Source organism: Cyclobacterium sp. SOCE241 (assembly GCF_056867545.1).
This window is the reverse complement of the sequence record NZ_CP149779.1, coordinates 2,306,856-2,364,526: the sequence shown is the minus strand read 5'-3', so window position 1 is coordinate 2,364,526 and position 57,671 is coordinate 2,306,856. Positions and strand designations below refer to the sequence as shown.

Genomic DNA, 57,671 nt, shown 5'->3' with positions numbered 1-57,671 from the left:
TGTTTTCCTTTTTTGCTTTTATGTAGGGATCGGTTTTAAAGAAGCACGAAACTAGAATTTTATAAACATAGATAGGGATCAAAAAGTAAAAAAATAGAGAAGAATGCCGGACCACAATAGGTGTTTTGGCTGATTTGGAATAGCGAAACCTACAGGTAATTCATTAAATTAGTTTTATACAAAGCAATTAATAAGTAATGAGAACTATTAAAGGACGTGATTTTAGCTGGATGAATCCTCCAAAGCAATGGTCTGAGGAAGAAGGGAAATTTTCATTAGTGACGAATGCTGAAACAGATTTCTGGAGAAAGACACATTATGGATTTATCAAAAACTCAGGTCATTTTTTACACACCGATCAAGCTGGTGACTTTGAGTTTATGGTTCAATTTTCGGGGAATTACACAGACCTTTATGACCAAGCCGGCCTTATGATCCTATTGGACAATGAAAATTGGATCAAAGCCGGTATCGAATACGTAGACGGAGTTCAAAATGCAAGTGCTGTGGTTACAAGAGATTGTTCAGACTGGTCCGTAGTAGCGCTAAATGGTAGCCCATCTACTTTCTTTATCAAAGCCAAAAGGGGGCGTGATTATGTAGAAATCAGTTACAGTTTGGACGGTAAGAATTTCCAGTTGCTTAGACAAGCCTATTTCCCACCGGCCCCATTACTCCGTATAGGTTTTATGGCTGCATCTCCAAAAGGCAAAGGCTTTGATATTGTGTTTAATGATTTTAAAATAAATGAATATTCTCAGGAATAATTTACTTTTCGGCATCACTGCTTAAGCGATTTGGATAGGTTTTCATTTGTTCCAATATATATTGGGCAATATTCTCACCTTGCTGCATACCTACTTCAATGGCATCCCTGAAATGTATACCACCATACAACCGAGAGATTGCGGCTTCATTGGATGCAATTAAAAAGGAATCAAAAGCGCGTTCCGGTAAGCCAAAGTAAACTTCTGAGGTATCGATAAACTTGAAATGATCACCAAAATAAGAGGTGAGTAATACCGCGGAGGTTTTGGAGATTACGCTATGCCCACTGGTGTATTCAGGGAAAGGAGGAGTTTGCAAGATGGGTCGCCAAGTTTCATCAATAAGCCTGTTGATGGCTGTTAAAGGTCGTATCCTGTCACTCCTGTACTTTTCATCCCAGCAACTTATGAAAGCATCATGAAGGCCTAATGCTACAAGAGTATGTATGAAAAGGCTTTCTTTAAAGTCTAGTTTTGCTTTTTGGCTGGCAATACCTGTGATTCCCATCCAGTGGCCTCCCGGAGAAATTTTCTTCAATCCAATGGCCATGTGTCCACTGTAAGACACATTAAATGGGTTGCAATCCCAAAAGTTAGCGATTAATCGTTGCTCTTCTGTTAAGTTGGAGGTAACTTCATAAATTTCTGTCAATTGCTTGAAGAAAGAGCTGTTCTTATTTTCTGAATAAGCTGCGGGAGGAGCAGGGCTGAATGCATCGGCACCGTTTATGAAAAATGGCCTGATCGTTCTCCACTCCGGGTCTATGGCTGCCAAATATGCAGGAGGAGTAGGATACCATTTACCTTTATCATTGGTAGGACTATATCTTTTTAGGGTACTTAATTGCAAGTATCCATCCTTGCCGGCGTATTCTAATACAGTTGAAGCAATATATTCTGCATAGCTAATGCCTTGTTTGATTTCCTTTTTCTTTAGGATTCTATTTTTTAGATATTGATTAACCAAGGCTTCTTGGGCGTTAATTAGTTTTTTTCCGGAAGGCATGATTTTTTTCCCACCTCCAGCATTGCATAAGTGCCGGCAAATGCCAATTTCATATTGTTTGATTCGATAGTGATTTCTGTTCCCAAATCAGGAAGAGGTGCATTGAAATGCTCCACCATCGGTAAATCGTTCAAATTCCCCTCATTGTTATATGCTAAATAGGCTGCCAATAAAGAGTAACTGTAGAACCTGGCAGCTCCTGGAGGACTAGTAACATCCGTAACCATGACATCAGTTATGGAGAATAGGTGTTCAATCAACTTGTCACGAACAAATATTTCCTTTTCAGCAGTGGTTTTCTGTGCAAATAGATTGCTTGTAAGTGTTAGAAAAAGTAAAGAAAGGATTAACAGGTTTTGGCTTTTTAACATATTGGGTGAAATTGTATTTTTAAATATATTTAAAAATCGCTAAAAGGCCAATATTCACCCTGCTCCTTGTGCAAAAAAATAAGATTAAAAAACCTATTTCATGATAGGGTTTAGAAGGTTAAATCCGGATTATGTAATGGGTTATCTATTACCTAATTTAGAAAGGAACCCATTGATAAGGGTGTGATTTAACAGCAGCTCACTCCTTATTCATCTGAGGCGAAACACAAGAATAATTGGCTTAATCTAAAGAATTTAAATACAGATTAGCTCAAAAAAATATCCCTCCAATGGGAGGGATACAATGCTCTTGTGGGTGAACTTTTTTACTGTTTTAAGGGTATACGATACGCTTAAACAGTGGGATTGGTTACATCCACACTATTTCCCATATTTACCAGGTATTTATTTTCTTCAACCAAAGAGATTGCGCCTAATATGGCTGAATCATTTGATCCTGAAACATATACTTTTAAATTTTCGGAGATAGGAAGATAGGGGAATGCATCAATTACTTCCTGCATACCTTTTTCGAAATAAGGAAAGGCTTTTCTTATTGAACCTCCAAGCACTATGGCTTCAGGGGCAAAGGTTAGCATCAACCTGTAAATGAGCGCGCCAATATGTTTCCCGAAATCATAAAAAATATTTACTGCTTCTGGATCACCTTCACTTGCTTTTTGGCTAGTTTTTTTGCGCTAATATGGTGTTTTTCTTTAAAAAACTTACTACCACAATAATCTTCGAAGGTGCCATCCAAATAAGGAATTGCTCCCCATTCGCCTGCACCACATAGTTTACCTGTATACAAATGGCCATTGGCTATTATGCCTGTGCCGATTCCTGTACCTAAGGTGATACCGATGACATGTTTGTGAATATTGGAAGCACCAAATTTATACTCTCCTAAAGCGAAACAATTGGCATCATTGTTTATAGCTACTGGAACTCCAAACCTATCTTCCAAATATTTTTTTAGGTTCACATTATGGAAAGAAGGGATGTTTGCCAAGTTATATATAATTCCATTTGTAGGATCTACCAGTCCGGGGATCCCTATTCCTATGGCTTTAAAATTAAAATGTCTATAAGCTTCGACTTGTTGGGAAATGGTTTCTAGGATTTCTTCTTTTGGGGACTTTGCAGGAGTTTTTATTTCCATGCTTTCTGTCAAGCTTCCATTTCTAAATAATCCTGAACTAATTTTAGTACCCCCAATGTCCAATCCTAGCACCATATTGTTTACTTTCATTTTACTCCCAAATTTCAGGTTATCCCTGATTACCATTAATATTTACCTTCAAATTGACATTATTTGCCTCAAAGACAAAGTGTCAATTTTTCCTAATGAATATCAAATTCGTCCATGAAAATAAAATCACAGACGAATTTGATAATTTAACGAAGCGTATTAAAGCATACCTTCAGTTGACTTTTCTAGTTCTCTTGCTTCAACCAAGAAGTCTTCCACATCCATTTCCTAAAGAAGATCAAGCCATGGCTTGATCTAACTTTTGCAGATTGATGTTGGTAGAAATAGTTTTTACCAAGGAGAAGTTGCACATCACTTAATTGGTCTACCCAAGTATTTTTTGCTAGGGTACTAAATTTACCATTGTGTGCATAACTTGGGAATGAGGCATTTACCTGACTCAAATAACAATTTGAAAAAGAATCTTCCATAACCGATATGTCTCCTAAGGAAACAGGAACGATAACATTAGATTCCGCAGCATCAAATTTAAACCAGACATTCCTATACCCAACGATTTTAAAATCACTCAAGTCTTCTTCCAAGCTCCACTGCCTTACAGCTTCAGCAGTTGCTTGTAATACTTTATAATGCGTATCTGGGCCACTGCCTTCGGGGTCTAATGTTAAACTAAGTTTGGTAGGCTTAATTTCCCGAAGCATATTCAAGATAGGTTCAACATCCCGTTTCTTGTCCGGTTGTTCAGTAAAGATATCGCCGGTATAGAAACCTAACCTTAGGTGATGGACATTTTTTACTTGAACACCAAAATGAGCCCATACAAGTTCTTCCTCAAACTCCCTAATCATTCCTTTTAAGGTCTGAATGTTTTTAGGGTTCTTTTCTCCATCATAAGAGTTTTTAAGGACAGTTATGATTTCGTTAATCTGTTCTCTAAGTTCTTGAGTAGACTTAATGCCAAAAGTGAAAACTATTGCCCTTACTACTCTATGACAAAGTCCTCTTAGTCTTTCTTCTGCATTATCTGACGCTACATTTGTTAAATAATGGTAAACATCTTTGTCCATCTTTAATTTATAGCCTGAGGTATAAAAGTCCTCAAAGTTCACCATTTGAATCCTACCGTTGTCTAAAAATCGCTTGGTACTCCTTAAAGTCTCTATAACAAAGGTGTTGGTCACGGCTGTGAAACCGGAGGTCAATACAGCAAAATGTGCTTCATTACTGATCTCATGCAATTGCTTGGTAATCTGAGGTAAAATACCTAAAGAAATATCATCATGGTGAGGTCCTGTATGAAGGAAAACTTCATTTTTCTCCTCCTGCATGCCCTTGTCTATTTTCTCACTAATGCTTTTGATTACATTCTTTACAGTATGCTCATTTAGATCAGGAATTTGACTGGTATATTTGTCATTCTTTAAATCTTCAAGCGTGATTCTGTGACCATACTTTTGTAATTTTTTACAAAGGTCCAATACTGAACGTTCTGTTTTCGTATTGTTCCATTCTCCTTTAAAATAGTATTGGTCGGTACTATCTGTTAATTTAGAACCCGCACCTTTGGTAATATAGAACCGTCCATTTTTTAGCTTCTGCAATACAGTTGCCGGATAAATGTTGGTCATGGATTGTTCTAAAGATTCCTTTACTATGCCCGCTTTGGCCTCTCCGGCAGCTATGATTATGGCCACAGCATCGGGATTATGAACAATAGTATCCAGACCTATAGTGATGACAAGACGATTGGCCGATATTTCTATCCCTCCCAAATCACCTGCAGCTACGGCTTGCGTTTCAAAGTTGGTTTCTGTAAGTCTAGTGGTAGAGAAGATGTCTGAACCACGGGTGTTAAAGGCAATATGACCATCGGGGCCTATTCCTCCTAAAAAGAAACCTATTCCTCCTTTTTCACGAATTTTGGCTTCATATTCCCCACACCATTGGTCTATCAAGTAAATGGATTCTTGTTGAAGTTTTTCTAATGGGGTTTTGTATTCTCTGAACCGCAAAGTTAGATCCACCTTTGAATCAGGAAATACCTCCTTGTAACTTTTACCTTCGGCTAGAGGTATCTCATCAGAATTGATAAGCAATGCCTTTTTAGGGTCTAAACCGAATCCCTCAATATAAAACTTGTTTACATAATGGTGAAAGCTATTATTCTGTTCTGCAGAAATAGGATAAAATTCATCAATCTGAACAAAGTGTAAGCCATTTAATACCGGCTTCTTGCAGTCAATTAATCCATATTTTTTTCTTATTTCCAGGCCTTTTTTTCTTCCCAGTTTTCAAGAAGAAACTTGGTCCACTTGATAAAGTATTCCGGAGTTTTTCCTGTAGGTAGACTGATAACCCCTTCAGGGTTTGTTGAGGCCCATTCCAAAAATCTGCAGGCTGTAAAGAGTCCCAATTTTGGGAAATTATCAACCGTAAGATAGGGTATTTTGGTAGTGATCTTCTCTACGTCTGAATCTTTAAAGAAGGCCTCTTCGGTCTTGGAAAGTGGATAATTCGCTAACATATGCTTGTATCTATTTTGTTTTAATTTTATTGTGAATTAATGGTGTCCTCAAAAATATGCTCATTAACTATGGCAATTGCTCCTCTCAGGCCAACTTCCATACCTAATTGAGAAAGCTCAATCGAGGTTTTTTCTCTTAACTTGGCCATACTGTATATATTCAAGGCTTGTTGAATAGGAGTGGTAATGTACTGCTTGGCTTCAGCTATAGCCCCACCTAATATGATCAACTCGGGGTTTAGTAACTGAATAAGTATAGCAATACCTCGCCCTAAATCAAGTCCTACGTCAGACAAAATACTAATTGCTCTTTGATCTCCGGCAATTGCTGCTTCAACAACAGTGGAAGGCTCTAAGTTTTCTTCCTTACCATCACTTAATTTGGCAAGAATAGAGTCCTTGTCTAATAATATGGCTTCCTTAGCCAACCGGACTACAGCCCCACCAGATGCCACTGCTTCCAGACAACCTCTTTTTCCACAGGTGCAACTTATTTCTTTGGCATCAAACAAAGGAGAATGACTGAACTCTCCGGCAAAGCCGGAATAACCCCTGTAAAGTTTTTCGTCTATAATAATTCCAAGTCCAATTCCCCAATCGACAAAAATCCCCATTACGTTTTTGTTCGTACCCTTGTTGGCAAATTTAAACTCAGCAAGGGTTTTAGCTCTTGCGTCATTTTCAATGAAAACTTTCCTTGAAAATTTTTCCTCTAACTGGTCTTTTAATGTCTTTTTTCCTGATTTTAAGTAAGTGTGATTTACTCCGGAAACACTATCAACCAAACCAGGCATGCTGATTCCTACTGCAATTACCTTCTCCTCGGGGATTCCGGAAGAATGGATGATTTCCATCGAAAAATCATAAATAGCATCTAGGGTTTCTAATTCATTGTTTAGCGAAAGCTTGATAGATTTGATATCACTAACCTTTTCATTCTTAGTGTTGTAAATGGCCGCCTTGGCTCCAAATCTGTTCAAGTCTATACCTAAAATATAAAAAGAATCAGGTGCCAAACCATAAAGATCAGGTTTTCTACCACCTTGGGACTGCCCTCGGCCTTCCTTGATTATGATTTTCTCTTCTAATAAATCAGTCAGCAAAAGGTTTACCGTTGGTAGGCTTATGCCTACCAATTGGCAGATATTACTGGCAGTATTATTGCCGAGTGTATACAGCTCTTTTACTATCTTTAACTTGTTGATATAGTTTTTAATTTCAACTACACCTTCCTTCTTATCCAGGACAATCTTCGGGTCTATTAAATTCATAGGATAAACTTTGATGCAAAATAATAAAAATTTTATTTAATTAAGGCAACTTAAACAAAAAAATCTACATTTTCTAATAAGTACTATTTAAATTGATTGGCGTTTTTTTTGCTTATACCCAAATAATTAGGGCAGAAAAAGCTTAATAATGGTCTGATTGAAACATTTGTAGGATTAATTAATTTCAAAATTTATACATATCCCCTGTCAATTTTTGAAAAAAATAATCATGTTTGTTTCAAAACTTTTTCAAAAATAAGTAAGAAATAAAAATATTCTATGAAAAGCAGACGGGAATTTCTTCAAAGAGCATTACTTTCTTCCTTCATTATTAGTCCATTTGCAAATCAAGTGAAGGCATATGCAGGTACCGATAAATTAAATAGAAATATCAATCAGAAAGGGGCCCAAGTATTATCCACCTGGAATCATGGTATGGCTGCTAATGACAAGGCCTGGAGTATTTTATCCGCCAATGGGGATGCATTGGATGCTGTAGAAGAGGGAGTCAAGGTGACGGAAATTGACAAAAAGGTGCTATCAGTAGGACTTAATGGGATTCCTGACAGGGAAGGTGTCGTCACGCTGGATGCCTCTATCATGAAAGGAGATGGATCTTGTGGTTCCGTTGCATTTGTGAGACAAGTGAAGCATCCCATCACTTTAGCTCGAATGGTCATGGAAAAAACACCTCATGTTATGTTGGTGGGTGAAGGGGCTAGGCAGTTTGCCATTCAAGAAGGAATGTCTTTAGAAGAAGAAGTGTTAAGTGCCGGGGCAGAAAAAGCTTACAATAATTGGAAAAAAAACGCTCAATACAAGCCTATAATAAATGTTGAAAATCATGATACTATAGGAATGATCGGTTTGGATGCATCGGGTAAGTTGGCGGGTTCTTGTACCACAAGTGGCTTGGGATACAAAATGCATGGCAGAGTAGGAGATAGTCCTATCATAGGTGCAGGTTTATTTGTGGATGAAGCCGTTGGGGCTGCAACGGCCACAGGTCTGGGTGAGGAAGTCATTCGCATCTGCGGTTCCTTTTTAATTGTAGAATTAATGCGGCAAGGGAGAACGCCTCAAGAGGCATGCGAAGAGGCTGTAAAAAGGGCAGTTAGTAAGTGTAAAGATTTGGACAATACTCAGATTGGATTTTTAGCTTTAAATAAAGAAGGTGAATTTGGTGCTTATTCTATCAGGCCCGGGTTTAATTTTGCTCGACACCATGCATCTGAACAATCCTTGATTGACGCAAATAGCTGGTTTAAATAGTTAATTCCCTAAGAATGAAAAAGATTTTGTTAGAGTCACCGGTATATACCTTAGAAGCAGCATTACTTGCGGCAGAAAATGGGGTGGATAGATTGGAGCTATGTGCTGATTTTGGAGAAGGAGGTACGACCCCTAGTCTAGGTTTATTAAAGGTGATAAAAAGTAAGGTCGATGTGCCTGTTTTTGTGATGATCAGACCTAGAGGGGGGACTTTATCTATAACGATCTTGAGATATCGGTTATGAAAGAAGATATTAAATCTTTTTTATCTCATGGGGCTGATGGATTTGTTTTTGGTATTTTGAACAAAGAGGGAGAGGTAAACAAAACAGCTTGCCAGCAACTTATCAGTTCAGCCGGAGAAAAACCATGCACTTTTCATAGGGCTTTTGATGTGTTGGAAGATAAGAAAGGTGCGCTGGAACAAATAATACAGTTGGGGTTTAAGAGAATTTTGACATCTGGTGGAGAAAACAGTGTGATGGAAGGATTGCCACTAATTTTGGAATTACTTATGCAAGCCAATGGTCGGATAATAATTTTACCCGGTGGAGGTTTAATGCTCCAAGATATAGCTGATTTAAATATGACAGGGCTCCTAAAAGAAATACACGCTTCCTGTAAACAATTCAGGCCTTCATCTATGCCACAGGGTATAAATGAACATTTGAGGCTATCTCAAATGGAAGAAATAGAAGGAAAGGTATTGACTATAGATCCCCAAATAATGGCAGCCCTAGTTGGGTATTTGAATAACCTGTGATCCTTTAACTTTGTATCTAAAGAATACTAATCTCTAATTGATAGTTGGGTTTTACTTGCTCCAAGGGTCCAATTGTTCGTGGTTAACCTCGGTAAAATTATTAAAGTATTAGCAGTTTAACCGTCATTAACGATAAGTTGAATTACTTATTCTGCTTTCAATTGACCTTATTTTTATTTTATAAATTTAATTTATCTGGGGTTAAAGTTTGTTTTTATGGGAATAATTTAATATATTATTCCCTCACAATAAACCCTATAAAAGATGGTAAAAAGTTTTCAGGGGTTAGACAAGCCCCACCAAAAATTAGTGATCAACCGATTTTGGTCAAGGATTTTATGACCACAAATTTGATCACCTTTAGTGCAGAGGATACCATAGATCATGTCATCACGGTTCTAACAAGAAAGAGAATTTCAGGCGCGCCGGTAGTAGATGATAATGGTAGACTTGTAGGTATGATTTCTGAAGGAGATTGCCTTAAAGAAATCATTAAAGGTCAATATACTAATACGCCTAAATTTCCTGCATCTGTAGCTGAGCATATGACGACAGAGGTATTTACCTTGCCGCCGGAGATTTCGATTTTTGATGCTGCAGATCGGTTTTTAACCTTGAAAATTAGAAGATTTCCAGTGGTCAAAGACCAAAAGTTGATAGGTCAAATAAGTGTTAGTGACATTGTAAGAGCTATGCCTAAATTAAAGGCGTCCACATGGTAGGTTTAATAACCAGAACTTTTATATATATCCTACGAGGGAATAAACAGCTATCCCAACCCATTCTTTGGTTAATTTATGCCAGGCGACCAATGAGCCTACGTCAGGTTGAACGATTGATTTGAAATTCAGCCTCGGTACTTTTCCATAAAAATCTACGGGGAAAGTATCGGGGTTTAATCCAACCTTTAAAAAACAGGCTTTGGCTCGTTTCATGTGAAATGCTGAAGTGATCAATAGCAACTTATCTGAGGGCTTTAATCCGATTTTTTTGAGCTAATAATTTCCTCGCTAAACAAAGCATTTTCCCGCGTGTTTACAGCTTTGGTTTCTGTAATAATGTCTGTTTCTTTCACACCTGCCCATATCATAAAATCCCTTAACGATTCTGCTTCTGACAGGGGGTGAACTGGGTCATAACCCAAGCCACCTGTAATTAGTATTTTTTTAATTTTCCCCATTTTATACAACTGTACAGTGTGGGTGGCCCTGTCGGCTCCCCGGGTAAAATAGGTTCGGTCTTTAGGAAGCATATTAATATTGGTCACACCTGTCAGTACGATACCCAATTCATAGCTAGGCAAAGAAGAAAGTTCTTTGGGTTGGGGTTCCCAATTATGCATTACCAAATTGGCGATATACCCATTGGAAAAAAATAGAAGCAAAATTATTCCAGCCGGTAAAAGTATTTTACCCCAGCGTTTTCGTTTAAAAACCAAGCCCAAAAGGATAAGGGTTAAGCAAATATTGAAAGGCATTATTAAAAAGCTAAATAATTGAGAGATATAAAAAAACATTGGAGCGTGAATTTTTTGTTTATATAATGAGGCAATTATTGGTTCCTAATTTCAAAATTATTCAATAATTGGTTATTGTCTGACTCTTTTCTTTATAACTTCACTTTGTAGGAAAATTTTAAGCTTACATTTTTCTCATTTTGATTCCTTAAATAATTGGTTTTAATGATTACAGAAGCTCCTTTACAAATTTATAAATCTTCCGCAGGTTCCGGAAAAACCTATACCCTCACAACCGCTTATTTGAAATTGGCTCTTGAATCTCCGACTGCTTTTACTCGGATTTTGGCGGTTACCTTTACCAATAAGGCTACTCAAGAAATGAAGGACAGGATTATTAAAGAGCTAAAAAGACTTAAGAGTGGGGTGGATCCGAATGAAACCATGCACAGAGAACTCTTGGAGAAATGGCAATTGTCTCCTAAGGAATTGTCCGAAAGGGCGACACAAGTGTTGACCACAATTCTTCATGATTTTGGATCTTTTTCGGTGAGTACAATTGATAGTTTTTTTCAAAAGGTTATCCGAGCATTCGCTAGGGAAATCGATTTACAAGCTAAATTTGATGTCGAGTTAGACCTGGATGGGGTCATGACTCGAATGGTAGATAGACTAATGTTACGGGTAGCAGAAGACCCGGAGTTACACAGGTGGATGGTTGAGTTTTCTATCAGCAAGGTGACAGAAGGAAAATCCTGGGACGTTAGAAAATCTATTGAGGACTTAGGAAAAAAATATTTTTAGAAGACTTTAAAATTGTTCAAAAAGAAGTGGGAGTCTTTTTGGAGAATCCCCATACTTTTAAAACGTTTAAGGAATTTATATTTGGGCAGAAACAGGTCATTATTGATAAGGCTACAGAACTTAAGACTACAGCTCAGGCCATCCGAGATAACAATGGGCTTTCTTGGGAAGATTTTTCCGGTGGGACTAGGTCTTTCAGTAAAAATTTTGATCAATTAGGGAAAAAGGAAGATCCGATTCCTCTGCTTACAGATGCCCAAGAAAAGTTTCTCCTTGGGCCGGAAAAGTGGTACACCAAAACAAGTAAATGTAAAGCTGCTATTGAGTCTGCCTATGCAGAAGGTTTAAGTGAAATTTTGCATCAGTTTAAACCTCTTAAAAGGAGCTGGAATACCTTAGATGCGATAGCTAAAAATTTGTACACTTTTGGTTTATTTGGCTATTTGTTAAGGGAACTGAAGGAATTGAAAGAGGAGGAGAATTTGCTATTGATCTCAGAAACAAATGATTTTCTAAAATCCATTACAAGTGACAATGATACTCCATTCATCTATGAAAAAGTAGGCAATCGTTACCAACATTTTTTACTGGATGAATTTCAGGATACTTCAGGTTTTCAATGGGCAAGTTTTCGTCCGCTATTGCTAAATACTCTTTCTATGGGTAAAACAAATTTGGTGGTAGGTGATGTTAAGCAATCCATTTACCGCTGGAGAGGAGGGGAAATGCGGCTACTCATGAATCAAGTCGAGAAAGACCTTGGAGGTTTTGGGATAGATGTTAAAAAGTTGGATACCAACTTTAGAAGTTTGCCTAATATTGTAGCCTTTAACAATACATTGTTTTCAAAATTGTCCAAGTTGCTAAGTGATCATTTAAAAACGGTCTTAGATGACGCATCAATGGACAGAATTGAGCAAGCCTATGGTGATGTTTTGCAGAAAATTGCTCCCGGGCAAAAAGCCAAAGGAGTGGAAGGAAAGGTAATCGTGTCATTTATTGAAACTGATAAGGAAACGAAATACAATGATGAAATCCTGAAAATATTACCGGAGAAGGTTGAGGAATTATTAGATCAAGGCTACCAATTGAAAGATATAGCCATTTTGGTGCGGAAAAATGATCAAGCTGCTTCAATCGCAGATGCCTTTATGTCCTATGCGGAAGAAAATAAAGATAATGGTTATAGGTATGATGTGCTTTCTGATGAAGCCTTATTCCTTCACAAGGCATCTGTTGTCAAATGCCTATTGGCGGCCTTAGAAATTGTAAATGATGCAGAAGATTCGCTGGCTGAAAAAACTTTTGGATACAATTGGCAAGAATAAGAGATATCCCTTTTAATCATGTATTGTTTAGAAAAGATAGTTTACCAGAAGAATTTAAAGGGATAAGAGAAAGATTTTTCCAACAGTTATCCATCTTCAGGAAGTTGCCACTAATGGACTTGGTAGAAGCAATTATCGATTTGGCAGATTTGAATGATGGAGCTGGTGAACTAGCATATTTGTCAGGCTTTAAAGAAGCTGTATATGATTTTATCGGTAAAAACAGGGCTGATTTGGGAGGCTTCCTTAATTGGTGGGAGCAAAAAGGAAATAAAAGAACGGTGAAAATTCCTGAAGAGTTTGATGCAATTCGAATTCAAACCATTCATAAATCTAAGGGTTTGCAATATAAGGTTGTGCTATTACCTTACCTGGATTGGAAATTGTTTGATACCGGAAAAGAAAACATTATTTGGACCAAGTACGATTGGGATGAGACTTTACCTCCGGCGATTGTGCCTTTGTCCGTGAGATCTCAATTAAAAGATTCTGCATTTTCAACTGCCTATTTAGAAGAGAACCTAATGAATCATCTTGATTCTTTAAATATGCTTTATGTGGGCTTCACCAGAGCAGAAGAAGTGCTTGTGGCAATGGCTCCTTATAAAGATTCCAAAAACAAGGATAATTTAACTACAGTGGCTGACTTACTACGTGAAGTGATGAAATTTAGAGCCCCGGAGAATGATTTGTTGGATTTTGAAAAGTATTATAATAATGAGGAAAAGAAATTTGAATTAGGATTCTGGCACCAAAACGAATCCAATGAAAAGGCCTTACCCCCACCTCAGCCCATGGTATGGAAGTATAGACCCTGGGAAAAATCTCTGGAAGTCAAGCAGGCATTCGGAGAATTTGAAACTTCAGAAATTGTATCCAAAAGAGCTTACGGGGTACTGGTACACCGGATTATTGAAAAATCAAGGACCAAAAAGGACTTTTTCTGGAATTACAAAGTATGTTCTTTGATGGTGTAATTACTGAAGAGGAGAGAGAATTGTTGGAAGGCCAGTTCAATAGCCTTTGCCAAATAGAAGTATTTAATTCTTGGTTTGATGGTTCAGGACAGGTACTTACAGAGCAAGGTATATTTCTTCCTGGAGGTGAGCACAAACGGCCGGATAGAATTATTTATTATCAGAAAGAGATAGCAGTTATAGATTTCAAAACCGGAGAAAAGAGAACTTCTCATGCTTCACAGGTTTCGGAGTATGTCAAGCTGGTAAAAGACATTGAAAAGGGGATGCCAGTACAAGGATATATTTGTTACATAGAAAGTAGCACCATTGAAAAAGTTGTATAAATGGAAGGTTTTTAAAACGTACTGCAGCGGAATTACTGCAGAGAGGAGTAGATATTAAAAATTTTGAGGTTGTTTTGCCTAATCGAAGAGCAGGTTTGTTTTTCACAAAGTACCTGGGACAATTGGTTTCTCGACCTACCTATATGCCTAAGGTGATTACTATAGAGGATTTTTTCTATGATATTGTAGGCAAAAGGCCTGCTGATAAATTAAGCCTAATTTATGAGTTGTATAAGGTTTATAAGTCTATTTCCGGTAGTAAAGAGGGGTTTGATAGATTTTATTTTTGGGGTGAGATGATTCTCAAAGATTTTAATGATCTGGATCAATTTTTGGTTAATCCTGAAAAATTATTTGTTAACCTTAAGGAACAGAAAATTCTTGAAAGTGACTGGAGTTTCCTCTCTTCAGAACAAATTGATTTGATTCAGGCCTTTTGGGCATCATTTGAAAGCAGAGATAGGTTCCATCAAGAGAAATTCCTGAAATTTTGGGATGTCCTTTTCCCCCTGTATCAGGGCTTTAATTCTTCCTTAGATACATTGGGTTTGGCCTATGGAGGGAGTATTTATCGGGAGGTGGTGGAAAATTTGGATAAGGTAGCACCTTCGGGTAGGAAGACTATTTTTGTAGGATTCAATGCGTTTACAGGAGCAGAAGAAAAACTAATTAAGTATTTCGTTCAAAAATTTGAAGCAGAAATATATTGGGATATTGATCAGTATTACCTTGATGCGAAGAGTCAGGAAGCAGGCATGTTTTTTAGAGATTATCGAAAGGATAAAATTCTCGGCCCTACTTTTCCTGAAATTACCCCAAACAAAATTGTGGAGAATGATAGGCATATTAAAACCTATGCCATTCCTTTAAAAATTAATCAAGCCAATATGGTAGGGGCGATTTTGGAAACCATCCCCGGGAGGAAGAAAACTGGGAAGAGACAGTGGTAATTCTACCGGATGAACAACTTCTTTTTCCAGTATTGAACCTTTTGCCCGACAATGTGAATAAGGTAAATGTTACCATGGGGTATCCTGTCAAACATACCCCTATTTTTACTTTTTGGAAGCGGTTGTAGATTTACAGAGGTATAGTAAAATAGTGAATGAGGAGTTATTGTTTTACTATAAGCCTGTCAAAGAATTATTGGCTACTGTTTATTTATACGACCTTGCACCAGAATTTTCTCAACATTTAATTGATGAATTTTCCAGGAACAATACATTGTATATTTCTTCAAAGGTTTTAAGAGAAGGTGGTCCTTTGTTTGCTCAAGTCTTTCAATCGATGACCACTGCTACCTTGATGGATAATATGCTAGCACTAATCAAGATGCTGGCAGATCCTTTGGAAGAAAGTAGCATGGAGCGAACTTACCTGTTTCAGTGTTTCAAACAAATGAATAGGTTGAAGGTGATTGTGGATAAGGAGATTAAAGAAGAAGTTAGTATTGCCTTCCTGCTAAGGATTTTTAAACAAGTCTTCGGAGAAATCAAGCTTCCATTTAAAGGCGAACCATTGCAAGGCTTGCAATTAATGGGGGTGCTGGAATCGAGAAACTTGGATTTTAAAAGGGTTATCATTTGCAATATGAATGAAGGGAGTTTTCCTCCTTCCAATTCAATGAACTCTATGATTCCTTTTAATTTGAGAAAAGCATTTGGTATGCCTATTCAAGAACAAAATGATGCCATTTATGCTTATACATTTTATCGACTTTTGCATGAAGCTAAGGAGGTTCATTTGCTTTATACCACTGCAGGAGAACAAGGCAAAGTCAATGAGAAAAGTCGATATATCCATCAGCTTCAGATAGAGATGGATCAGGATGGGGTGCAGAAAGAAGATACCATTACCCATATTCCTGTAAATTTATCACCGACTAGGGCTATTGTAATCGAGAAGGACAAGTCAATTATAGACCATCTTAAGAAATACACAAAGCCATTAAATAGTGAATGGGAACCTGTGTCTTTTTCTCCATCAGCACTGAATGTTTGGCTAGATTGCAGGCTTAAATTTTACCTTAGCTATATTGCGGGCATTGATGTTCCCGAAGAGGTGCAAGAAGAAGTGGATCCGGCCATATTTGGCAACCTTGTCCACAAGTCATTGGAAAACTTGTACATGGGGTATATAGAAAGGAAAAAGCGAAAGGTTTTACAGGTTAGCGATATTGAGGAGCTTAAGGATTTTATCTATCCGGCAGTAATGAAAGCCATAAAGGAACAATATTTCCTCGAAGAGAAAATCCCCAACTGACAGGTCAACTTGTAATCGCCAGAGATGTTTTACAGAAATATTTACAGGGTGTTTTAACGAAAGATAAGTTGTCCGCACCCTTTGAAATAATATCACTTGAAGCCGGAAAAAAATACCGTGCATTTGTTCCAATTGAGTTTCATGGTGAGGAAGTCTTGGTAGCCTTAGGGGGAATTATTGATAGAGTGGATAGAATAGGGGATACAGTACGATTAATAGATTATAAATCCGGACAAGATAAAAAGACTTTTAAATCGGTAGAAAGTCTATTTGACAGGGAAAGTTCTGATCGAAATAAGGCTGCCATGCAGACCTTCTTTTATGGTTTGTTATATGAGGCCAACTTTCCGGATAATCAATATTTTTTAAAACCTGCATTGTTTAATTTGCGTGATATATTTAAAGATGATTTTAACCCTTACCTGCAAGAAAATTATGGGTACAGAAAATACCGTGAAGTGAATAATTACGCCGATTATAGGAATGATTTTGTTTCGGGTTTAAGAAGTTTGCTTGAAGAGATTTTTGATCCGAATCAGGTTTTTGATCAAACTACCGATTTACAAAAATGCGGATACTGTCCTTACGCAGCAATCTGCTCCCGTTAAATAGGGACGGGGGAGACCATAAGCTTTAAAAGAGAAAATAATCCATAGAATAGTGTGTGGCTAAGGCAAATAATAGGGCATTTTGCTTATTTTTGCCGGATAGGATCATCTTGCGTTAAATAAATAAACCTAATGGTAGAGAAATAAATTTAGCTGATACCTAACGTTGTTAGTTAAATGCACTATAAACTGATAAAATAAAGTGGGTTTTTAAGGTGAAAGTAAAGGATTGGCAGGGTTTTTTCTTAATTAAGGTTAAGTTGTATCAATTTTGCAAGTAAGTTTTTCTATTATTTACTAACGTTGAAATACAATCATGGATTATCTTTCTGATAATAAAGGGAACAAGGTGCCATTATAAAGGGTTTATTGTAAGGATAATTTTGAGTTAGCACTGATATCCGAGAAGTCTAACTTAATAACTTATATGTTGAAGTATTTCAGAATTGGAAAACATAATGGGTAGAAACAAAATTATAGGTGGAGAAAGTTAAAAATACAACTGTAGTTTTTGTTGATGATGACAGAGTCCAACACATGATCAATAAGCGGATATTAGAAAAGTTAAAATTGAAGTTGGACGTTTATTTTTTCATAACCCTCTTGAGGCTTTAAGTTGGTTAAGTGAAAATTACGTTGATGTTATTTTGCTGGATATAAATATGCCTGAAATGGACGGCTGGACATTTTTAGGTCAAATGAAAGCCAAAGGTATTAAGGGAGATGTAAAAATGTTAACTGCATCATTGGATCCTGAAGACTTGGAAAAGAGCAAGATGTTTGATCAGATAAGTAGCATATTGATTAAGCCCATTAAAGAAGAAGATTATTTAAAGTTTTTGACCAATTAAATTCATTGGTCGATTTTAATATTTAATTAGCATCGAAAAGATACAGAAATAGTATGGCTGAAAACTTAAAAGGAAATGATAAGGTATTTAGTAGGCGAATAGATAATTTTTTTATTGGGCTGGAAAGAGCCTTTCAGTTTGTTAAGAAATTTTTTGTTGAGGTTTGGGTGCCTCCCTATGAGTTCAAAGAGGTGATTAGACAATGTTATCGCATAGGTTATAATTCTCTCCCATTAATTTCTCTTACAGGTTTCATTGTTGGGATTGTGTTTACCAACCAATCCAGGCCTTCACTTTCGGAATTTGGGGCTACTTCTTGGTTGCCGGCATTAATTTCTATAGCAGTGGTTAGGGCAATGGGACCCTTGGTTACTGCCCTAATAGCAGCGGGGAAGGTTGGTTCTAGCATAGGTGCAGAAATTGGTTCAATGAAAGTAACCGAACAAATTGATGCCATGGAAGTTTCGGCAACAAATCCTTTTAAGTTTTTGGTGGTTACTCGGGTATTGGCCAGTACATTTATGATTCCCATTTTGGTTTTGTACACCGATTTTGTTGCCTTGATGGGGGCGTTTTTAAATGTTCATGTCAATGAAATGGTTAGTATTAGTACTTTTTTGTACAAGTGTTTGACTCCATATCTTTTCTAGACATTAGTTCATCGATGATTAAATCATTGGTGTTTGGATTTACCATTGGTATGGTAGGTTGCTATAAGGGATACAATTCAACCAAAGGAACAGAAGGAGTGGGTAAGGCAGCAAATTCAGCTGTGGTCATGGCCATGTTTTTAATATTTATAGAGGAATTATTGTCCTTACAGATTACCAATTTCTTTAGGCAGTTATAATATGAAAGATACAGTAATTCAAATAAGAAACCTTTCCAAGTCCTTTGGGGATATGGACGTTCTAAAAAATGTAAATTTGGACCTTTACAGTGGGGAGAATTTAGTGGTTTTAGGTAAATCCGGAAGTGGGAAATCGGTTTTGATCAAGATCATGGTTGGTCTGCTTAAACAGGACAGTGGGTCAGCAATAGTTTTAGGTCAGGAAGTGAGTCAATTAAACCAGAAAAAGCTGAATGAATTAAGGTTGAAAATCGGTTTTTCGTTTCAAGCGAGTGCATTGTATGACAGCATGACTGTGAGGGAGAATCTGGAATTCCCTTTGGTAAGAAATGTCAAAAACTTGAGTAAAACGGATAAAGATAAATTGGTGGAAGAAGTGCTGGAGGGGGTTGGTCTTATTCAAGCCATTAATCAAATGCCATCTGAGTTATCAGGAGGGCAGCGTAAAAGAATAGGTATTGCCCGAACGCTTATCTTGAAGCCAGACATAATGCTTTATGATGAACCCACTGCCGGTTTGGACCCAATCACCTGCATGGACATAAATAATTTGATCAATCAAGTAAATGAAGAGTACAAAACCACCTCTATCATTATTACGCACGACTTGACCTGTGCCAAAGTTACAGGTGACAGGATGGCTGTATTGCTAGATGGACACTTTGGCAATACAGGGAAATTTGAAGAGGTATTTGAGCATGCCGTGGATGGCAGAGTAAAATCATTTTATGACTATAATTTCATCGAACAATGAAGAATGATAATAAACGATCGGTTACAGTTGGCATCTTTGTGCTAATAGGAATCGCAATATTAGTTGTAGGTATCTTAACCCTAGGTGCACAACAAAAGGCTTTTGTTAAAAGTATACGTGTAACATCTGTATTTGACGATGTAGGAGGTTTGCAAACAGGGAATAATGTTTGGTTTTCAGGTGTGAAGATTGGGACAGTAAAAAAATCAATTTTTACGGAGAATCTCAGGTAGAGATTGAAATGAATATTGAAGCAGCTGCGAAAGAATACATTAAAAGAACTCCAAAGCCACCATTAGTTCTGATGGGCTTATAGGGAATAAAATCATTGTAATTTATGGTGGATCAGGTCAAGGTCCGGCCATTGAGGATGGTGACGTTTTAACTGCTGAAATGCCTTTGGATACAGATAAAATGATGGAAACATTGCAGGTGAATAACAATAACTTGGTTTCCATTACAGAAGATTTAAAAATACTTACCCATAAAATATCTAGTGGAGAGGGAATTGTGGGAGCTGTTCTTACAGACAGTACATTGGTAAAAACTTTTAAAGCCACCATGCAAAACTTGGAAAGAACTGCAGCCAATAGTGATAGAATGACTGCTGAGTTAGCCAAATTTTCGAATGGGCTTAATCAAAAAGGTGGCTTCGTAGATAAAATGCTCAATGATACTACCCTTTTTGCAAGTCTTAAAACCACTGCAGAGCGCTTGGAATCTACCTCAGAAGAAGCCAGCAATGCTGCGAAAAACTTTAGTGATGTAAGTGAAAATTTAGGAGATTCTGACAATGCTATAGGGATGTTGTTGAATGATCCGGAGTTTGCAGCTTACTTAAAAAGCACCATGAGTAGTTTGGATACAGGGACCGTAAGAATGAACGAAACACTTGAAGCGCTTCGATACCATTGGTTTTTCAGAAAATCCTTTAGAAAACGAGATAAAGCAGATGCGGCTTCAGAATAAATTGAATAAAAAAAGCGGAACTTGTTTCCGCTTTTTTTATGGCCTTATAATTGATAGCAATAGGTTATATTAGTATATTAGGTAATATATTAGATCGAAATTAATATCCACTTTATAAATAAACCAGTTTATTTTATGACAAAAGATCCATATAAAATTATTAAGAAGCTTCCATCCTCTAAAGGTGATCTTAGTTACTGGAGTCTGGAGGAATTACAAAAGCAAGGATACCCAATAAATAAACTTCCTTTTTCAATTAGAATTCTTTTAGAAAATACCCTCAGGAATTTCGATGACTTTGCCATTACCAAGGAAAATATTGAGACCCTTCTCAATTGGAAACCTGAACCTTCGGAGAAGGATATTCCTTACAAACCTGCTAGGGTATTGATGCAGGATTTTACAGGGGTACCTGCAGTGGTAGATATCGCCTCTCTTCGTGCAGAAGCAGTACGAAAAGGCAAGAACCCCGAGAAAATTAATCCATTGATACCGGTAGATTTAGTAGTAGACCATTCCGTGCAGGTAGATTATTTTGGTACCAATTACTCCTACAAAAAAATGTTGATGTGGAGTATAAAAGAAATGGAGAAAGGTATGAATTCTTGAAATGGGCTCAAAAGTCTTTCAATAATTTTTCAGTGGTACCTCCGGGAATGGGGATTTGCCACCAAGTAAATTTAGAGTACCTTGCTCAAGGGGTGATTTCTAGAGATGGAAATGTGTTTCCTGACACTTTAGTAGGAACAGATTCCCATACCCCTATGGTCAATGGAATTGGTGTAGTTGGTTGGGGAGTAGGGGGTATTGAAGCTGAAGCAGCAGTATTGGGCCAACCCATCAATTTTATTATGCCGGAGGTAGTAGGGTTGAGGTTAACCGGTGAATTACCTTTGGGAACTACCGCCACCGATATGGTTTTAACCATTACAGAACTCCTAAGGAGGCAGAGTGTGGTAGGAAAGTTTGTGGAAGTCTTTGGTCCGGGTTTGGATGGATTATCTGTTCCAGATAGGGCTACAATTTCTAATATGTCTCCTGAATTTGGCTGTACTGTTACTTATTTCCCTATAGATGATCGGACCTTGGATTATATGAAAAGGACCAACAGGGATGAAGCGCAAATTAAGCTCGTGGAGAGCTATGCCAAGGCCAATATGCTATGGAGAGAAAATGAGGATGAAATAAATTATTCTTCCGTAGTGGAATTGGATTTAAGCACGGTGGAACCAACAGTTTCAGGCCCAAAAAGACCACAGGATAAAATTCTTTTAAGGGAGTTTAAACAGAAATTTGGATCCCTTTTAAAAGAGGTGCATGGTAGGGAATACATTCCTATAGAAAAAAGAGAAGTAGGAAGGTGGCTCGGTGAAGGTGGAGGCAATCAGCCCGTGGAAAATAGTAATAAAAGTGTAGAAGGAGACCTAGAGATCAAAACCAAAGTTAAGAATGGTTTAAAGTCTGTTGGGGTAAAATTGCATAATGAGGAATTTGCACTTTATGATGGTTCCATTGTTATAGCGGCCATTACTTCTTGTACCAATACCTCAAATCCTAGTGTGATGATAGGAGCCGGGTTGATCGCTAAAAAAGCAAGAGAAAGAGGCTTGGATGTAAAACCGTGGGTGAAAACTTCTTTGGCGCCCGGTTCAAAGGTGGTAACTGATTACCTACAACATGCAGGATTACTAGAAGATTTGGAAGCCTTACGTTTCCATGTGGTAGGGTATGGTTGTACCAGCTGTATCGGAAATTCCGGTCCGTTGCCAACTCATATTGCAAAAGCAGTTGAGGAGAATGATTTAGTAGTAGCTTCTGTGCTGTCCGGAAATAGAAACTTTGAAGCCAGGGTTCATCCGCAGGTAAAAATGAATTACCTGATGTCTCCGATGTTAGTCGTTGCCTTCGCTTTGGCAGGAAGGGTTGATGTTGATTTAAATAACGAACCTCTAGGCTATGATCCTAATTTGGAACCTGTTTATCTAAAAGATCTATGGCCAAGTAATGAGGAGATTTTTGAAGTTTCCCAAAAAGTGTTGTCTCCAGGGGATTATAAAAAAGTTATGGGGAAATATTTGAAGGAAATGAACAGTGGAGGCAATTAAAAGCACCAGAGGATAAAGTATATCAATGGTCCGACCACTCAACCTATATTAAGGAAGCACCATTTTTTAATGGCATTTCCGAGGAAGTAGATGAGCCGAAAGAAATACTTGAGGCTAGGGTTTTATTAAAGTTAGGTGATTCTATTACAACAGATCATATTTCACCTGCGGGCTCATTCTCTCCAAAATCTCCTGCCGGGAAATACTTACTTGATAAAGGGGTGGAACAAGCCATGTTTAATTCCTATGGTTCAAGAAGAGGTAATGATGAAATAATGGTGCGTGGGACTTTTGCCAACGTTAGGATAAAAAACCAATTGGCGACTAAAGAAGGTGGTTATACAACGCATATGCCTTCAGGAGAGGAAATGACAGTGTTTGATGCTTCTCGTAAATATATTGCCGATAAGGTGCCTTTACTGGTTCTTGCAGGGAAAGAATATGGAAGTGGGTCGTCGAGGGACTGGGCTGCAAAAGGAACCACCCTTCTAGGGATTAAAGGGGTAATTGCAGAGAGTTATGAAAGAATACACCGATCAAACCTTGTGGGAATGGGAGTATTGCCCATGCAATATGCTAAAGGGCAGTCAGCAGCATCCTTAGGGCTTACAGGTAAGGAATTGATTTCTATCGAAGGGATTAATGAAGGATTGACACCTTTGAAGGTCTTAAAAGCAACGGCTAAAAAAGAAGATGGAAGTATTGTAAGTTTTGATGTAGTTGCCCGCCTTGACTCTTTGATTGAAATAGAGTATTACAAAAATGGAGGTATTTTACACTATGTGTTAAGGCAATTTCTGAAAGCCTAAATCTAAAGGTTGGAAAGAAATTCCAAGCTAAAAATTAAAAAAGCCTGTTTAAAATAAACAGGCTTTTTTTGGTGATCCCGCTGGGGTTCGAACCCAGGACCCTAACATTAAAAGTGTTATGCTCTACCAGCTGAGCTACAGAATCGGAAATAAATTAGAAGTAAACTTTTACTCCTAAAACGCTTAAGATTTTGACAATGTGATCCTGTCAGGACTCGAACCTGAAACCTACTGCTTAGAAGGCAGTTGCTCTATCCAGTTGAGCTACAGGACCTTTTTTTGCTAAAAAGAAACTGGCTTTTCAGCCCTTTTCTCTGTGCTTTTTCAAAAGCTTGTGCAAATGTAAGGGAGTTTTTTTTAATTGCAAACACTTAACCCGAAATACTTTTTATTTCTTCAAAATGAATGGTGATCTTTACAAAAAAATATGTTCCTATGGTACCGGTGCACTTGACTCCAATTGATGATTTTTATGTTAAAACCTTAAGTGAAATACCACTTAAAAGGGTGCTCTATTGTGCTCCTGATACCCCTGTTTCCAAAGCTGCACAAATCATGCGGGATGAAAAATCCAGCTGTTTGTTTATTGGAGATAATTTGGACAATATCCGTGGGGTGATAACGGACATAACCTTAAGGGATAATGTGCTGGCCAGAGAATTATCTGCCCAAAGTCCCGTAAGTGAAATTATGGACGACAAATTAGTGGCCATTTCCAAGGACGCACCGGTTTATGAAGCGCTGCTACTTATGTTTCGAACCAAAACCCGGTACTTATTGGTGGAAGAAGACGGACGTTATATCGGTGTTACAAGTAGAAATAAAATTTTGACTGTTCAATCTCTTTCGCCCTTTGTGTTTATTCAATCTGTAAAACAAGCACTTGATGAGGTCGAGTTAAAAACAAAATGGAGACAAGTGCCGGGCATTGTAGACCAATTGATTCAAAGAGGTGTTAGAGCAGAAATAATTAATCAAATTATTTCGACAATTGCAGATATCATTACCTTGAGGGTGATTGAACAGGTAATCAAGAAAAAGGTGAACCACCTGCAAAATTTGTTTTTTTGTTTTGGGTAGTGAAGGTAGAAAAGAACAAACCTTAAAAACAGATCAGGACAATGCAATTATTTATGAAGACAAGGCCAATGAACAAAGGGAAATGGTTCGTGAATATTTTCTGGATTTTGCTAAAACGGTCTCTGATAAATTGAATGAAATTGGTTTCGATTATTGTCAAGGAGGTTTTATGGCCAGCAATCCAAAGTGGACGCACTCGCTTTCTCATTGGAAAAATAATTATGCCAGTTGGTTTAAAGAATCATCAATGGAGACTGTTTTGAGTTATGGGACCTTTTTTGATTGTAGGTCTATTTATGGTGAATTTTCCTTGCTAGATGATTTGAAAGCCTTCATGGATGAGCAGTTGCACTTCCCTCTGGAGCGATTTTTCTATAATATGGCTCAGAATTCACTTCAATATGACACACAGTTGACCTGGTTGAAGAATATTAAAACCTTTAAGGTGGACAAAGAGGAAGTTTTTGACATCAAGAGAGCAATGGCGCCAATTGTTAATGCAATGAGGCTTTATGCTTTAGCCAATAGGGTGTTTGAAACCAACACAGGGAAAAGGTTAGGAATTCTCACCGAACGGAAGGTTTTCAAGCCCAAAGAGTCAGTGGAGTTGTTTCAGGCTTATTATTATCTAATGGGGCTTAGATTAGAAAAACAAGCGGGTGCAATCATTAATGAAAATAACAAACCCTTGAACTATATAAAGATAAGTCAACTTACCCAAGTTCAGCTGGTTACAATTAGAGAGATATTTAAAGTAATCAGGGATCTTCAGCTAAAAATTAAAATACAGTTTACCAAGTCATTCTAAAAAACTGTTCCATATAGTTTCTTAACCACAGTAGTGGTCAACTAAGCTCTGAAGAGAGGAAGGAGCAGTCCGAGGGAAAGATTGTAGTTATAATAACAAACATTTTTCCCTATAAGCCGTACCAAGTTGTACCCCTTTTTTTATGCAAAACAAAAACGACTTATTCGGTCAAGCCCCAATTGGTAACTTATTACTGAAACAAGCACTTCCAGCAGCGGTTGGTATTCTTGTCTTGTCTATTTATGGGATTGTAGACACAATTTTTGTGGGACGGTATGTAGGAGCATTAGGGATAGCCACTATAACTGTGGTTTTGCCTATCTCGTTTTTAATTTCAAGTATAGGGATGTCCATAGGGGTAGGGGGGCTTCAATTATTTCGCGGTCATTTGGGGACGGAAATGATAAAAAAGCTTACAATACTTTCGGGAATCAGATAGGAATGACATTAACATTGGCCCTGTTGTTTGTAGGGATCGGTTATGTTTTTGCAGAAGAAATTCTTAAGCTATTCGGAGGAAAAGGTGATGTGTTACAGCCTGCCAAAGATTACTTTACAATCATTCTAATAGGAATTCCATTTATGGCCTGGGCCATGATGGGAAACAATGTGATAAGAGCAGAAGGCTATCCAAGAGTAGCCATGTACACGCTTATCGTTCCGGCAGTTTTTAATATTGTTTTAGACCCGATATTTATTATTTGGTTTGACATGGGGTTAAAAGGGGCTGCTTGGGCTACGACCCTATCGTATATGGCCAGTGCCATTTATTCATTGTGGTTTTTCGTATTTGGAAAATCAAGTATGAAAATGGGGTTGGAATGGTTTAAACCCAATTTAAAAATCAGCTCTGAAATTGCTTCATTGGGCGCTGTTACTTTAGCCCGGCAAGGAACCGTTAGTATTTTAGCCATCGTATTAAATAACGAACTTTTTAAATATGGTGGAGAGCAAGGTTTGTCTACCTATGGGGTCATTAACAGGGTCATGATGTTTGCCAATTTCCCTGTGCTAGGCATCACTCAAGGCTTTGTCCCTATTGCAGGATATAATCACGGTGCAAAACTTAGGGACAGGGTGCAGCAAAGTATCAAATTGGCCATTAAATCGTCAACACTTGTAGCTTTATTGATATTTATCCTGATATTGACTTTCGCAGGTGCCATAGTTTCTATTTTCACGGAAGATCAGAATTTGATAAGTGTGAGTGTTCCGGCCATGCGAAAATCATTTTTAGCGACACCTTTGCTCGCTTTTAGTTTAATAGGGAGTGCTTACTTTCAAGCCATCGGAAAAGCCAAACCTGCATTATTACTTGCATTAAGTAAGCAGGGTATATTTCTCATTCCTTTGGTAATGATTATGCCGGCACTATTTGGTTTAGAAGGTATTTGGTACGCCTTTCCTCTTGCAGATACGGGAGCAGCCATTATCTCCTATTACTTTCTGAGAAAAGAGACCAAGGCATTATAAATTTATTTTTTTGGGTTAAGTTTAAAAGTGGCTTGAACAGGGTAATGGTCAGATAAAAAGTCCGGAGCTCCCTGATTCGATATTTCAGCATGAATAAGCTGAGCTTCTAAATTTGGACTGACCAAGATATAATCTATCCTTTGCTGGTTTTTATCAAAATCTGAGTTTGAAAGATCTTTACCAAAAACCAATGTTGGGAATGATTTTTTATTGTTATCAGCTTGTTTTTTTGGACTACATCTATTAAAGGCCATGAAAGAAATTTAGAAATTACGCTGTAATCTATGGTTCCAAGTCTTAAATTTTGATAGGCCTCAGGCCCATTTTCTGCCCGCCTAAGGCTATCTGAATGCTGTTTTCTTTTTAATGAAACTGTATTTTGGGCATCAAAATTTATATCGAAAGGGGATTGGGAGTTAAAATCCCCTAAAATAATTAATTTGTTTTTCTCCTCACCAAGGATGCTCTCTTGTGCATAATCGCTAATAATTTCAGCCTCTTTTCTCCTAAATGCCCAATCGTGGGGGCTTAAATGAACCACTATAAAATCGATACCGTAGGTTTTTACATGGAGCATCCCATGCCATAATCCTCCAAGCATTTTTGTTTTTAACTGGATGGGTTGTTTTGAGGTGATCCCTATTGGGTAGCCGTCTTCTTTCAGTAATACTGAATACTCATGGCCAATTTCTTTGGCCCACACTTTTAGCTCCTCGGAGGTAAAGTTGTTAAGTTCTTGAAAACCTATAACATCGGCATCTACCTCTTTTAGCCATGCTGTCATTTTTCTTTTTCTTTCCAAGTCTTTTCCCCAGTCAAAGCCATTCCATATATTATAACTAAGTATTTTTAGGCTGTCATTTTGGGCCTTAAGCGGTTGATTGAATAGTCCCATTAAAAAAAACAATGGGCATAATTTAAAAAGGAGATAACGCATTTTGAAACTGATTTTACTGATAAATAATACAGCCTAAAAGTAAAACTTAAATTTTTAGGAAGGTAATTTTAACATATTAATAAAGTAATAAATTTTAATGAAAGGATGTTTTTATTTTGTGATGAAAAATAAGTTTTAGTCAATACATTGGATTCTTTTTTTATATTGAAAGGTGAAGGTTTAGTTAAATGGAAAGCAAATCATTTTATTACAATAAGTTAAGTTTAAATAATGGGAGACTTTTTTATTAGATATTTAAGGTAGTAAGAATAGTTTAGTATTTTGCTCTCTTCAAAATTGGTGACAAAGAAAGGTTTTTATGTCGTGGATGTATATGAAAGCAAGCTTAAAAATTTCATTGATCTATATTGTAGTTGGCACATTTTGGATTGTCTGGAGTAATAATTTCATCGAATATGTTCTTGCAGACTATAGCAGAGAAACAATTGATTTAATTAAAGAATTAGACAACATTTTGTACGTTTTGTTGACAGGTGTCTTATTGTTCTTTTTAATTAAAAGGCAATATAAATACATGGATGATAAGGTAAGAGAGCTTGAAAGGGGGAAGCAAATCATTGAAAATGAGCGTTTAAAATCAGATCATTCCAAAAAACAATTGGATCAATTTATTATTGTAGCTTCCCATGACTTGGCAGGGCCTGTACGTCAAAGTCAAGGGTTTTTGGAACTCTTTATTCGAAAGAACCAAGGGAAATTATCTCAGAATTCTATAGATTTTTTACAGCTTACATTAGATAATTTTCTAAAAATTAAAGCCATTATCAATGATCTTTCTATGTTTTCACAGCTTTCAGGTTTAGAAAGAAAAGAGGAACTGGTGAGTTTGGATGAAGTTTTTGAGAAAGTACTTCACCTTAATTCAAAGAAAATTGCTGAGCAAAAAATTGGGCTTAAAATTGCCCCTTTACCATCAGTAAAAGGTGACTATAAATATTTTATTCAATTATTCGACCATCTGATAGCCAATGCTATTAAGTTTAAAGATGTTTCCAGATCGCTAAATATAGAGGTCTCAGCAATAGTCCATGATGAATTCTGCACGGTGGAGGTCAGAGATAATGGGCGTGGTATACCCATTGAGAATTTAGAAAATGTGTTTTATGTTTTAAAACGTTATGATTATGGTTTTATTAAGCGCGGGACTGGTATGGGTTTAGCAATATGTAAAAGAATTGCAGAAGGATTGGGAGGACAGATTTGGGTAGAATCAACAATTGGAAAAGGAAGTGTGTTTTATGTAAAACTTAGGGTTTAGGTTTTTTTATTTTACCTCTACAATAATGAATTAATTTTTTTGGCAGATTTAGAATTTGGAACGGCTTTATATAGAGCCAAGCATTTGAACTTTGGTTTAAATCCCAACCATTTAAAATTCTGAAGAAGTTTAGTTTAAGGCAAGATTAGTAAGTATTTTGATTAATTGTTTAGGTTTATATCTGTGGTGGTTTGATGGTGGGTGGTAATAAAAACGTGTTATACTATAAGATTTTGTTGTTATTGTTAGAAATTTTATCTTTTTCGAAATAATTTTACCAAAAAATTCTGATTATGAAAAAAGCGATATTGTTCATTAATATTCAATTCTTCTGTGTCTTTGGAAAAAATAACGTATTTTTGATTCAAATTAATGAGGTCTAGGGAAACCTCATAAATTACAGGTAGGGTATTTCTAGGGAGAATTTAGAAATTAGATTATGGAAAGGTTAAACATTCTTTTGGTTGAAGACAATGAAGGAGATATATTCCTAATTTCAGAAGCTCTGGAAGAACTAGACTTACCCATACAAATAAGCTTGGCAAAGGATGGAAAAGAGGCTGTAGAATTTTTGGATTCATGTCACGGGATGGGGTATAAACAAACACCCGATTTGGTCCTGCTGGATATCAACTTACCCTTCAAAAATGGTCAAGAAGTCTTGAAATTTATCAAGAATTCTGACGATTTAAAGCGTTTGCCGGTGATTATGCTAACCACTTCATCCAATCAAAGGGATATTAATGAATCCTATTCAAATCACGCAAATAGTTATATTGTTAAACCTTTCGGCTCGGGAGGATACCAGGAAATTCTCAATAGAATACGAATTTTTTGGTTTTCACTAGTAGAATTACCTTCAAAAATTTAAGTGGATGAGTTCAGTTAATGAGGTTATTAATTTTTTAATTATTGAGGATAACGAAGGTGATTTCGTTTTAATTTCAGAATCGATAGAGGAAAATTTTCCTTATTCAAATATTGATTGGGCACCAACCTACGAGGAAGCCCTTAATCATAAATTTGACGATTACGATGTTATTTTACTAGATTTAAGCCTTGATAATATTAGTGGAGAACCCTTAATTAAGGACATGAGGAATAGGGCTCCAAAAGTGCCAATCATAGTATTAACAGGCTACACCAATAAAGCTTTTGCTTTAAAGTCAATTGGTTTGGGTATGTCCGACTATCTGATAAAGGATGAATTGCATCCTGAGATTTTGTATAGGAGTGTTATTTATAGCATTGAAAGAAAGAAAATCTTTAATAAATTAGAGAAGTCTGAGGTAAGATATAAAGAGCTTTTTCAATTTAATCCACTTCCAATGTGGGTTTTAGATCAAAAAACCAATAATATTTTGAGTGTTAATGAGGCCGCTATCAGGAGTTACGGCTTTTCGTATGAAGAATTTCTTGAAAAATCCTTTTTGATATTCAGATTGAAAAGGTTGAGTCCACCTCACCCTCACGAGAAAAAGAGCCAAATTATTGTGAAAAAATTTCGGGACTTCACCTACATAAAAAAGAAAGGTGATACCATTACCGTAGAGACAAGCGTAAATAATATAAATATTAATGGTGAGGATGTTAAACTGGTGTTATCCATTGATGTGACGCAAAAATACATCCATTTAAGAACGATTGAGAAACAGTATAAGCAACTGAAAGAAATTTCATGGGTGCAATCCCATATTGTGAGAGCGCCGCTTGCAAGGCTTATGGGTCTGGTGAACCTTTTTAAAATGACAAAAGTGGAATTGCCTCAAGAAGAAAAAGAGATGCTAAAACATATTGAAGTTTCTGCTGAAGAACTTGATGGCGTTATCAGGGATATCAACGAAAAAGCTTCGAAGGTAAAAGGGTCGGGTTTCTAGTTTTTCCTTTTAGATATTTTTCGTAAATACAAAATCGTCCATTACATACCCTTTCCCAATTGGAATAATAACATCTTCGATTTTTTTGAAACCTTGTTTGGTATAGAATTTAATCGCAGAATGATTGTATTTGTTGACGTTTAATGTCAGTTTTTCAAAAGAGTTTGAACGTCCATATTCTTCCAGTTTTTTTAGAAAAATGCGGCCTATTCCTTTGCCTTGAGCAGTAGGGTCAATATATAATTTGTGGATTTTTATCTTATCTCTTAATTTTAAATCGGGCTCAAAGGCCATAAATCCTAAAATTGAGTCATTGAGCATGGCCAACCAAAAAACAATTTCTTTTCCTGCAATTTGTGTGTGGAGTGTATCTGTTGCGTACATAAGCTCTAACATGTATTCCAATTGGTTTGAGCTTAAAATATTTTTAAATGCAATAGGCCATGTGATCCTTGCAATGTTTTGAATCTGAGGAATGTCTTTTACGGTCGCTTTTTGAATACTGATCATCTTAAGTATAATGAATGAGGCAGTAGTATCGATGGTTTTCTTACTTGAACCCAAAACAGCTTGATTTGGAAATGGACAGAGTAAGGGTATTTAAATTACCATTCCTCCAAAATCAAGAATTTGGAGGAATTGTTTTTTCATTATGTTTTCACATCATTATCTATTTACAAATTAAAACCTCTCAATTTTACTTGTGTCAGTTTTCTTTTGGTGTCAAGAGGGAAATCCCCTTTCATCATCCAATCATAGTATCCCGGCTCTTCCTTAAGTACTTGGGCAATGGGCTTGCCTTTTTGTTTGCCGAAATTGAAACACTCTTCTCCATTATCGTTAAACACGAACCTCCCTGCAAGATCCACCATTCTTTCATTGATCATGTTATGAATTTTCTTCATGTCATTTTCAATTATCCCAATTTTATTACCTTGAAGGTCTTCAAGTTCTTGACCCTGATACCTTTCTATTTGGGACTTAAAAACCTCATAAGTAGCGATGGTGTCTGCTTCAGCACTGTGCGCATTTTCCAAGGTTTTGCCACAATAAAATTTATAGGCGGAAGATAAATTTCTTTTTCCATCATAAAAAAGATCTTTTGGGCATCAAGTAAATTTCTTTTTTCAATGTCAAAATCTATTCCTACCCTAAGGAATTCTTCAACCAATAGGGGGATATCGTACTTGAGGACATTGAAACCTGCCAAATCAGCGCCTTCAAAAAAACGAAACAATTCCTTTGCCACGTCTTTAAAAGTAGGTGCATCTTCCACATCCTTATCATATATGCCATGAATTAATGAGGTTTCTATAGGGATAGGAACGGTGGGGTTAATTTTTAGCGTTTTTAGTTCTTGGCTTGAATCAGGAAAAATTTTTAGTATTGAAATTTCAACAATTCTATCAGTAGAGATATTAATTCCTGTGGCCTCAAGGTCAAAAAATGCAATGGGCGTTTTGATGTTCAAATCCATTTCTTTATTTTTTAGTATTATGAAAAATTAATTGTTATTAAAAATGTTAAGGAAAGCCGCTGCTGAAGCAGTGGATGATTTGTGTTGTTATAGGTGAAACTTTCCTGGGTAATTTTAATGCAAATATAGTGATTTTCCTTTGCTAAATTCGGATTTAACCTAAGTGAAATAGTTTGATTACCTAGGCCTTTCCCTTATAAAATTGTAGGGGTTTCCTAAAATACTTTGAAAAGTATTGCCCTTATTTCCCCTTAACTAATCCAAAATTTCGTTTTAATCTGTTTAAACCAACGAAAAAAGCACCTTTTGGTTGGGTACAAATCCTTAAATTAAGTTTCGAATTTTATAAACAGAGGGTTTAGCTTCTAGATGGTTATAATTTACGACATTAGGTGAAATATTTGCTTATCAGATGGTAATTGGAAAAAGGGAACTTTTTTGCTTATAATAAAATTAATGTTTTCTCTTTCTCTTAGGACTATCGTAACTTTTAGCTGTGAAGCTAGACGGTTTTTGTTTTCCCAATAATTATCGTGGCTTTATAATTGATTGTTTAAGTTGCTGTTAGCCGAATGTGGATAAGATAGTGTATAAATTGTTTAAAATCTTTGACTTTAATAGGGTACTTTTGTTATTATGTCAGACAACAACAGCGATAGAAAAGAACGTAAGGTAAATACAAGGAGGCGGCCAAATGAATCCTTATCAGCCTTAGGGAAGTTACCACCTCAGGCCATTGATATGGAAGAAGCTGTTTTGGGCGCGCTGATGTTGGAAAAAGATGCATTGACTGCTGTAGTAGATATACTTTCTCCAGGTAGTTTTTATAAGGATGCGCATGGTTTGATTTATGAAGCAATCCTTGATTTGTTTAACGCCGGAGAGCCCATAGATCTATTGACTGTGGTAAATCAACTCAGGAAAAATGGAAGCTTGGAATTGGCCGGGGGAGTTATTTTTATTACTGAGCTTACTTCAAAGGTTTCATCTGCCTCAAATATCGAATACCATGCACGTATTATTACTGAGCAGGCAATGAAACGTGATATGATAAAGATTTCCTCTGAGATACAGAAAGAAGCATTTGAAGATACTACAGATGTTTTCGAATTACTGGACAAGATGGAGCAGTCTCTTTTTGAAATTTCTGAGAACAATATCAAAAAGAATTATGTGGACATGCGTTCAATTATGCGAGAAGCCATAACGGAACTAGAAGGTAAGAAAGGTCAAAAGGATGGTCTCACAGGGGTACCTTCCGGTTTTACGGCCTTGGATAGGGTTACCTCAGGATGGCAAAAATCTGATTTGGTTATCATTGCAGCGAGACCTGCTATGGGTAAAACAGCCTTTGTGCTTTCAGTTTTGCGGAATGCTGCTGTAGATCATGACAGGCCTGTAGCAATATTCTCTCTGGAGATGTCCTCCATTCAGTTAGTCAATCGTTTGATCAGTTCTGAAGCTGAGTTGGATTCTGAAAAATAAAAAAGGGAAACCTAGCTGATTATGAATGGCAGCAATTAATCCATAAAACAGGTAAATTAACTTCCGCACCATTGTTTGTGGATGATACTCCCGCTTTATCCATTCTTGAATTAAGGGCAAAATGCCGTAGGCTAAAAGCTCAAAATGACGTACAATTAATTGTGATCGATTACCTTCAGTTAATGTCGGGAGATAGTAAAGGAGGGAATGGAGGAAACCGTGAGCAGGAGATTTCAAGTATTTCTAGGGCATTAAAGAAAATTGCCAAAGAATTAAGTGTTCCTGTCATTGCACTTTCTCAGTTATCCAGGGCTGTAGAAACAAGGGGGGAGATAAAAGACCTCAGCTATCAGATTTAAGAGAGTCCGGTGCGATTGAACAAGATGCAGATATTGTTATGTTTTTGTATCGTCCAGAATATTATGGTATCACAGAGGATGAGGATGGTAACAATACAGCTGGTGTAGGGGAGGTTATAATCGCCAAACATAGAAATGGTTCTCTGGAAAATGTTAAATTGAGGTTTATTGGTAAGTATACTAAATTTACTGATTTGGAAATGAATGTTCCTTACCAACAGCAGCCCCAAGAAGCTCTTTATGGGAGTCGCTTTCCTAGTGGTGCTGGAGGTAAAGGGTTTGATGATGAAGGAATGGTTCGAATGGGCAGTAAAGCCAATGGTGATTCAGGTGGAGAAAATCCTTTTCCTGGAGGGAATGAACCGGCACCATTCTAATCGTTTTCAAACTGGAAGTTTAGATAGGCATTTTCCAATTCTTTTTAGCATGTAAGTTGTTTTGTGCTTTTGCTAATTCGATGCCATCAGAAAAGATTTTATCGGCTTTTTGCAATTTTTCCTCGTTTGCAAAAAACAAGGCCGCATGATAATAAGTGGCCAGATAGTCTTTATGTTCTGTTAATAGTTTGTTAAAATAAAAAGAAGCCTTTTCTTTGTCTTGATATTGGTATTCCAAAGCCAAAGCATATAGGTTGAAAGGATTTTCGGGTTCTTTTTCAATATAATTCAGGAGTTCTTTTACCCTGTCTAAATGTTTCATGCTCATGGAATTAATTTGCTTAGTTGTTTATTTTAATGACAAATTTAAATAAAAATACATGAAAATATTGGTTTGTATCACGCATGTACCTGATACCACTTCAAAGATTCAATTTATTGATAATAATACCCAGTTAGATAAAAAAGGCGTTCAATTCATAATAGGACCTTACGATGACTACGCTTTGGCTAGGGCTGTAGAGTTAAAAGCAGAAACAAGTGGGAACATTACTGTCCTTAATGTAGGGGAAGCTGAAACCGAACCCACACTTAGAAAGGCTTTGGCCATAGGTGCGGATGAAGCTGTTAGGATTAATGCAGCCCCTAAAGATGCCTTTTTTGTGGCCAAGCAAATTGCTAATTATGCAAAAGAAAATGCCTTTGATTTAATCCTTATGGGAAGGGAATCTATTGATTTTAATGGTGGTATGGTTCATGGTATGGTTGGGGAGTTATTAGGCATGCCTTCTATGTCTCCCGTAATGAAATTGGAGATTGAGGGTGGCAAAGGAAAACTGTCCAGAGAAATAGAAGGAGGAAAGGAATTTATTGAGGTAGACTTGCCTTTTATTGCCGGGTGTCAAGAACCTATTGCAGAATGGAAAATCCCCAATATGCGTGGGATAATGTCTGCAAGGACTAAACCACTTTCAGTGATTGAACCTGCTGAAGAAGCTGAAAGGACCGCAGTCAATTCCTATGAAATGCCTCCTGCCAAAGGAGCAGTCAAGCTGGTTGATAATGTAGATCAACTGGTTGATTTATTGAAAAATGATGCCAAAATTCTTTAAATAAAACGAGCATGTCGATATTAGTATATATAGAACAAGATCAGGGTAAAATAAAAGGTTCTTCTCTGGAGGCAGTGTCATATGCAGCAGGACTTTCAGAATTACAAGGTGGGGAGGTCAATGTTTTAGGTCTAGGATCTATAGCAGCAGAAGAATGGAATAAAGTAGGAGCTGCCGGTGCCAATGCCATTTTCCATATTGGTGATGAGAGGCTGGACCAAGGAGTTATATTAGCTCATGCAGATGCCATTGCCCAGGTTTTTGAAAAAGTGGAGGCCTCAACACTTATCTTGGCTAAATCATCACTTGGAGATGCTGTAGCAGCTAGGTTAGCGGTAAAACTAGAGGCAGGACTTGTCTCCAACGTGGTAGGATTACCGGATCTGTCTGATGGTTTTGTGGTAAAAAGAAGTATTTTTACAGGCAAAGCTTTTGCAGACACATCGATTGACACAGAAAAGAAAATTCTTGCTGTAAAGAAAAATATTCATCCCATTAAGACTGATGGTGGTGAAGTGAAGGTTGAATCTTTGGATTTAACCATATCAGAAGAGAATTTTGTTGCGAAAATAATAGGTGCAGAAAAAGCTGAGGGAGAAATATTGCTACCGGAAGCAGATATAGTTGTTTCCGGTGGAAGAGGGCTTAAAGGCCCGGAAAACTGGAACATGATTGAAGAACTTGCCGAAAGCTTGAATGCAGCGAAAGGATGTTCTAAACCAGTTTCGGATTTAGGTTGGCGCCCCCATCATGAACACGTAGGTCAAACTGGTGTTAAAGTTGCACCGACCTTGTATGTTGCCGTTGCCATATCGGGAGCGATCCAGCACCTTGCAGGAGTTAATGCTTCGAAGTATATTGTAGTCATTAACAGTGACCCGGATGCTCCTTTCTTCAAGGCCGCAGATTACGGGATCGTAGGAGATGCTTTTGATGTGGTCCCTAAATTGACACAAGCAATTAAGGCATTAAAATAATTAAACGTGGACAATACAGTTGAGTTAGAAATTTTGGGGTTATCCTCCAATAGTACACAGTCTGGTTCTTTTACCTTAGTTTTGGGGGAATCTGAGGGAAAACGGAAGTTACCCATTGTCATAGGTATGTTTGAAGCCCAAGCTATTGCTATTGAAATAGAAAAAATTATTCCAAACAGGCCTATGACACATGATTTGTTCAAGGCCTTTTCCTCCAATTTTCAATTTACAATCGATCATATATTGATATCAGATATGCGGGAAGGAGTCTTCTATGCCAAGGTCATGTGTCAAAGTTCCTATAAGAAAGTAGAGATTGATGCCAGACCTTCTGATGCAATTGCCATTGCTGTCAGGTTTGATGCTCCAATTTATTGTACAAATGCTGTAATGTCTGAAGCTGCTATTGAATTTACCGAAGAAGATGAAAAGCGTGAGCAAGAAGCTTCCGGAATTTCTAAAACAGGTAAGAGGGAATCTACAGGAAAGGGAAAGTCACAGGAAGCATCGCTCAAGGATTTTAGCCTGGACAAACTCAATCAGATGCTTGAAAAAGCCATTGGCAACGAAGATTATGAAAAAGCTGCACGCTTAAGGGATGAGATTAATAGAAGAAATTAACGAGCTCTATGCTGACTAATGGCTGCCTTCTGGCAGCTTTTTTCTATTAATAACCTTTGCTTGAAAGGATGAAAATAAAAGAGAAACAATAGCCAGAAAACCATCGCGCTTCCATCGGAATTTACCTTTGATGCGTTCAAAAAACCTAAGATTTAATAAAAATATGTTTTAATGGACTATATAAGAGGGGTTTTAGGGATCTTGGTTCTGGTGATATTCGCTAGTATTTTTTCCACAAATAGAAAAAATATTGATTGGCGGTTGGTAGGGATAGGGATTTTGTTACAAGCTATATTTGGTATTCTAATTACCAAGGTTGCTTTTGTGGCATCAATCTTTACAAAGGTTAGTGCAGGCTTTGTAAAGTTTCTTAGTTTCTCTGAGCAAGGGGCTCAATTTATATTTGGAGACTTGGCGACAAGCTCCTTTGGTTTTATTTTTGCCTTCCAAGTTCTGCCAACAATTATCTTTTTTCTACAGTATCAGCAGGATTGTATTACTTGGGCGTTCTACAGAAAGTTGTGTTTGTGATCGCCTGGGTGATGGCCCGAACAATGCGCCTTTCAGGGCCAGAGAGTTTATCTGCTGCAGGAAATATATTCTTGGGACAAACAGAGGCGCCATTGCTTGTAAAGCCCTTTATTCCCACAATGTCCAGGTCAGAACTAATGTGTTTGATGACGGGAGGCATGGCTACCATTGCTGGAGGTGTTTTGGCAGGGTATGTCGCGTTTTTAGGTGGGGATGACCCGGTAGAGAAAACACGCTTCGCCACTTATCTATTGGGCGCCAGTATAATGAATGCCCCCGCAGCTATTGTAATCTCTAAAATTATTATTCCTGAAGAGAAAGAGAGAAAATTAGATGAACATTTGGATATAAGTGGTCAAGTACCTGATGTAAACCTTATTGATGCAATGTCCAGAGGAGCATCCGAAGGACTGCGGTTAGCCCTTAATGTAGGGGCGATGCTTTTGGCCTTTATTGCTGTTATTGCAGCTTTAAATTACTTGTTGTCAGGAATTATAGGTGAGTTCTTAGGATTAAATAATTTTGTGGTAAAATCTACCAATGGAACATTTTCAGGCTTTTCGCTGGAATACCTCTTGGGACAAGTGTTTAGGGTTTTTGCTTGGATAATAGGAGTGGAGTGGAAAGATACCCTTGAGGTAGGCTCACTATTGGGACAAAAAACAGTGATTAATGAATTCGTTGCCTATTTAGGCTTGGCCGAAATGAAAGAAGCAGGAGTCTTTCACCAAAATCAATTGTTATTGCTACTTATGCCCTTTGCGGCTTTTCCAACTTTAGCTCAATAGCTATTCAAGTGGGAGGGATAGGAAGTATAGCGCCCGGACAACAGGGGAATTTATCAAAATTAGGCATGCATGCACTTTTGGCTGCAACCATTGCCTGTCTGATGACAGCCACTATTGCCGGGGCACTGTTTTAAAACTTCAAAGTTTTAACCTTCAGCGGTAATTGAATTAATCGTTGATGACAACTTTAACAATTTTGTCACCTTGCTTGATCTGATCCACAATGTCTAGTCCTTCAACCACCTTTCCGAAACAAGTATGATTTCTATCAAGGTGCTGGGTGTTTTCCCTGTTGTGACAGATGAAAAATTGTGATCCTCCGGTATTTCTCCCAGCATGGGCCATGGAAAGAACGCCTTTATCATGGTACTGTAATTCACCATCTAATTCACAATCAATGGTGTAACCAGGGCCTCCTGTGCCGTTACCTTTAGGGCAACCGCCTTGGATCATGAAATTTGGAATTACTCTGTGAAAGTTTAACCCATTGTAAAAACCTTTGTTGGCTAAATCAATAAAATTTGCAACTGCTTTAGGGGCATCTTGATCATAAAACTCAACTTTCATTATGCCTTTATCGGTATGAATTTCTCCTGTTGTCATGAAGCTATCGTTTGTTTTTTTGCAATAATACAGAATTTATGGTAGTATCATGCAATATTTTGCCCCTTTAGGCATTTAGGAATAAAATTTTAATACGTTTTAAATAATTCGCTTTTGAAAAAGGAAGATCAGTTTTTAGGTAAACACAATGCTCCGAACGAAAATTTTGAAATTGAGGGCGCACAGCTGTTTGGACATCCGAAAGGTCTAATGACCCTTTTCTTTACTGAAATGTGGGAGAGGTTCAGTTACTACGGTATGCGGGCTTTACTAATTTTATTTATGACGGCTCCAATTGCCACAGGAGGACTAGGTTTTGATGACCAAACATCCGGGGCGATCTATGGGCTTTATTCTATGTTTGTATACCTCTTGGCCCTTCCGGGAGGATGGATAGCAGATCGACTTGTAGGGCTTAAAAAATCGGTATGGTATGGCGGGATTATTATTACCTTAGGACACTTTACCATGGCTCTTCCGGGCTTATTCTCTGTCATGTCAAGTGCTCCCGATTTGCCGAAAGATCAATTGACAGGTCTGGATTTGTACTCATTTTTTCTCGGGTTAATTTTGATAGTTTTAGGTACAGGTTTACTTAAACCCAATATTAGTTCAATAGTGGGACAACTGTACCCGGAAAATAGCTCTAAGAGAGATGCCGGGTTTTCCATTTTCTATATGGGGATAAACATGGGCGCTTTCTTGGCTCCAATTGCATGTAGCACCTTGGCCATTTATGATTGGCATTTAGGTTTTGGATTGGCCGGTTTTGGGATGCTAATGGGGCTGATCCAGTATAAATTGACCAGCAAGCACCTTAGGGGTGTAGGGGATTTCACTCTTCCTGAAAATGAAATTGAAAGTCGAAAAAGAAGTAAATTGATTAATGCAGTATGGCTCTCCCTAGTGGTGCTTGCCATAATTATTGCCTGTTTCTTTCTGGAAATAATTTCTATTGATCCTACAGCAATAGCTGCGGTTTCCAATACTGTGATTGCCATTGTTGCCTTGCTTTTCTTTTTATATGTATTGTTTTTAGGGGGCTTAAATAGTGATGAAAAGAAAAAAGTAGGTGTAGTAATGGTCTTATTTGTATTTTCTTCTATTTTTTGGTCTGGGTTTGAACAAGCTGGCTCATCTTTGAATTTGTTTGCCGAAAGGTTTACAGATAGGGTGGTCATGGGATGGGAGATCCCTGCAGGATATTTTCAATCTATCAATAGTATCTTTATTATTCTGTTTGCACCTTTCTTTGGAGCCATGTGGGTAATGCTGGCTAAAAGAATCTGGAGCCAAGCTCTCCTCTTAAGTTTGCCTTTGGCCTGGTACTATTAGGAATTGGTTTTTTGGTAATGTATTTCGCAGCCAAAATTGCTGCCTCTGGTGATTTGGCAGCACCGACTTGGTTGGTAATCACCTACCTGTTCCATACTTTTGGAGAATTAAGCCTTAGTCCTGTGGGTTTAAGTTTAACCACAAAATTAGCCCCTAAGAAATTTGTTGGACAAATGATGGGAATGTGGTTTTTATCCATCGCTATGGGTAGCCTAATTGCCGGGAGAATAGCCGGTGGAGCCAGCGGGGGAACAGCCGAAGCATTGTCCAAGATGCCTGACCAATACCTCTTGATAGTTTATACCGTTGTGGGGGCTGGTTTGGTGCTTATGCTAATTGCTAAACCTATCCGGCGATTAATGGGAAATGTACATTGAGCATATTAGGAAAAAATACCAAGCTCACAATTGATCCTGATTATAAATAAAAATGATAAAAAAAGCCGGTTAGAATTAACCGGCTTTTTTTAATCTTCTTTGCTACCTTTTTTAAACACCGTGCTTCTAAAGTCAACGGCAGAAATCCCTGCTCCTAAACCAACTAAAATGGAAACAATTAACCAGAAAGTCTGTGCTCCTGATGCTATAGGGGCGCTAAATATATCTAATAACATGATAATGTGGTTTTAAATGTCAAATTTGCCTGCAATTTAGCACTCTAGCGGAGGATAACAAAGTATATTTTTAAAAAGGATCACTTTAGGCCGCGACGGACATGTTTCTCTACATTTTAACATATGCCTGATTAAGGAAATACCTATTTGAGTTTTGGTTATTTAACCACAGATAGCTCTGAATATATTTAATGAGGTATTGATCCTTAACCCCGAAATAAATATGCAATCAATTCCGTGGTAAAATCGCTTAAAAATCAGCCATTTCGTTGCTGCTTTCAATTTCACCATAGGAGAGAAATGCCATTATCTCCAAACAGCATGGTTTTCTTGGGTTTGCCACACTTCCCGGAAACACAAGACTGGCCTCACCCCTGACTATTGGCAGCGGGGAAACCCTATTACAGAATCCAAGTTAAACCAAAAAAACTACCCCCATATAGAAGAGTGGGAGAGTTAGATAATTTTATTAATCAAAATCATCATCCTCATCAAATAAATCATCATTTACTTCATCAAGGTCAAAGTCATTGAGATCCATGTCAAAATTGTCCTCATCATCATCAAGAAATGCGTTGTCTTCTAAATCCTGATAATCTTGCTTGAAATCATCTTCAAGCGCTTCTTCAAAATCCCCTATCATAAGCTTGTAATTGAAATTAATTTCTGTAAATTTTTGCTATTTACTAAAATTTAGGAATTTATACTTGGTTTTGAGCTAAACTTAAAATTATCAAACGGTTAAATTTTTATTTACTCCTACTTTTATGGGGCTGAATAAAGGGTAGAAGTAGAATAAAAAAATAGCTTCTATTATTTAATTGCCTTTTTTACTTCCTTTTCGGCTAAATATTAGTTTGATGTATTGTTTAATTAAAGGTTTGGTTAGGTAATTTTTCACCTTTTTGTATTTACCGGCTTTGGTGATATCTGTTTCATCAATTGAGCTGCTTAAAATATATATTTCCGGATCTTTTTTTGTAGGTTGAAATTTTTCTAAAAAGTCCCACCCATTCATTTCCGGCATGTTAATATCAAGGAATAAGTAATCAGGTCGTATTTTATAAATGTCCTTTAGTGCAGCAGTAGCGCTACTAAAAGAAAATACTTTGAAAGGTTCCAAAACATTTCTAGAAATCAGTTTTTCAGTTACGAAAATGCTGATAGGATCATCATCTATTAATACTATTTTAATCATTTACCTACAAAAAACACGTGTTAAAAAGCATTTAAAGTGTTATAAAAATAGTAAAAATAATCGCATAAATTGATGTTTTGCCCATTTTTTTACCGGACAATTAGCAATTTTTTTTTAAAAAATTGAAATATGTCTATTTCTAGCGTTTCAGGGCAGTTTTTTTTGCATTAATTAATTTCAGGATGAGTGGTTTTTATTGGGTATAAATGGGTATTATTTAATGTTTTAAGTCATTTGTAGACCAAAAGGTTCAATTCAGTGTGTATTTATGAAAAAAAATTATAAAAGTATAGTAAGTAAAATCTTAGGCAAAATTATTTGATTTATAGGTTAAATCATCCATGATTCTTTGCTTTTTATCTGATCATAATTTAAAAAAATTAAGCAATCAATTAAGTCGATATTGTATTTATAGGCTGTGATAAGCTGAAATTCACGTATATTTGACTTACGATGCCCTATGAGTAGCTTTAGTAGCAAAATTTGAAAATGCATTAATTGATTAAAGAAATGAACAAACCCGATTTTGACGATATTTTTATGGAACTAGCGGTTAATCTAGCTCAACGTTCCCATTGTATTAAAAAGCATGTAGGTGCTGTTCTCACTAAAGATACTAGAATAATCTCAATCGGTTACAATGGTCCACCTCCGGGTACTCATAATTGTGATGAAGAATTTCCGGTGGAAGGGTGTAGGAGAGATAGCAAAGGCAGCTGTTCGTTGGCCTTACATGCAGAGCAGAATGCTATACTGTATGCCGTCAAAAATAAAGCCTCTGTAGAGGGTTCTACCTTATTTGTAACTTTAGCTCCCTGTCTGCCTTGTGCAAGGATTATTTATTCCATGGGTATTTCAAAAGTTATTTTCTTAAATTCTTATGCTGAGTATAAGGGGATTGGATTGGATGAAGGGCTTGAATTTCTGAAAAAATTTGGGGTAACTGTTTCCAAATACGACAAGATCATCAAAAACCAAGATGTATTGATTTAGAGGTGAATCAAGCTTTTATCATTGATAAGATTAACCTCCCTTTCCAGGAATATGCCAAATTTGTTTTGAACATCCAGCTGGATTTTCTGACTTAATACAAGAATATCTTTTCCCTTGCCTCCTCCATGATTTACTAGAACCAATGGTTGTTTGTCGTGAACGCCAACCTTTCCTATTTTTTGCCTTTCCAGCCGGTATTTTCAATCAAAAATGCTGCTGGAATCTTGATGTGGGATGGCCCGTTGGGGTAACCTGGTAAAGCCGGGTAGGTATGTTTTAATTCATTATATATTTCTGTGGTTATAATTGGGTTCTTAAAAAGCTTCCGGCATTACCTATAAATTTTGGATCCGGAAGTTTTGATTGACGAATGCTAATTACTGCCTCGCTAATGTTTTTAGCAGTAGGCGAAGCATGATTCATTTCTTCTAATACCTTTTGAATATCCCCATAACTAATATTGGGCTCATGTGAGGTAGAGAGGTTGAAATTAACTTTATAAATAATGTATTTGCCCTTAAGGTCTTTTTTAAAAACACTTTCTCTATAACCAAAATTCACATCCTTGGGAAAAAAGTTTTAGAAATACCAGAACTTATTTCGATGGCTTCCAAACTGTGGAACACAGCTTTAATCTCTACTCCATAGGCACCGATATTTTGCATGGGGGCTGCACCTACAGTACCCGGTATTAAAGAGAGGTTTTCTATACCTGCTAAATTATGCTCAAGACTATATAGGACAAAATCATGCCATATTACACCTGCTCCAGCAGCTAAAATAACCTTATTATTAACTTGCTTAATTTGATCTATTCCTTCAATATTTATCTTCAATACCAATGCTTCCAAGTCCGATGTGAACAGTACATTACTTCCTCCTCCCAAAATAAGGATAGGTAATTCAGCATTTTTGGCAAAGGTAATGGCTTCAAGTACGTCTTCTTTGCTTCTTATTTCGGTAAAGAATTTTGCCTTAACATCTATTCCAAAGGTATTGTAGGCTTTTAATGAAATATTTTCCTGTATCTTCATTGTCATATTTAAATCACGAATTAAAAGATTATTTGATCAAATTGGAAAGATTATAAGAAATAAGCACTTTATATTTTATTGGTAACTTTACGGCTGGGGAAAAGCTTCAGGAGCTTGTTTGCTGAGAATCAGTTAATGTGTAAGATTAATTTTATTATGAAAGAAATGGTTATCAACGGCATTAGGGTCAGACCCGGTCAATCTTTAAATATTGAAATAGCAATTGCAAGATTACCTACCCATACCCTGATAGATTTGCCGGTGTTTATTAGGAGTTCTAGTACGCCTGGACCAACTGTACTCATATGTGGGGGTGCATGGTGATGAAATCAATGGTATTGTCACGGTGAAGCGGATGCTTGAAGAAAATATTTTTCAACCCATCAAAGGCACACTAATTTTTATCCCTTTGGTGAATGTCTATGGTTTTTTAAGTAATTCGCGAACATTTCCTGACGGAAGAGATTTAAATAGGAGTTTTCCTGGAAACAATAAAGGATCATTGGCTTCTCAAATTGCGCAAATTCTTACAAATGAAATTATTCCTCAGATAGATTATGGAATTGATTTTCATACCGGCGGGAGAATGTTGTCCAATTACCCCCAAATCCGGGTAGATTTCAGAGATGATAAAGGATTGGAACTCGCCGAAGCCTTTGGTGCTAATTTTACAGTTAATTCGATGCATATAGACAAATCTTTTCGGAAGGAAGCCTTTAAAAATAACAAGCATATTTTGGTTTTTGAAGGGGGAATCGATGAGGTTAGATGATCAGGTCATTCAGGAGGGGATTGCCGGAACAGGGAGATTGCTGAAATATCTTGGGATGATCAGTGGTAGTTATCCGTTGAAAAAAACCCATAAAATTGAAGAGAGCCGTTGGGTCCGTGCTAAGGTCTCAGGGATCTTTAATGCTTCTGTGTCCTTAGGAGACGAAGTGAAAAAGGGACAGATGCTTGCCAAAATTTCTGATCCCTACGGTCAAGTAAAAGTTCCTATCAAAGCTTCTGCCTCAGGTTTTGTTATTGGAATCAATAATCTGCCCGTGGTTAATGCCGGTGATGCGCTTGTTCACATAGGTAAATCTCAATCCAAAATCTAAAAGGAGTATAATATTGACTCCTTCACGTTTAATTGTGCCAATTTTCAGTCTTAACAATCTTATGAACCTTTGTTTTGAGCTAATGCTAGGGCTGCTTGATCATGGTTACCCCTTCCGCTAGTTTGATTGTTGTGGTCGTCTCACAACCCTCTGTATTTGAATAGTTCAATTGATGGGTGACTTGTGTATTTTCACTACGAGTAAAGGTCCACCTTTCCTCACCTGAAACGGCATAAAAACCCAATTGAGAAATGCAGGCCTGATTAATAATTTTCGGTTTTAATATTGTGGCTTCTATTTGATTTCCACCCCAGTTTCTTCCGGTTAAGGAACCACTAATATTTAATTCTGTAAGTGAATTGTTCCGGATTTTCCCTCCATGAACTAGATCCAAAACGAGTTTTGTACTGGATTCATTTTCATCTATTAATAGTAAGCTGTCAGCGTTTTCTTGGAGCAATAATTCAGAAGCTGTTTTGTTCGTTACTTGAAAGAATCGGAAGCCTTCAATAGTGGTGTTACTAGTTTGGTAACCATCATAAGTGATTTTTATTGTCGAATTGATATTGTTGGATATGGAGCTATACTGAATCTGTAGCTTTCCTTGTCTGTCAGTTGACCCGTCTTCACAATTAGGGGTATCGTAATCAATGGTTACAATATACTGTTCACTATCAATACTGATGGTTGGACAGCCTGGTAAACTGTCTGTAAACGCTACGTTAGCGTAAACAGAGAAATCGTAAAATGGCAAGTAAATATGCTCATCTAAGGTTTTTGAAACCCAATAAGCTTCCTCACCTTCAAAAGATTGGTCAATTTGTAGATCCTTGTTGGTGTCTAGGTTACAAGAGAATAGAAAAATTAATAAAACCAGTGGGGTACATTGCTTCATTTTGTGGGTTATTTTCATTGTTTCCGTTAAATTAATCAAAGTTCAATAAACTTTCATCCAAACATTTCATTCCTTTTTAAATTATGTACTTTAAGTTATATTTAGGTAACCAGAAATCGAAATTATGAAATATCAGGAAGGTATGCTCGTCCCAAATGCTTTAAAAGATCAAGTCATTATGATTTCCGGAGGAGGGACAGGTTTAGGTGCTGCAATGGGGCGCTATTTTTTGTCATTAGGTGCGAAGCTGGTGATTTGTAGCAGAAATATTGATGTATTGAATAAGGCTGCTAGAGCAATGGAAAAGGAGATTGGAGGAGAGGTTTTTCCACTAGCTTGTGATTTAAGAGATTATGAGCAAGTTGCCAAAATGTATGAGCAGGGATTGGCTCATTATGGTAAAGTGGATGCAGTAGTCAATAACGCAGCTGCAAATTTCATCAGTCCTACGAACAGGTTGTCTTCCAATGCCTTCCATACCATAGTGGATATAGTGTTGAAAGGAACCGCCAACTTAACCCTTGTAGCAGGTAAAAACTGGATAAAGGAAAAGGCAGCAGGGACTTTTTTAAATATAGTCACTACCTATGCTTTTACCGGATCTGCATATGTGGTGCCAAGTGCTTCAGCCAAAGCCGGGGTTTTGGCCATGACCCGTTCTTTAGCTGTAGAGTGGGCTCCTTATAATATCCGCTCAAACGCCATTGCTCCGGGGCCTTTCCCTACTTCGGGTGCTTGGGAACGCCTACTACCCGGAGAATTGGCAGAAAAGTTTGACCCTGCTCGGAAAAATCCTCTCGGTAGGGTGGGGGAACATCAAGAATTGGCCAATCTTGCCGCGTATCTTGTTTCTCCGTTTTCAGCTTATATTAATGGGGAAATAATAACCATTGACGGTGGTGAATGGCTGCAAGGAGCAGGGCAATTCAATGGTTTGAAGGCCATCAAGCCGGAATGGTGGGATGCCATGGATGCGAAAAGGAAGAAAAATAAAATCAGGTGTGATTTTTTTCTTCAGTCTCTATTAATATTGATGATTCTCCCTAAATGGAGATTGTCAATTTTTAAGTTGTTACTATGGAGGAAGCCGACCAGGATATTGAAATTAAACCAATAAAATGCAATAAATCTTTTTTTGGTGATGAAATCACTGGGATTTTTGGTCAGTGGGGATCTTCTTTATATAGAGGGGCTTTGTTAAAAGGCAATTCTAAGTTGAAATCCCAATTGGGGAGGATTTTGTTAATGTTCTTCTCGTTAATAGAGGTGGTTTCGATAAAGTACCAATTGTCCCTACCTTCTGTGCCAACAGCTATTAAGTTGGTCTCACCAGTAATTGTCCCTCCTGGTACTTTTGTGGTGGTGGTGACAGGGACAACTGCATGCACTTCAGTAGCGTTGGTGGTGTATTGGATATGTTCACCAAGTGTCAATTTTATGAGTCTTTGCCCTTTATTGATTTTTGTTTCCTGAATTTGTTTGAGGATTGATTTCATGGCCTCTCTACCTCCTGCTTTTTCTATCAGAACAGGGTAAGTAAAATCCAACAATATTTCGTAATCTCCGTGAATTTGAGCGTAAGCATAAATTTGACCGGCTGTTTTAATTTCCTCTAGAACCTGAGCTTCTGCCGTTAAGGTAAATTGACAAACAGATAAAAAAAGAAAGCATAAAAAATTCCTTACCATAACCATTTTAATTTGAAAGCTAAAATAGGCTTTAGTCAAGAAAATTCAAGTTAAAAGCACAGAAAGTTTATTGATCAATACTATCTGCCTCAAAGGTTTGTACTTCTCCATTGGAAAACCGATAGCTTATCTGAATAGGATTGCAACAAACCTCACAATCTTCAATATAACTTTGCTCGGGTATACTTGGGTCCAAAAGCATAGAGATTTCGGCAAGACAATAAGGGCATTGAAAGAAGTGTTCTAATTCCATGATTTTTTGATTGGTCTAGCATATTATAGCGATAATTTGCTGGGAAAGTTTTGTTACGGAATTCAGAGAAGGGTGGAGCTGGAGGGGATTGGCTTAAAAATGACAATGTTTTTACCAAAACAATGAGCTAATTAAAAGCAAGTTTCTCCCCGCCGGGAAAACAAAAGTTTGGATAAACTTTTTGGTTTTGTACGGCTGTGATTCACGCAAAATGTCAAAGGTGATTTCGGGCCTTGGATGGTAAATATATAAGCGAATAGATTGAAAATTATTGCGCTACTTACAGACCACTTCCTGACAATGAAATGGGGGCGTTTTTACTGTCAAGTACTTCTGCATTTTCACATTTCAATATTCGATAAGGATATTTTTTTAATAGCTCATAATTATGGGTGGCCATTAAAATAGCTGTTCCTCTCTTATTTATTTCTTGAAAAAGTTTAAAAATACCATCCGAAACGTCCGGATCCAGATTACCGGTAGGTTCATCTGCCAGTAATATTGAGGGTTCATTGAGAAGTGCTCTAGCGATTACTACCCTTTGCTGTTCACCTCCGGAAAGTTGATGCGGCATTTTGGTTGCTGCCCCTCCTAGGCCAACTCCCATTAAAACCTCAATCATTCGGTTTTTCATTTTGAGTTTGTCTTTCCAGCCGGTGGCTCTGAGTACGAAGTAAAGGTTTTCAGCTACAGTTCTATCAGGGAAAAGTTGGAAGTCTTGAAATACAATTCCCAGTTTCCTCCTTAAAAATGGAATTTCCTTCTTTTTAATTTCTTGAATGGGGTAGCCGGCTACATTGGCTTCGCCCATTATCAATGGTAAATCTGCATATAGGGTTTTCAGTAATGAACTCTTTCCACTACCTGTACGCCCAATTAGGAATACAAATTCTCCTTTTTCAATACTGAAATTAACGCTTTTTAATATGGTATTGATGCCTTGAAAAATACAAGCGTTTTCTACTTTAACTACCGGCTCATTGGAAAAAACCATATCAGAGATCTAATTTTTTTAGTTTGCCAAAAGGAAGCTCTTTGATAAGCTTACTAAGCGCTTCTTCTTTACCACCAAGTCCAAATTTCTCAATTTTTTTAAGGGTCTATCGGCTCTGAAGTAGGCCACAAGCACAAAATTCTCATCCCTGATCTGTATATAATCAGGGATTTTTGCTTCCCTTTCACTTTGATAATGTACATATCCGGTTCATTTATAATTGTAACCTTAATGCTTGACAAAGGTTTTCTTTGGAGCAGGAATCTTTCCTGCTCCAAAGAAAATTATTTGTTTGCTTTGGCATGATCTGCAAGAAATTGAGCCAAGCCCTTGTCTGTTAATGGGTGGTTCAATAATCCTGTGATAACTTTTAGGGGGCAGGTAACCACATCAGCTCCAAGCTCTGCACATTTTACCAAGTGCATGGTATGACGTACAGAGGCAGCAAGCACTTCTGTTTCAAAACCATAATTCTGATAAATATGAACAATTTGAGCAATTAAATCCAGACCATCAAATGAGATGTCATCCAATCTTCCAATAAACGGAGAAAGGTAGGATGCTCCGGCTTTCGCTGCAAGAATGGCTTGGCCCGGAGAAAATACCAATGTACAGTTTGTTCTGATTCCTTCACTTGAGAAATATTTGATAGCTTTAATGCCATCTTTAATCATTGGTACCTTTACAACAATTTTGTCGTCTAGTTTAGCAAGTTCCTTTCCTTCTTTAATGATGCCTTCAAAATCAGTGGCGATTACTTCTGCACTAACGTTTGCGTCTACTATATCGCAAATAGCTTTGTAATGGTTAATGACATTTTCGTCACCGCTTATGCCCTCTTTGGCCATTAAAGATGGGTTTGTTGTAACGCCATCCAATACGCCTAGGTCATAGGCTTCTTTTATTTCATTAAGATTCGCAGTATCAATAAAGAATTTCATGCTTGTTTTTAGGTTTGTTGATTTGTCCCTGTAAATTTAAACCAAAATTAACAAAAAGAAGGGGCTTGAGTAGGAAAAGGATAAAAAAATAAGCGGCATCGCACCGCTACGACCGCCTACCCTTGCTTCCTTCCGGACCTGGGGGATTCAGCGGGAGCTGGTCGTGCCGCTTGGTACAAAGGTAACTATTTTCGGTTCACTCACAAAATAAATTTTTAACCTTTACCTAAACCCTTTATAATCAAAGAAAAAATAATTGGCAATATTATTGATAACTATTACTTAGAAATTACCATATATTTTCAGTGCTTTGTAAGCGAAACATTTATTAGCTATGAAAAAAACAATTAGTATTTTGAGCTTGGTCTTTATAATGAGTTCATGTGCACTTTTACAGCCAAGAGTACCTTATCAATTGGGGATGTCTGAAAGCAAGTTTCTGAGACAGAACAAAGATGCTGTTATCAGCCAAATAAGTGAGGGGAAAAAAGTGTATCGGGTCAATAATGGAGATAGATTCTATTTATTGGTTACTTTTGAAAATGATGAATTAACTAATTTAGAGGAATTAGAATTGACCCCTCAATGGCCTGGACAGAGATATATGGATGAAAACAATCCCAATTATAACAATCCAAATTATCAGCAACAACAAAATAATCCCAACAGGTAATTTTATCCATTAAAACTGCCTTTTACATCATAAGCTAAATTATCGCTTGTGAAGGCAAGCGTAAAGGTCATCTTTTTAAGAGATGGCCTTTTTTTTGGTTTTAGAGAGGACTCAAATTTAGAATTAAATAAAAAAATGTATTAAGTTTACTCGATTACTTAAAAATATGAATTAATAATTGCTTATATTTATTCCTTATTTAGTAGATTAATACACTATCACATGAACAATAAAAGGCGTACGTTTTTAAAGAAAATGAGTATGGCTGGAGCGGCTTCAGCTATTGTACCTGCAGCATTGGCCAAGGCAGATCAAAAATCAATGGTTAAGTTGAAAAGAACTTCCGAAGTTGTTGCAGATCAGGAATTGAAGATTGCTCTAATTGGAGCAGGAATAATGGGTTCTCAGGACATGAACACTGCCCTCAAGCATGATAATGTAAGCATTGTTGCTGTTTGTGATTTGTATGATGGTAGATTGGATGATGCCAAGGAAAAATGGGGACAACACTTATTTTTAACAAAAGATTATAAAGAAATCCTTAAGAGGAAAGATATAGATGCGGTATTGATAGGTACACCTGATCATTGGCACAAACAAATCAGCATTGATGCCATGAAGGCCGGAAAGCACGTTTATTGCGAAAAACCTATGGTGCATAGCGTGGATGAAGGGAAGGATGTGATTGACGCATGGAAGAAATACGGAAAGATAATGATGGTAGGTAGTCAAGGAATATCCAGCCTTGGCAATGAGAAAGCCAAAGAACTTTTGGCAGAAGGTGTCATTGGAGATATAAATTATGCAGAAGGTTTTTGGGCTAGACATTCTCCTCCGGGAGCTTGGCAGTACAATGTGCCAGCAGATGGAACACCTGAAACTGTGGATTGGGAAAGGTATATTTCCAATACCACAGAGAGGCCATTTGATCCTTTAAGATTTTTCAGGTGGAGAAATTATTTGGATTATGGTACAGGGATGTCCGGAGATCTTTTTGTACATTTATTTACTAGTTTACATTTTATTACCAATTCCTTAGGTCCCAATAAGGTGTCTGCTATGGGTGGATTGAGGTATTGGAAGGATGGTAGAGAGGTTCCTGATGTGTTGTTGGGGATGTTTCAATATCCGGATAGTGAACAACATCCGGGCTTTAACTTGTCTTTGCGTTGCAATTTTGTGGATGGAACCAGTGGTTCTACCTATTTAAAAATTGTTGGCAGTAAAGGGTCAATGGATGTCAAATGGGACGAAGTGGTTGTGAAGACGAACAAGCAAACTTCCAGTGATGACCCATTCTTAGAAGCTCAGGCAAAAATGAGAGGAGAGGTATCCGACCGTAAGAAAATTTTACCTCCCAATGAAGTGGTTTATAAAGTAGAGCCGGGTTATAAAGGCGCACATTATGATCACTTTGGAAATTTCTTTAAGGCGATTAGAGAAAACGGGCAAGTTGAAGAAAACCCGGTATTTGCTTTCCGAGCAGCTGCACCGGCTTTATTGTGTAATGACAGTTATTTTCAGGATGAATTTATTAAGTGGGATCCTGTAAATATGAAATTAGTATAATTAAATCTAATATTTAAACGTAATGATGAAATCACTAATTAAAACTAGCGCCATGATGTTGGCTGCAGTGCTTGTAATGTCATGCGCATCTAATGGCACAGACTTGTTCAATGGAAAAGACCTTAGCGGTTGGACTGTTTATGGTACTGAAAAATGGTACGTTGAAGACGGTATCTTGGTCTCAGAAAGTGGTCCTGACGGTGAATATGGTTATTTAGGTACCGAAAAAGACTATAAAAACTTTGAGTTAACTGCTAAATTCAAGCAAGACGAAGATGGTAACAGTGGTATCTTCTTTCGTTCAACTTTTGAAGGGACCAAAGTTTCAGGTTGGCAGGTAGAAGTTGCACCTCCGGGTAATGATACCGGTGGAGTTTATGAATCCTATGGTCGTGGTTGGTTGATCAAACCAGATCCTGAAAAAGATAAAAACTTGAAATTTGGTGAGTGGAATGACATTAAAATCCGAGTTGTGGATGATCGTGTAACCACTTGGTTAAATGGTGTTGAAATGATTGATTATACTGATGAAAAAATCGGTGAAGGAGAAGGACAATTGGCCCTTCAAATCCACAGTGGTGGTGGTCTTAAAATTTCATGGAAAGACATCAAAGTAAAAGAACTGTAAGATAACCTTTGTTAAAATCTAAATCTTACAACTTTTATTCAAATAAATTAGCTACAAAAAGCCCCATATAAGGGGCTTTTTTATGTTCAATTACTATTGTTTGATAAAAGGAACTATCCTTTGAGGCATTTTTAGTAATTTGCGCCCTAGAAAATAATATTATATGTCCAAATTTGATCCGATAAGACCTTTTTATGATAATGAAGTCAATCAGGCATTGAAAGAATATGGCCAGCATCCCATGATGAAGGCCATACTAAATTTCACTTTTCCTGACAGATCAGAGGCAGAATGGGCGGAAATGTTATCCGATATCCACTCTATCAGAGACTTTCAAACTAAGATCATATATGATGCGGTTCTTAAAGTATTAAAAATAAGTTCTGATGGATTGTCTACTTCAGGATTTGAAAACCTAAAACCTAATACTGCCTACCTATTTATATCTAACCACAGAGATATTATCCTTGATACTTCTTTGCTAAATGCTACCTTGTTTGAACATGGTTTGGTGATGACCACCTCAGCAATAGGGGATAACCTGGTAAAGAAACCTTTTCTAAAGGCCTTGTCAAGGATTACCCGAAACTTTGTTGTTTTTAGAGGACTTAGCCCAAAGGCAATGTTTGAGAATTCAAAATTGAATTCTGAATACATCAGAGAAGCACTGTTCAAGGAGAATCGATCGGTATGGATTGCTCAAAGGGAAGGACGCACTAAAGATGGTATGGATTTGACACAGAAAGGCATGCTGAAGATGCTTACCATGGCAAGTGGCGATACTCCATTAAAGGATTATTTTCAGCAATTAAAAATTGTTCCTGTTTCTATTTCGTATGAAAATGATCCTACAGATGTGCTTAAAATGCCTGAATTAATGGCCAAAGCCCGAGAGGAGATATATGTAAAGCAAAAAAATGAGGATTTTAGAACCTTGGTTAGCGGAATCATGGGACAAAAGAAACGAATTCACATCTCTGTAGGCAAAGTATTAGACGAAGAGATCGCTGATGTTTTTGGGGCCGAAGTTCCTCTAAATAAACAACTACAATTACTTGCAGAAGAGTTGGACCGGATAATTGTTCACAATTATCAGCTTTGGCCTTCCAATTACATTGCCTTAGACTTGATGCACAACACCAATAAATACGAGGACCATTATTCAAAGGAGGAAAAAATAGCCTTTGAGGAAAGAATGGCCAATGGAATAGACATGAACAATGAGGTGGCTGTACATAATTTTTTAGCCATGTATGCTAATCCCGTAACGCATAAACAAAAAATTGCCGAGCCAACCACTTGATTGGGGCTTCAGGGAAATAAAAACCACCTATGATTGATTTTCATAGGTGGTTTTTTGATTTTTCAACTGCTGTATGGCCAAGAATTTGCAATATGCAAATTTGTGCCGGGTTTGAATTACTAGGGAATTAAACTGTATGCAGGGTTTAGCTCTTTAGTAAGTTTCAAAGTGATTGATAATAATGTTCTTTAGAATTCCTTCTTCAAAATTCAGTTTGACAACATCCATTTTATTATCTGTTAAAGTATAACCAAAATACCATTGGGGAGATTTGGACATTTGGGAGTCATAAGGTTTCGACAAATCTTTGGTTAATAAATTGATCGCCTCAAATTTCTTTTTGTATTTGTCATTTTGGCTGATTGTTTTCAGCTTGTCAAATAAGGTAGTCACCTCATCCCCTTTTCGAATAGCAGATTGTGATAAATCTGTTGGCCATTTTCTAATTCTTCCCCATTGCCTAAAAAGATGGTTGCAATACGGTCTTCCTTAATTCCCAATTGGACACCAGTAGAAGTACCCTTTTCTTCATCCATAAAAATATAATGGTAAAGAGGAAGCTTTTCCTCCAGCTCCGCTAAATCGGAATAAATATTTGATACTACATTCATATAATCCAGCCCTATTTCTTCTTTAAAAAGGTTGACAGCAGCATACGTGTGTTCAGCATTTGTTCCTATACTGAATTGCTTATAATCCCCTGAAGAAATGGTGTCTGTGCCAATTAAAGAGCTATAAGGAGGTTCAATAATGATTTCAGGCTCAGTTTCGCTGTTACTTAAACAGCCAAATAAAAGAAAGGTGCTAAGCAATAGCGTCAAAAGGCCGGAAGGAATTCCGGCCCACGTAGCTGGAAAAATCTCACTGTAATGTTTCGTTTTGGTAGTTTTTTTCATGGTTCAGCAATTTAGTTTGTTTTCAGGTATGCATTCGTATTTATATTGCATACTTGGGCTATGCAATCACAATAATTGACGCATAAACAGTACGAAATAAATGGCGTAATTGTCCTGGTATTGGCCAAATTATTTATTTCTAAAGGGGCTGAACCCATGTTCAAATTAAGCTTTTAAAACCTTATTGAGAGTTGCCAGACTTGGTAAGATATAATCCGGTGTTGCTGTTTTTAATTGGGTTTCATTTTGTGCCCCGGTTAATACCCCAATTGTTAAACCACAATTAGCATTTTTTCCTTCTTCTATATCGATGGTGGAATCACCGGCTTTAAGCACTTCTTGAGGTTCAGTAATGCCACATATATTCATGGCTTTGTAAATCATATCCGGTTGTGGTCGGCCATTTGAGACATCGTCTGCAGTTACCAATCCATCGATGTCCCTGCCTGTTTCCCAGCCTAGTTTCAATAATAAAGATGAAGCTGTTTTTCTATCATAACCGGTATTTAATACCACATATACCCCATTATTTCTCAGGTTTTCCATCATTTCCTTTACTCCGGGAAAAGTTTTAACCTTGAGTTGCATGTAGGTAAATTTTAGTGTTGGCTTAAAATTTGCAAAGGCCTCATCTGCAATGGTGTCGATATCTGTAGCATCGGTGCAGGCTTTCAGTACATCTGTAATTGCCTGATGTTTTTCTTTTCCTGCGCCATGGGCTAAAACCTCATCCAAACTAACGTTAAAGCCTTTGTCATTGATTACCTTTTGAACGGTTTTGTAGACTACATTGTCTTCATCCACAGTAGTTCCTGCCATATCCAGTACCACTAGTTTAATATTTTTCATTGTTGTAAATTGAATAGTTTTAATATATTTTCTTTGGCGAATGCAGGACTTCCTGTCATTCCTTTACCACCAATACCGGTGACAATATGTATATTGTTATCAATAGTTTTTTCAAATACCTCTCCATTTTTGCATTGGGAATAGATTCCATACCAACGGTAGGCTATTTCATAGCTTGGAAGATCAAAAATTTGACCGGCCATCTTCAACATTAATTCATCAATTTCCACCTTTAAGTCGAAGCCCAGGCTATTTCTGTTTTCTACAGAAGCGTATTCGTGGGAATCTCCCAAGATTACAGAACCATCCATAGCCTGCTTGAAAAGAATGTGAATGCCCCACTTTTTTCAGGACTATCTTTTCTTTCATTTTCTTTTATGGTATGGTAGGAGGGACACTCCTGAAATGCCTCGTACCTGCGAATAGAAGTCCCGGTCAATATAGATCCTGGAAGGTGAAAAGATTTAGGCTGGATTTTGGTTTGCATCATCTGCAATTTAGAAATTTCCATATTGCTTCCTGCAAAAATAGCAGGATACAAGGTTTTAAATTCACTACCATTGCAAACAATGACCTTTGAAGATTTTAGTTTTTGGCCACAGGCTGTGGATGTCTTCACCAACGAACCGGTGTTTTCACATGAATGAACTGAAGTATCAGGTTTATAGATCAAGCCCATATCCAGAACCATTGCCTGCAACAGTCGTTTGATCATTAACCTTGGCTCCACAGTAAGTTCCTGTGGAAAATACAAACCACCTTTGATATAGTCAGGCCTTAAACCCGGGTATTTTTTGAGGCAATTCTCCTTGGAAATCAATGTGGAAGTATAATCTTTTGATGAATTAATTTCTCTCAATTCTTCTAGCAACTGCATTTCTTCAGGATCTGAAGCTAAGTATATAGTACCTTGGTTCCTAATTGTAAGGTCTATTTGAGCATGTATTTCTTTATAAATCTCCAGGCTTTCCCTTCCATAGGTCTGCCATTTTTCATTCATTCCGGAAGGTACTACCTGCCCAAAATTGCGAACAGTGGCACCTTGAGGGGCCTTATCTTTCTCAATCAAGGCCACCTTTAAACCGTTTTTTAGGGCATGATAGGCGTGGAAAGCTCCCAAAACTCCACCTCCAACTACGATTAGATCAAACATGATTATTTTTTAAACAGGATGTCAATAAAATTAAGTATTAAGTTCATATTGTAATTCCTCAAACTTATTCTAAGGAAGGATGCCTATTCTGTAATATCCCCCATTTTGGGCGGTAGCAAAAGCTTCGTCCAATTCCTGAAGACTAAAGGTTTTGCCTACAAGGCTTTCGAAAGGATACTTGAGATGAGCTTTTTCCATAAAATTTATGGCAGTGGCCAAGTCTTCCGGGATGTAATTATGGAGCCCTTTGATAGTAAGGAGATTTCTTACCAAATATTCTCCGTTGATGGTAAGGTCCCGCTGTGAAAAGACTGAGCCTACCAAAACTAGGGTTCCGCCTATCCCCAGAAGTTTTAAACAATACTCAATGGCTTCGGGATTACCCGATGTTTCAATAATTACGTCTATACCTCCTTCAGCATCAACGGCAGGACTAATCTCACCTTCACCGTAGATAAAGGTTTTTTGGCTCCAAACTTTAAG

Annotated in this window: 55 protein-coding genes, 2 tRNA genes, 1 other RNA gene and 12 pseudogenes (1 of these 70 only partly in view); 37 read left to right on the top strand and 33 right to left on the bottom strand. The window is 37.3% G+C overall.

Features of this window, described 5'->3' with window-relative positions; translation table 11 throughout:
- Positions 1–197: 197 nt before the first annotated feature.
- Positions 198–767 carry a DUF1349 domain-containing protein gene (locus tag WG932_RS11745; protein WP_014018432.1) on the top strand — a complete coding sequence of 190 codons (570 nt, stop codon included), beginning with the start codon at positions 198–200 and terminating at the stop codon, positions 765–767.
- A 1-nt stretch (position 768) separates the two neighbouring features.
- Here the strand turns inward: WG932_RS11745 and WG932_RS11740 are convergent, their stop codons facing one another.
- The 6 genes and pseudogenes from WG932_RS11740 to WG932_RS11715 all read right to left on the bottom strand — a co-directional run bounded on the left by WG932_RS11740 (position 769) and on the right by WG932_RS11715 (position 7,152).
- Complete coding sequence (locus WG932_RS11740; protein ID WP_483088051.1) at positions 769–1,773, bottom strand: vanadium-dependent haloperoxidase; 1,005 nt, start codon at positions 1,771–1,773, stop codon at positions 769–771.
- The gene (locus WG932_RS11735) at positions 1,752–2,144 is read right to left on the bottom strand and encodes a hypothetical protein (protein ID WP_483088050.1); all 393 of its coding nucleotides are present in this window, start codon (positions 2,142–2,144) and stop codon (positions 1,752–1,754) included. The genes WG932_RS11740 and WG932_RS11735 overlap by 22 nt, the downstream gene beginning before the upstream one ends.
- Before the next feature lie 353 nt (positions 2,145–2,497).
- Complete coding sequence (locus WG932_RS11730; RefSeq protein ID WP_483088628.1) at positions 2,498–2,791, bottom strand: ROK family protein; 294 nt, start codon at positions 2,789–2,791, stop codon at positions 2,498–2,500.
- Between the two features lie 2 nt (positions 2,792–2,793).
- Positions 2,794–3,432 (bottom strand): ROK family protein, encoded by a 639-nt coding sequence (locus WG932_RS11725; RefSeq protein WP_483088049.1) that lies wholly within the window; start codon positions 3,430–3,432, stop codon positions 2,794–2,796.
- A gap of 123 nt (positions 3,433–3,555) precedes the next feature.
- A pseudogene (locus WG932_RS11720) lies at positions 3,556–5,881 on the bottom strand (glucosamine-6-phosphate isomerase).
- Positions 5,882–5,907: 26 nt separating this feature from the next.
- Positions 5,908–7,152, bottom strand: coding sequence for an ROK family protein (locus WG932_RS11715; RefSeq protein ID WP_014018428.1), 1,245 nt, complete (start codon positions 7,150–7,152; stop codon positions 5,908–5,910).
- 279 nt (positions 7,153–7,431) lie between these two features.
- On the opposite strand from WG932_RS11715, the gene WG932_RS11710 reads away from it, so the two are divergent.
- The 3 genes and pseudogenes from WG932_RS11710 to WG932_RS11700 all read left to right on the top strand — a co-directional run bounded on the left by WG932_RS11710 (position 7,432) and on the right by WG932_RS11700 (position 9,909).
- Positions 7,432–8,424: an isoaspartyl peptidase/L-asparaginase family protein gene (locus tag WG932_RS11710; RefSeq protein ID WP_014018427.1), complete on the top strand. Its 993-nt coding sequence runs from the start codon at positions 7,432–7,434 to the stop codon at positions 8,422–8,424.
- Positions 8,425–8,438: 14 nt separating this feature from the next.
- A pseudogene (locus tag WG932_RS11705) lies at positions 8,439–9,187 on the top strand (copper homeostasis protein CutC).
- A 338-nt stretch (positions 9,188–9,525) separates the two neighbouring features.
- Positions 9,526–9,909 carry a CBS domain-containing protein gene (locus WG932_RS11700; RefSeq protein ID WP_483088048.1) on the top strand — a complete coding sequence of 128 codons (384 nt, stop codon included), beginning with the start codon at positions 9,526–9,528 and terminating at the stop codon, positions 9,907–9,909.
- A gap of 18 nt (positions 9,910–9,927) precedes the next feature.
- On the opposite strand, the gene WG932_RS11695 is transcribed toward WG932_RS11700, so the two are convergent.
- Positions 9,928–10,122 carry a hypothetical protein gene (locus WG932_RS11695; protein ID WP_483088047.1) on the bottom strand — a complete coding sequence of 65 codons (195 nt, stop codon included), beginning with the start codon at positions 10,120–10,122 and terminating at the stop codon, positions 9,928–9,930.
- A gap of 41 nt (positions 10,123–10,163) precedes the next feature.
- Complete coding sequence (locus tag WG932_RS11690) at positions 10,164–10,664, bottom strand: YdcF family protein (RefSeq protein WP_483088046.1); 501 nt, start codon at positions 10,662–10,664, stop codon at positions 10,164–10,166.
- Positions 10,665–10,868: 204 nt separating this feature from the next.
- On the opposite strand from WG932_RS11690, the gene WG932_RS11685 reads away from it, so the two are divergent.
- The 12 genes and pseudogenes from WG932_RS11685 (at position 10,869) to acnA (ending at position 23,286) form a co-directional block, all read left to right on the top strand.
- Entirely contained in the window at positions 10,869–11,447 is a 579-nt protein-coding gene (locus WG932_RS11685; protein ID WP_483088045.1) for a UvrD-helicase domain-containing protein, read from the top strand.
- Between the two features lie 26 nt (positions 11,448–11,473).
- On the top strand, positions 11,474–12,775 hold the full coding sequence (locus tag WG932_RS11680; protein WP_483088044.1) for a UvrD-helicase domain-containing protein: 1,302 nt from the start codon (positions 11,474–11,476) through the stop codon (positions 12,773–12,775).
- Entirely contained in the window at positions 12,763–13,752 is a 990-nt protein-coding gene (locus WG932_RS11675) for a hypothetical protein (RefSeq protein ID WP_483088043.1), read from the top strand. Before WG932_RS11680 ends, WG932_RS11675 begins: the two co-directional genes overlap by 13 nt.
- Positions 13,734–14,078, top strand: coding sequence for a hypothetical protein (locus WG932_RS11670; RefSeq protein ID WP_483088042.1), 345 nt, complete (start codon positions 13,734–13,736; stop codon positions 14,076–14,078). The genes WG932_RS11675 and WG932_RS11670 overlap by 19 nt, the downstream gene beginning before the upstream one ends.
- 74 nt (positions 14,079–14,152) lie before the next feature.
- Positions 14,153–15,028 (top strand): hypothetical protein, encoded by an 876-nt coding sequence (locus tag WG932_RS11665; protein ID WP_483088041.1) that lies wholly within the window; start codon positions 14,153–14,155, stop codon positions 15,026–15,028.
- A gap of 112 nt (positions 15,029–15,140) precedes the next feature.
- A complete protein-coding gene (locus WG932_RS11660) occupies positions 15,141–16,340 on the top strand; it encodes a PD-(D/E)XK nuclease family protein (RefSeq protein ID WP_483088040.1) in 1,200 nt (399 codons plus the stop codon).
- Complete coding sequence (locus WG932_RS11655) at positions 16,310–16,948, top strand: RecB family exonuclease (RefSeq protein WP_483088627.1); 639 nt, start codon at positions 16,310–16,312, stop codon at positions 16,946–16,948. Before WG932_RS11660 ends, WG932_RS11655 begins: the two co-directional genes overlap by 31 nt.
- A 647-nt stretch (positions 16,949–17,595) precedes the next feature.
- Positions 17,596–17,799: a response regulator gene (locus tag WG932_RS11650; protein WP_483088039.1), complete on the top strand. Its 204-nt coding sequence runs from the start codon at positions 17,596–17,598 to the stop codon at positions 17,797–17,799.
- A 53-nt stretch (positions 17,800–17,852) separates the two neighbouring features.
- Positions 17,853–18,649: pseudogene (locus WG932_RS11645) on the top strand (MlaE family ABC transporter permease).
- Between the two features lies 1 nt (position 18,650).
- On the top strand, positions 18,651–19,403 hold the full coding sequence (locus tag WG932_RS11640; protein WP_014018419.1) for an ABC transporter ATP-binding protein: 753 nt from the start codon (positions 18,651–18,653) through the stop codon (positions 19,401–19,403).
- A pseudogene (locus tag WG932_RS11635) lies at positions 19,400–20,372 on the top strand (MlaD family protein). Before WG932_RS11640 ends, WG932_RS11635 begins: the two are co-directional and overlap by 4 nt.
- Positions 20,373–20,507: 135 nt before the next feature.
- A pseudogene (gene acnA, locus WG932_RS11630) lies at positions 20,508–23,286 on the top strand (aconitate hydratase AcnA).
- Between the two features lie 69 nt (positions 23,287–23,355).
- Here acnA and WG932_RS11625 read toward each other — a convergent pair.
- Positions 23,356–23,431 (bottom strand) — tRNA-Lys (locus WG932_RS11625).
- Between the two features lie 55 nt (positions 23,432–23,486).
- Positions 23,487–23,560, bottom strand: a tRNA-Arg gene (locus WG932_RS11620).
- Positions 23,561–23,691: 131 nt separating this feature from the next.
- Between WG932_RS11620 and WG932_RS11615 the strand changes: the two genes are divergently transcribed.
- From WG932_RS11615 to WG932_RS11600, 4 genes are all read left to right on the top strand, one after another.
- Positions 23,692–24,366, top strand: a complete 675-nt coding sequence (locus WG932_RS11615) for a CBS domain-containing protein (protein WP_483088038.1) — start codon at positions 23,692–23,694, stop codon at positions 24,364–24,366.
- Positions 24,359–25,174 carry a DUF294 nucleotidyltransferase-like domain-containing protein gene (locus WG932_RS11610; RefSeq protein ID WP_483088037.1) on the top strand — a complete coding sequence of 272 codons (816 nt, stop codon included), beginning with the start codon at positions 24,359–24,361 and terminating at the stop codon, positions 25,172–25,174. Before WG932_RS11615 ends, WG932_RS11610 begins: the two co-directional genes overlap by 8 nt.
- Before the next feature lie 142 nt (positions 25,175–25,316).
- Positions 25,317–25,613 (top strand): MATE family efflux transporter, encoded by a 297-nt coding sequence (locus tag WG932_RS11605; protein WP_483088036.1) that lies wholly within the window; start codon positions 25,317–25,319, stop codon positions 25,611–25,613.
- The gene (locus tag WG932_RS11600; protein ID WP_483088626.1) at positions 25,547–26,647 is read left to right on the top strand and encodes an MATE family efflux transporter; all 1,101 of its coding nucleotides are present in this window, start codon (positions 25,547–25,549) and stop codon (positions 26,645–26,647) included. Before WG932_RS11605 ends, WG932_RS11600 begins: the two co-directional genes overlap by 67 nt.
- Before the next feature lie 133 nt (positions 26,648–26,780).
- Here the strand turns inward: WG932_RS11600 and WG932_RS11595 are convergent, their stop codons facing one another.
- Positions 26,781–27,554, bottom strand: coding sequence for an endonuclease/exonuclease/phosphatase family protein (locus WG932_RS11595; RefSeq protein ID WP_483088035.1), 774 nt, complete (start codon positions 27,552–27,554; stop codon positions 26,781–26,783).
- 349 nt (positions 27,555–27,903) lie between these two features.
- Here WG932_RS11595 and WG932_RS11590 point away from each other — a divergent pair, with 349 nt between their 5' ends.
- The 3 genes from WG932_RS11590 (at position 27,904) to WG932_RS11580 (ending at position 30,740) form a co-directional block, all read left to right on the top strand.
- Positions 27,904–28,863 (top strand): sensor histidine kinase, encoded by a 960-nt coding sequence (locus WG932_RS11590; RefSeq protein ID WP_483088034.1) that lies wholly within the window; start codon positions 27,904–27,906, stop codon positions 28,861–28,863.
- Between the two features lie 439 nt (positions 28,864–29,302).
- Positions 29,303–29,734, top strand: a complete 432-nt coding sequence (locus WG932_RS11585) for a response regulator (RefSeq protein WP_149392497.1) — start codon at positions 29,303–29,305, stop codon at positions 29,732–29,734.
- A gap of 4 nt (positions 29,735–29,738) precedes the next feature.
- The gene (locus WG932_RS11580; protein ID WP_483088033.1) at positions 29,739–30,740 is read left to right on the top strand and encodes a response regulator; all 1,002 of its coding nucleotides are present in this window, start codon (positions 29,739–29,741) and stop codon (positions 30,738–30,740) included.
- A gap of 9 nt (positions 30,741–30,749) precedes the next feature.
- Here WG932_RS11580 and WG932_RS11575 read toward each other — a convergent pair whose 3' ends face one another.
- Together WG932_RS11575 and WG932_RS11570 are read right to left on the bottom strand one after the other, a co-directional pair.
- Positions 30,750–31,304, bottom strand: a complete 555-nt coding sequence (locus WG932_RS11575; protein WP_149392495.1) for a GNAT family N-acetyltransferase — start codon at positions 31,302–31,304, stop codon at positions 30,750–30,752.
- A 110-nt stretch (positions 31,305–31,414) separates the two neighbouring features.
- Positions 31,415–32,217, bottom strand: a pseudogene (locus WG932_RS11570) (exonuclease domain-containing protein).
- Between the two features lie 636 nt (positions 32,218–32,853).
- On the opposite strand from WG932_RS11570, the pseudogene dnaB reads away from it, so the two are divergent.
- Positions 32,854–34,438: pseudogene (gene dnaB, locus WG932_RS11565) on the top strand (replicative DNA helicase).
- A gap of 19 nt (positions 34,439–34,457) precedes the next feature.
- Here the strand turns inward: dnaB and WG932_RS11560 are convergent.
- Positions 34,458–34,760 (bottom strand): tetratricopeptide repeat protein, encoded by a 303-nt coding sequence (locus WG932_RS11560; protein WP_483088032.1) that lies wholly within the window; start codon positions 34,758–34,760, stop codon positions 34,458–34,460.
- 58 nt (positions 34,761–34,818) lie between these two features.
- On the opposite strand from WG932_RS11560, the gene WG932_RS11555 reads away from it, so the two are divergent.
- From WG932_RS11555 to WG932_RS11535, 5 genes and pseudogenes are all read left to right on the top strand, one after another.
- Positions 34,819–35,550 (top strand): electron transfer flavoprotein subunit beta/FixA family protein, encoded by a 732-nt coding sequence (locus WG932_RS11555; RefSeq protein ID WP_014018406.1) that lies wholly within the window; start codon positions 34,819–34,821, stop codon positions 35,548–35,550.
- A gap of 11 nt (positions 35,551–35,561) precedes the next feature.
- Positions 35,562–36,527, top strand: coding sequence for an electron transfer flavoprotein subunit alpha/FixB family protein (locus WG932_RS11550; RefSeq protein WP_014018405.1), 966 nt, complete (start codon positions 35,562–35,564; stop codon positions 36,525–36,527).
- Positions 36,528–36,533: 6 nt separating this feature from the next.
- Positions 36,534–37,148, top strand: coding sequence for a bifunctional nuclease family protein (locus WG932_RS11545; RefSeq protein ID WP_014018404.1), 615 nt, complete (start codon positions 36,534–36,536; stop codon positions 37,146–37,148).
- Positions 37,149–37,319: 171 nt separating this feature from the next.
- Positions 37,320–37,679, top strand: coding sequence for a Na+ dependent nucleoside transporter N-terminal domain-containing protein (locus WG932_RS11540; RefSeq protein WP_483088031.1), 360 nt, complete (start codon positions 37,320–37,322; stop codon positions 37,677–37,679).
- Positions 37,670–38,601: pseudogene (locus WG932_RS11535) on the top strand (NupC/NupG family nucleoside CNT transporter). Before WG932_RS11540 ends, WG932_RS11535 begins: the two are co-directional and overlap by 10 nt.
- A gap of 34 nt (positions 38,602–38,635) precedes the next feature.
- On the opposite strand, the gene WG932_RS11530 reads toward WG932_RS11535, so the two are convergent.
- Entirely contained in the window at positions 38,636–39,070 is a 435-nt protein-coding gene (locus WG932_RS11530) for a peptidylprolyl isomerase (RefSeq protein WP_014018402.1), read from the bottom strand.
- 114 nt (positions 39,071–39,184) lie between these two features.
- On the opposite strand from WG932_RS11530, the pseudogene WG932_RS11525 reads away from it, so the two are divergent.
- Positions 39,185–40,782, top strand: a pseudogene (locus WG932_RS11525) (peptide MFS transporter).
- Positions 40,783–40,871: 89 nt separating this feature from the next.
- Here WG932_RS11525 and WG932_RS11520 read toward each other — a convergent pair.
- From WG932_RS11520 to WG932_RS11510, 3 genes are all read right to left on the bottom strand, one after another.
- Positions 40,872–41,018 (bottom strand): hypothetical protein, encoded by a 147-nt coding sequence (locus tag WG932_RS11520; RefSeq protein WP_014018400.1) that lies wholly within the window; start codon positions 41,016–41,018, stop codon positions 40,872–40,874.
- 469 nt (positions 41,019–41,487) lie between these two features.
- Positions 41,488–41,661, bottom strand: coding sequence for a hypothetical protein (locus tag WG932_RS11515; protein WP_014018399.1), 174 nt, complete (start codon positions 41,659–41,661; stop codon positions 41,488–41,490).
- Positions 41,662–41,835: 174 nt separating this feature from the next.
- Positions 41,836–42,216: a response regulator gene (locus WG932_RS11510; protein WP_014018398.1), complete on the bottom strand. Its 381-nt coding sequence runs from the start codon at positions 42,214–42,216 to the stop codon at positions 41,836–41,838.
- Between the two features lie 510 nt (positions 42,217–42,726).
- Between WG932_RS11510 and WG932_RS11505 the strand changes: the two genes are divergently transcribed.
- A complete protein-coding gene (locus WG932_RS11505; protein WP_014018397.1) occupies positions 42,727–43,209 on the top strand; it encodes a deoxycytidylate deaminase in 483 nt (160 codons plus the stop codon).
- Here the strand turns inward: WG932_RS11505 and murB are convergent.
- A pseudogene (gene murB / locus WG932_RS11500) lies at positions 43,206–44,243 on the bottom strand (UDP-N-acetylmuramate dehydrogenase). The gene WG932_RS11505 and the pseudogene murB sit on opposite strands and share 4 nt — an antisense overlap.
- A 156-nt stretch (positions 44,244–44,399) precedes the next feature.
- Between murB and WG932_RS11495 the strand changes: the two are divergent.
- Positions 44,400–45,346 (top strand): annotated as a pseudogene (locus WG932_RS11495) (succinylglutamate desuccinylase/aspartoacylase family protein).
- Between the two features lie 85 nt (positions 45,347–45,431).
- On the opposite strand, the gene WG932_RS11490 reads toward WG932_RS11495, so the two are convergent.
- On the bottom strand, positions 45,432–46,241 hold the full coding sequence (locus tag WG932_RS11490) for a hypothetical protein (RefSeq protein ID WP_157466589.1): 810 nt from the start codon (positions 46,239–46,241) through the stop codon (positions 45,432–45,434).
- 124 nt (positions 46,242–46,365) lie between these two features.
- On the opposite strand from WG932_RS11490, the gene WG932_RS11485 reads away from it, so the two are divergent.
- Positions 46,366–47,358, top strand: a complete 993-nt coding sequence (locus WG932_RS11485; RefSeq protein ID WP_483088030.1) for an SDR family oxidoreductase — start codon at positions 46,366–46,368, stop codon at positions 47,356–47,358.
- Positions 47,359–47,404: 46 nt separating this feature from the next.
- On the opposite strand, the gene WG932_RS11480 is transcribed toward WG932_RS11485, so the two are convergent.
- From WG932_RS11480 to ffs, 6 genes and pseudogenes are all read right to left on the bottom strand, one after another.
- The gene (locus WG932_RS11480) at positions 47,405–47,929 is read right to left on the bottom strand and encodes a hypothetical protein (protein WP_483088029.1); all 525 of its coding nucleotides are present in this window, start codon (positions 47,927–47,929) and stop codon (positions 47,405–47,407) included.
- 67 nt (positions 47,930–47,996) lie between these two features.
- Complete coding sequence (locus WG932_RS11475; RefSeq protein ID WP_014018391.1) at positions 47,997–48,182, bottom strand: CPXCG motif-containing cysteine-rich protein; 186 nt, start codon at positions 48,180–48,182, stop codon at positions 47,997–47,999.
- Positions 48,183–48,462: 280 nt separating this feature from the next.
- Positions 48,463–49,176 (bottom strand): cell division ATP-binding protein FtsE, encoded by a 714-nt coding sequence (locus WG932_RS11470; RefSeq protein WP_014018390.1) that lies wholly within the window; start codon positions 49,174–49,176, stop codon positions 48,463–48,465.
- A 1-nt stretch (position 49,177) separates the two neighbouring features.
- Positions 49,178–49,379: pseudogene (locus tag WG932_RS11465) on the bottom strand (fructose-6-phosphate aldolase).
- An 81-nt stretch (positions 49,380–49,460) separates the two neighbouring features.
- Positions 49,461–50,117 (bottom strand): fructose-6-phosphate aldolase, encoded by a 657-nt coding sequence (gene fsa / locus WG932_RS11460; protein ID WP_014018388.1) that lies wholly within the window; start codon positions 50,115–50,117, stop codon positions 49,461–49,463.
- Positions 50,118–50,201: 84 nt separating this feature from the next.
- An RNA gene (gene ffs / locus WG932_RS11455) (signal recognition particle sRNA small type) lies at positions 50,202–50,292 on the bottom strand.
- Between the two features lie 159 nt (positions 50,293–50,451).
- Here ffs and WG932_RS11450 point away from each other — a divergent pair.
- The 4 genes from WG932_RS11450 to WG932_RS11435 all read left to right on the top strand — a co-directional run bounded on the left by WG932_RS11450 (position 50,452) and on the right by WG932_RS11435 (position 54,290).
- Positions 50,452–50,790, top strand: coding sequence for a hypothetical protein (locus WG932_RS11450; RefSeq protein WP_014018387.1), 339 nt, complete (start codon positions 50,452–50,454; stop codon positions 50,788–50,790).
- Between the two features lie 222 nt (positions 50,791–51,012).
- Complete coding sequence (locus WG932_RS11445; protein ID WP_014018386.1) at positions 51,013–52,359, top strand: Gfo/Idh/MocA family protein; 1,347 nt, start codon at positions 51,013–51,015, stop codon at positions 52,357–52,359.
- Between the two features lie 25 nt (positions 52,360–52,384).
- Entirely contained in the window at positions 52,385–52,987 is a 603-nt protein-coding gene (locus WG932_RS11440) for a 3-keto-disaccharide hydrolase (protein WP_041934895.1), read from the top strand.
- 163 nt (positions 52,988–53,150) lie between these two features.
- Positions 53,151–54,290, top strand: coding sequence for a 1-acyl-sn-glycerol-3-phosphate acyltransferase (locus WG932_RS11435; protein ID WP_014018384.1), 1,140 nt, complete (start codon positions 53,151–53,153; stop codon positions 54,288–54,290).
- Between the two features lie 153 nt (positions 54,291–54,443).
- Here the strand turns inward: WG932_RS11435 and WG932_RS11430 are convergent, their stop codons facing one another.
- The 7 genes from WG932_RS11430 to WG932_RS11400 form a co-directional block, all read right to left on the bottom strand.
- Positions 54,444–54,683 (bottom strand): hypothetical protein, encoded by a 240-nt coding sequence (locus WG932_RS11430; protein ID WP_483088028.1) that lies wholly within the window; start codon positions 54,681–54,683, stop codon positions 54,444–54,446.
- Positions 54,680–55,186, bottom strand: coding sequence for a hypothetical protein (locus tag WG932_RS11425; protein WP_483088027.1), 507 nt, complete (start codon positions 55,184–55,186; stop codon positions 54,680–54,682). The genes WG932_RS11430 and WG932_RS11425 overlap by 4 nt, the downstream gene beginning before the upstream one ends.
- A gap of 165 nt (positions 55,187–55,351) precedes the next feature.
- Complete coding sequence (locus WG932_RS11420) at positions 55,352–56,035, bottom strand: phosphonatase-like hydrolase (RefSeq protein WP_483088026.1); 684 nt, start codon at positions 56,033–56,035, stop codon at positions 55,352–55,354.
- Complete coding sequence (locus WG932_RS11415) at positions 56,032–56,346, bottom strand: FAD-dependent oxidoreductase (protein ID WP_483088025.1); 315 nt, start codon at positions 56,344–56,346, stop codon at positions 56,032–56,034. The genes WG932_RS11420 and WG932_RS11415 overlap by 4 nt, the downstream gene beginning before the upstream one ends.
- The gene (locus tag WG932_RS11410) at positions 56,331–57,188 is read right to left on the bottom strand and encodes an FAD-dependent oxidoreductase (RefSeq protein ID WP_483088024.1); all 858 of its coding nucleotides are present in this window, start codon (positions 57,186–57,188) and stop codon (positions 56,331–56,333) included. The genes WG932_RS11415 and WG932_RS11410 overlap by 16 nt, the downstream gene beginning before the upstream one ends.
- A gap of 69 nt (positions 57,189–57,257) precedes the next feature.
- Complete coding sequence (locus WG932_RS11405) at positions 57,258–57,557, bottom strand: hypothetical protein (protein ID WP_483088625.1); 300 nt, start codon at positions 57,555–57,557, stop codon at positions 57,258–57,260.
- A 35-nt stretch (positions 57,558–57,592) separates the two neighbouring features.
- Positions 57,593–57,671, bottom strand: the end of a protein-coding gene (locus tag WG932_RS11400; RefSeq protein WP_483088023.1) for an alcohol dehydrogenase catalytic domain-containing protein. Its footprint extends 659 nt past the window's final position; 79 of the gene's 738 nt are visible here — the last part of the coding sequence; the start codon falls outside the window, past its right edge; its stop codon occupies positions 57,593–57,595.

What these genes read in the sequence shown, in the direction of transcription:
- WG932_RS11745 (WP_014018432.1), top strand. Translation starts at nt 198, where the DNA reads ATGAGAACTATTAAAGGACGTGATTTTAGCTGGATGAATCCTCCAAAG.
- WG932_RS11740 (WP_483088051.1), bottom strand. Translation starts at nt 1,773, where the DNA reads ATGCCTTCCGGAAAAAAACTAATTAACGCCCAAGAAGCCTTGGTTAAT.
- WG932_RS11735 (WP_483088050.1), bottom strand. Translation starts at nt 2,144, where the DNA reads ATGTTAAAAAGCCAAAACCTGTTAATCCTTTCTTTACTTTTTCTAACA.
- WG932_RS11725 (WP_483088049.1), bottom strand. Translation starts at nt 3,432, where the DNA reads ATGGTAATCAGGGATAACCTGAAATTTGGGAGTAAAATGAAAGTAAAC.
- WG932_RS11715 (WP_014018428.1), bottom strand. Translation starts at nt 7,152, where the DNA reads ATGAATTTAATAGACCCGAAGATTGTCCTGGATAAGAAGGAAGGTGTA.
- WG932_RS11710 (WP_014018427.1), top strand. Translation starts at nt 7,432, where the DNA reads ATGAAAAGCAGACGGGAATTTCTTCAAAGAGCATTACTTTCTTCCTTC.
- WG932_RS11700 (WP_483088048.1), top strand. Translation starts at nt 9,526, where the DNA reads ATGACCACAAATTTGATCACCTTTAGTGCAGAGGATACCATAGATCAT.
- WG932_RS11695 (WP_483088047.1), bottom strand. Translation starts at nt 10,122, where the DNA reads ATGAAACGAGCCAAAGCCTGTTTTTTAAAGGTTGGATTAAACCCCGAT.
- WG932_RS11690 (WP_483088046.1), bottom strand. Translation starts at nt 10,664, where the DNA reads ATGCCTTTCAATATTTGCTTAACCCTTATCCTTTTGGGCTTGGTTTTT.
- WG932_RS11685 (WP_483088045.1), top strand. Translation starts at nt 10,869, where the DNA reads ATGATTACAGAAGCTCCTTTACAAATTTATAAATCTTCCGCAGGTTCC.
- WG932_RS11670 (WP_483088042.1), top strand. Translation starts at nt 13,734, where the DNA reads ATGTTCTTTGATGGTGTAATTACTGAAGAGGAGAGAGAATTGTTGGAA.
- WG932_RS11640 (WP_014018419.1), top strand. Translation starts at nt 18,651, where the DNA reads ATGAAAGATACAGTAATTCAAATAAGAAACCTTTCCAAGTCCTTTGGG.
- WG932_RS11615 (WP_483088038.1), top strand. Translation starts at nt 23,692, where the DNA reads ATGGTGATCTTTACAAAAAAATATGTTCCTATGGTACCGGTGCACTTG.
- WG932_RS11605 (WP_483088036.1), top strand. Translation starts at nt 25,317, where the DNA reads ATGCAAAACAAAAACGACTTATTCGGTCAAGCCCCAATTGGTAACTTA.
- WG932_RS11590 (WP_483088034.1), top strand. Translation starts at nt 27,904, where the DNA reads ATGTCGTGGATGTATATGAAAGCAAGCTTAAAAATTTCATTGATCTAT.
- WG932_RS11585 (WP_149392497.1), top strand. Translation starts at nt 29,303, where the DNA reads ATGGAAAGGTTAAACATTCTTTTGGTTGAAGACAATGAAGGAGATATA.
- WG932_RS11580 (WP_483088033.1), top strand. Translation starts at nt 29,739, where the DNA reads ATGAGTTCAGTTAATGAGGTTATTAATTTTTTAATTATTGAGGATAAC.
- WG932_RS11560 (WP_483088032.1), bottom strand. Translation starts at nt 34,760, where the DNA reads ATGAAACATTTAGACAGGGTAAAAGAACTCCTGAATTATATTGAAAAA.
- WG932_RS11555 (WP_014018406.1), top strand. Translation starts at nt 34,819, where the DNA reads ATGAAAATATTGGTTTGTATCACGCATGTACCTGATACCACTTCAAAG.
- WG932_RS11550 (WP_014018405.1), top strand. Translation starts at nt 35,562, where the DNA reads ATGTCGATATTAGTATATATAGAACAAGATCAGGGTAAAATAAAAGGT.
- WG932_RS11540 (WP_483088031.1), top strand. Translation starts at nt 37,320, where the DNA reads ATGGACTATATAAGAGGGGTTTTAGGGATCTTGGTTCTGGTGATATTC.
- WG932_RS11530 (WP_014018402.1), bottom strand. Translation starts at nt 39,070, where the DNA reads ATGACAACAGGAGAAATTCATACCGATAAAGGCATAATGAAAGTTGAG.
- WG932_RS11520 (WP_014018400.1), bottom strand. Translation starts at nt 41,018, where the DNA reads ATGTTATTAGATATATTTAGCGCCCCTATAGCATCAGGAGCACAGACT.
- WG932_RS11515 (WP_014018399.1), bottom strand. Translation starts at nt 41,661, where the DNA reads ATGATAGGGGATTTTGAAGAAGCGCTTGAAGATGATTTCAAGCAAGAT.
- WG932_RS11510 (WP_014018398.1), bottom strand. Translation starts at nt 42,216, where the DNA reads ATGATTAAAATAGTATTAATAGATGATGATCCTATCAGCATTTTCGTA.
- WG932_RS11505 (WP_014018397.1), top strand. Translation starts at nt 42,727, where the DNA reads ATGAACAAACCCGATTTTGACGATATTTTTATGGAACTAGCGGTTAAT.
- WG932_RS11490 (WP_157466589.1), bottom strand. Translation starts at nt 46,241, where the DNA reads ATGAAGCAATGTACCCCACTGGTTTTATTAATTTTTCTATTCTCTTGT.
- WG932_RS11485 (WP_483088030.1), top strand. Translation starts at nt 46,366, where the DNA reads ATGAAATATCAGGAAGGTATGCTCGTCCCAAATGCTTTAAAAGATCAA.
- WG932_RS11480 (WP_483088029.1), bottom strand. Translation starts at nt 47,929, where the DNA reads ATGGTAAGGAATTTTTTATGCTTTCTTTTTTTATCTGTTTGTCAATTT.
- WG932_RS11475 (WP_014018391.1), bottom strand. Translation starts at nt 48,182, where the DNA reads ATGGAATTAGAACACTTCTTTCAATGCCCTTATTGTCTTGCCGAAATC.
- WG932_RS11470 (WP_014018390.1), bottom strand. Translation starts at nt 49,176, where the DNA reads ATGGTTTTTTCCAATGAGCCGGTAGTTAAAGTAGAAAACGCTTGTATT.
- fsa (WP_014018388.1), bottom strand. Translation starts at nt 50,117, where the DNA reads ATGAAATTCTTTATTGATACTGCGAATCTTAATGAAATAAAAGAAGCC.
- WG932_RS11450 (WP_014018387.1), top strand. Translation starts at nt 50,452, where the DNA reads ATGAAAAAAACAATTAGTATTTTGAGCTTGGTCTTTATAATGAGTTCA.
- WG932_RS11445 (WP_014018386.1), top strand. Translation starts at nt 51,013, where the DNA reads ATGAACAATAAAAGGCGTACGTTTTTAAAGAAAATGAGTATGGCTGGA.
- WG932_RS11440 (WP_041934895.1), top strand. Translation starts at nt 52,385, where the DNA reads ATGAAATCACTAATTAAAACTAGCGCCATGATGTTGGCTGCAGTGCTT.
- WG932_RS11435 (WP_014018384.1), top strand. Translation starts at nt 53,151, where the DNA reads ATGTCCAAATTTGATCCGATAAGACCTTTTTATGATAATGAAGTCAAT.
- WG932_RS11425 (WP_483088027.1), bottom strand. Translation starts at nt 55,186, where the DNA reads ATGAAAAAAACTACCAAAACGAAACATTACAGTGAGATTTTTCCAGCT.
- WG932_RS11420 (WP_483088026.1), bottom strand. Translation starts at nt 56,035, where the DNA reads ATGAAAAATATTAAACTAGTGGTACTGGATATGGCAGGAACTACTGTG.
- WG932_RS11415 (WP_483088025.1), bottom strand. Translation starts at nt 56,346, where the DNA reads ATGGATGGTTCTGTAATCTTGGGAGATTCCCACGAATACGCTTCTGTA.
- WG932_RS11410 (WP_483088024.1), bottom strand. Translation starts at nt 57,188, where the DNA reads ATGTTTGATCTAATCGTAGTTGGAGGTGGAGTTTTGGGAGCTTTCCAC.